This is a genomic window from Streptomyces sp. NPDC051569 (assembly GCF_044454085.1).
GTDB lineage: Bacteria > Actinomycetota > Actinomycetes > Streptomycetales > Streptomycetaceae > Streptomyces.
The window spans coordinates 1-57457 of record NZ_JBITDJ010000006.1; the positions used below are offsets into that span (position 1 = coordinate 1).

The 57457-nt window shown below is 71.4% G+C and carries 46 protein-coding genes and 1 pseudogene (1 of these 47 cut by a window edge); 20 read left to right on the plus strand and 27 right to left on the minus strand.

Going from position 1 to position 57457, the window contains the following annotated elements; genetic code table 11:
- Window positions 1-254 precede the first annotated feature (254 nt).
- A pseudogene (locus ACIBAE_RS12150) lies at window positions 255-935 on the minus strand (PhoX family protein); the annotation flags it as partial.
- 353 nt (window positions 936-1288) lie between these two features.
- On the opposite strand from ACIBAE_RS12150, the gene ACIBAE_RS12155 reads away from it, so the two are divergent.
- Window positions 1289-3112: a VWA domain-containing protein gene (locus ACIBAE_RS12155; RefSeq protein ID WP_399284288.1), complete on the plus strand. Its 1824-nt coding sequence runs from the start codon at window positions 1289-1291 to the stop codon at window positions 3110-3112.
- Window positions 3113-3116: 4 nt separating this feature from the next.
- Here ACIBAE_RS12155 and ACIBAE_RS12160 read toward each other — a convergent pair whose 3' ends face one another.
- Together ACIBAE_RS12160 and ACIBAE_RS12165 are read right to left on the minus strand one after the other, a co-directional pair.
- Entirely contained in the window at window positions 3117-4292 is a 1176-nt protein-coding gene (locus tag ACIBAE_RS12160) for an ATP-binding protein (protein ID WP_399284290.1), read from the minus strand.
- Entirely contained in the window at window positions 4289-4942 is a 654-nt protein-coding gene (locus ACIBAE_RS12165; RefSeq protein WP_399284670.1) for a response regulator transcription factor, read from the minus strand. The genes ACIBAE_RS12160 and ACIBAE_RS12165 overlap by 4 nt, the downstream gene beginning before the upstream one ends.
- Before the next feature lie 245 nt (window positions 4943-5187).
- Between ACIBAE_RS12165 and metG the strand changes: the two genes are divergently transcribed.
- The gene (gene metG / locus ACIBAE_RS12170) at window positions 5188-6792 is read left to right on the plus strand and encodes a methionine--tRNA ligase (protein ID WP_399284292.1); all 1605 of its coding nucleotides are present in this window, start codon (window positions 5188-5190) and stop codon (window positions 6790-6792) included.
- A gap of 215 nt (window positions 6793-7007) precedes the next feature.
- On the opposite strand, the gene aspS is transcribed toward metG, so the two are convergent.
- The gene (aspS, locus tag ACIBAE_RS12175; protein WP_399284293.1) at window positions 7008-8780 is read right to left on the minus strand and encodes an aspartate--tRNA ligase; all 1773 of its coding nucleotides are present in this window, start codon (window positions 8778-8780) and stop codon (window positions 7008-7010) included.
- A 111-nt stretch (window positions 8781-8891) separates the two neighbouring features.
- On the opposite strand from aspS, the gene ACIBAE_RS12180 reads away from it, so the two are divergent.
- On the plus strand, window positions 8892-11255 hold the full coding sequence (locus ACIBAE_RS12180) for a SpoIIE family protein phosphatase (protein ID WP_399284294.1): 2364 nt from the start codon (window positions 8892-8894) through the stop codon (window positions 11253-11255).
- Here the strand turns inward: ACIBAE_RS12180 and ACIBAE_RS12185 are convergent.
- The 3 genes from ACIBAE_RS12185 to ACIBAE_RS12195 all read right to left on the minus strand — a co-directional run bounded on the left by ACIBAE_RS12185 (window position 11210) and on the right by ACIBAE_RS12195 (window position 14063).
- Window positions 11210-12301, minus strand: coding sequence for an AI-2E family transporter (locus tag ACIBAE_RS12185; RefSeq protein WP_399284296.1), 1092 nt, complete (start codon window positions 12299-12301; stop codon window positions 11210-11212). The genes ACIBAE_RS12180 and ACIBAE_RS12185 overlap by 46 nt on opposite strands.
- Before the next feature lie 117 nt (window positions 12302-12418).
- Window positions 12419-13372, minus strand: coding sequence for a pirin family protein (locus tag ACIBAE_RS12190; protein ID WP_399284298.1), 954 nt, complete (start codon window positions 13370-13372; stop codon window positions 12419-12421).
- Between the two features lie 205 nt (window positions 13373-13577).
- Window positions 13578-14063 carry an SseB family protein gene (locus ACIBAE_RS12195; protein ID WP_399284301.1) on the minus strand — a complete coding sequence of 162 codons (486 nt, stop codon included), beginning with the start codon at window positions 14061-14063 and terminating at the stop codon, window positions 13578-13580.
- 153 nt (window positions 14064-14216) lie between these two features.
- Here ACIBAE_RS12195 and ACIBAE_RS12200 point away from each other — a divergent pair, with 153 nt between their 5' ends.
- From ACIBAE_RS12200 to ACIBAE_RS12210, 3 genes are all read left to right on the plus strand, one after another.
- Complete coding sequence (locus tag ACIBAE_RS12200; protein WP_399284303.1) at window positions 14217-16043, plus strand: acyl-CoA dehydrogenase; 1827 nt, start codon at window positions 14217-14219, stop codon at window positions 16041-16043.
- A gap of 315 nt (window positions 16044-16358) precedes the next feature.
- Window positions 16359-17648: a M18 family aminopeptidase gene (locus ACIBAE_RS12205; protein ID WP_399284305.1), complete on the plus strand. Its 1290-nt coding sequence runs from the start codon at window positions 16359-16361 to the stop codon at window positions 17646-17648.
- Between the two features lie 124 nt (window positions 17649-17772).
- On the plus strand, window positions 17773-17997 hold the full coding sequence (locus ACIBAE_RS12210; protein WP_399284307.1) for a DUF6458 family protein: 225 nt from the start codon (window positions 17773-17775) through the stop codon (window positions 17995-17997).
- A gap of 100 nt (window positions 17998-18097) precedes the next feature.
- On the opposite strand, the gene ACIBAE_RS12215 is transcribed toward ACIBAE_RS12210, so the two are convergent.
- Complete coding sequence (locus ACIBAE_RS12215) at window positions 18098-19921, minus strand: NHL domain-containing thioredoxin family protein (RefSeq protein ID WP_399284308.1); 1824 nt, start codon at window positions 19919-19921, stop codon at window positions 18098-18100.
- A 113-nt stretch (window positions 19922-20034) separates the two neighbouring features.
- Here ACIBAE_RS12215 and ACIBAE_RS12220 point away from each other — a divergent pair, with 113 nt between their 5' ends.
- Window positions 20035-20529, plus strand: coding sequence for an LURP-one-related/scramblase family protein (locus tag ACIBAE_RS12220; RefSeq protein ID WP_399284310.1), 495 nt, complete (start codon window positions 20035-20037; stop codon window positions 20527-20529).
- 163 nt (window positions 20530-20692) lie between these two features.
- Here ACIBAE_RS12220 and ACIBAE_RS12225 read toward each other — a convergent pair whose 3' ends face one another.
- Window positions 20693-21490, minus strand: coding sequence for a carbon-nitrogen family hydrolase (locus ACIBAE_RS12225; RefSeq protein ID WP_399284311.1), 798 nt, complete (start codon window positions 21488-21490; stop codon window positions 20693-20695).
- A 184-nt stretch (window positions 21491-21674) separates the two neighbouring features.
- On the opposite strand from ACIBAE_RS12225, the gene ACIBAE_RS12230 reads away from it, so the two are divergent.
- Complete coding sequence (locus ACIBAE_RS12230; RefSeq protein WP_399284313.1) at window positions 21675-22499, plus strand: maleylpyruvate isomerase family mycothiol-dependent enzyme; 825 nt, start codon at window positions 21675-21677, stop codon at window positions 22497-22499.
- Between the two features lie 182 nt (window positions 22500-22681).
- Here the strand turns inward: ACIBAE_RS12230 and ACIBAE_RS12235 are convergent, their stop codons facing one another.
- Complete coding sequence (locus ACIBAE_RS12235; RefSeq protein ID WP_399284314.1) at window positions 22682-23983, minus strand: nitrate/nitrite transporter; 1302 nt, start codon at window positions 23981-23983, stop codon at window positions 22682-22684.
- Window positions 23980-24642 carry a GntR family transcriptional regulator gene (locus ACIBAE_RS12240; RefSeq protein ID WP_399284315.1) on the minus strand — a complete coding sequence of 221 codons (663 nt, stop codon included), beginning with the start codon at window positions 24640-24642 and terminating at the stop codon, window positions 23980-23982. Before ACIBAE_RS12240 ends, ACIBAE_RS12235 begins: the two co-directional genes overlap by 4 nt.
- Before the next feature lie 314 nt (window positions 24643-24956).
- On the opposite strand from ACIBAE_RS12240, the gene ACIBAE_RS12245 reads away from it, so the two are divergent.
- Window positions 24957-25889, plus strand: a complete 933-nt coding sequence (locus ACIBAE_RS12245; protein WP_399284317.1) for a D-alanyl-D-alanine carboxypeptidase family protein — start codon at window positions 24957-24959, stop codon at window positions 25887-25889.
- Window positions 25890-26176: 287 nt separating this feature from the next.
- Here ACIBAE_RS12245 and ACIBAE_RS12250 read toward each other — a convergent pair whose 3' ends face one another.
- From ACIBAE_RS12250 to pdhA (ACIBAE_RS12265), 4 genes are all read right to left on the minus strand, one after another.
- Complete coding sequence (locus tag ACIBAE_RS12250) at window positions 26177-26749, minus strand: hypothetical protein (RefSeq protein ID WP_399284319.1); 573 nt, start codon at window positions 26747-26749, stop codon at window positions 26177-26179.
- Between the two features lie 270 nt (window positions 26750-27019).
- Window positions 27020-28498, minus strand: coding sequence for a dihydrolipoamide acetyltransferase family protein (locus ACIBAE_RS12255; RefSeq protein ID WP_399284322.1), 1479 nt, complete (start codon window positions 28496-28498; stop codon window positions 27020-27022).
- Between the two features lie 14 nt (window positions 28499-28512).
- Complete coding sequence (locus ACIBAE_RS12260; protein WP_399284323.1) at window positions 28513-29493, minus strand: alpha-ketoacid dehydrogenase subunit beta; 981 nt, start codon at window positions 29491-29493, stop codon at window positions 28513-28515.
- Window positions 29494-29495: 2 nt separating this feature from the next.
- Window positions 29496-30695, minus strand: a complete 1200-nt coding sequence (pdhA, locus tag ACIBAE_RS12265; protein WP_399284325.1) for a pyruvate dehydrogenase (acetyl-transferring) E1 component subunit alpha — start codon at window positions 30693-30695, stop codon at window positions 29496-29498.
- 324 nt (window positions 30696-31019) lie between these two features.
- Here pdhA (ACIBAE_RS12265) and ACIBAE_RS12270 point away from each other — a divergent pair, with 324 nt between their 5' ends.
- The 3 genes from ACIBAE_RS12270 to ACIBAE_RS12280 all read left to right on the plus strand — a co-directional run bounded on the left by ACIBAE_RS12270 (window position 31020) and on the right by ACIBAE_RS12280 (window position 33387).
- A complete protein-coding gene (locus ACIBAE_RS12270) occupies window positions 31020-31679 on the plus strand; it encodes a response regulator (RefSeq protein WP_399284326.1) in 660 nt (219 codons plus the stop codon).
- 184 nt (window positions 31680-31863) lie between these two features.
- The gene (locus ACIBAE_RS12275; RefSeq protein ID WP_399284329.1) at window positions 31864-32280 is read left to right on the plus strand and encodes a pyridoxamine 5'-phosphate oxidase family protein; all 417 of its coding nucleotides are present in this window, start codon (window positions 31864-31866) and stop codon (window positions 32278-32280) included.
- A 60-nt stretch (window positions 32281-32340) separates the two neighbouring features.
- The gene (locus ACIBAE_RS12280) at window positions 32341-33387 is read left to right on the plus strand and encodes a phosphotransferase (protein ID WP_399284672.1); all 1047 of its coding nucleotides are present in this window, start codon (window positions 32341-32343) and stop codon (window positions 33385-33387) included.
- Window positions 33388-33576: 189 nt separating this feature from the next.
- Here the strand turns inward: ACIBAE_RS12280 and ACIBAE_RS12285 are convergent, their stop codons facing one another.
- A complete protein-coding gene (locus ACIBAE_RS12285; RefSeq protein WP_399284332.1) occupies window positions 33577-35229 on the minus strand; it encodes a protein kinase in 1653 nt (550 codons plus the stop codon).
- Between the two features lie 309 nt (window positions 35230-35538).
- On the opposite strand from ACIBAE_RS12285, the gene ACIBAE_RS12290 reads away from it, so the two are divergent.
- The 6 genes from ACIBAE_RS12290 (at window position 35539) to ACIBAE_RS12315 (ending at window position 43236) form a co-directional block, all read left to right on the plus strand.
- Window positions 35539-36867: a protein kinase gene (locus ACIBAE_RS12290; protein ID WP_399284334.1), complete on the plus strand. Its 1329-nt coding sequence runs from the start codon at window positions 35539-35541 to the stop codon at window positions 36865-36867.
- A 905-nt stretch (window positions 36868-37772) separates the two neighbouring features.
- The gene (locus ACIBAE_RS12295) at window positions 37773-38018 is read left to right on the plus strand and encodes a hypothetical protein (protein WP_399284336.1); all 246 of its coding nucleotides are present in this window, start codon (window positions 37773-37775) and stop codon (window positions 38016-38018) included.
- Window positions 38019-38115: 97 nt separating this feature from the next.
- Window positions 38116-38778, plus strand: a complete 663-nt coding sequence (locus ACIBAE_RS12300) for a PadR family transcriptional regulator (RefSeq protein WP_399284337.1) — start codon at window positions 38116-38118, stop codon at window positions 38776-38778.
- A gap of 184 nt (window positions 38779-38962) precedes the next feature.
- Window positions 38963-39742: an ABC transporter ATP-binding protein gene (locus ACIBAE_RS12305; protein WP_399284339.1), complete on the plus strand. Its 780-nt coding sequence runs from the start codon at window positions 38963-38965 to the stop codon at window positions 39740-39742.
- A complete protein-coding gene (locus ACIBAE_RS12310) occupies window positions 39739-42570 on the plus strand; it encodes an FtsX-like permease family protein (RefSeq protein ID WP_399284341.1) in 2832 nt (943 codons plus the stop codon). The genes ACIBAE_RS12305 and ACIBAE_RS12310 overlap by 4 nt, the downstream gene beginning before the upstream one ends.
- Window positions 42571-42693: 123 nt before the next feature.
- Window positions 42694-43236, plus strand: coding sequence for a bacterial proteasome activator family protein (locus ACIBAE_RS12315; RefSeq protein WP_399284343.1), 543 nt, complete (start codon window positions 42694-42696; stop codon window positions 43234-43236).
- A gap of 102 nt (window positions 43237-43338) precedes the next feature.
- On the opposite strand, the gene ACIBAE_RS12320 is transcribed toward ACIBAE_RS12315, so the two are convergent.
- From ACIBAE_RS12320 to pdhA (ACIBAE_RS12350), 7 genes are all read right to left on the minus strand, one after another.
- Window positions 43339-44325 carry an NAD(P)H-quinone oxidoreductase gene (locus ACIBAE_RS12320; protein ID WP_399284345.1) on the minus strand — a complete coding sequence of 329 codons (987 nt, stop codon included), beginning with the start codon at window positions 44323-44325 and terminating at the stop codon, window positions 43339-43341.
- A gap of 32 nt (window positions 44326-44357) precedes the next feature.
- A complete protein-coding gene (locus tag ACIBAE_RS12325) occupies window positions 44358-45413 on the minus strand; it encodes a potassium channel family protein (protein ID WP_399284673.1) in 1056 nt (351 codons plus the stop codon).
- A gap of 20 nt (window positions 45414-45433) precedes the next feature.
- On the minus strand, window positions 45434-47050 hold the full coding sequence (locus tag ACIBAE_RS12330; RefSeq protein ID WP_399284347.1) for a molybdopterin-binding protein: 1617 nt from the start codon (window positions 47048-47050) through the stop codon (window positions 45434-45436).
- On the minus strand, window positions 47047-47922 hold the full coding sequence (locus ACIBAE_RS12335) for an NTP transferase domain-containing protein (RefSeq protein ID WP_399284349.1): 876 nt from the start codon (window positions 47920-47922) through the stop codon (window positions 47047-47049). Before ACIBAE_RS12335 ends, ACIBAE_RS12330 begins: the two co-directional genes overlap by 4 nt.
- Before the next feature lie 125 nt (window positions 47923-48047).
- Window positions 48048-49478: a dihydrolipoamide acetyltransferase family protein gene (locus tag ACIBAE_RS12340; RefSeq protein WP_399284352.1), complete on the minus strand. Its 1431-nt coding sequence runs from the start codon at window positions 49476-49478 to the stop codon at window positions 48048-48050.
- Window positions 49478-50482 (minus strand): alpha-ketoacid dehydrogenase subunit beta, encoded by a 1005-nt coding sequence (locus ACIBAE_RS12345; protein ID WP_399284355.1) that lies wholly within the window; start codon window positions 50480-50482, stop codon window positions 49478-49480. Before ACIBAE_RS12345 ends, ACIBAE_RS12340 begins: the two co-directional genes overlap by 1 nt.
- On the minus strand, window positions 50479-51630 hold the full coding sequence (gene pdhA / locus ACIBAE_RS12350) for a pyruvate dehydrogenase (acetyl-transferring) E1 component subunit alpha (RefSeq protein WP_399284674.1): 1152 nt from the start codon (window positions 51628-51630) through the stop codon (window positions 50479-50481). Before pdhA (ACIBAE_RS12350) ends, ACIBAE_RS12345 begins: the two co-directional genes overlap by 4 nt.
- A gap of 204 nt (window positions 51631-51834) precedes the next feature.
- Between pdhA (ACIBAE_RS12350) and ACIBAE_RS12355 the strand changes: the two genes are divergently transcribed.
- Window positions 51835-52407 (plus strand): Lrp/AsnC family transcriptional regulator, encoded by a 573-nt coding sequence (locus ACIBAE_RS12355; RefSeq protein WP_399284356.1) that lies wholly within the window; start codon window positions 51835-51837, stop codon window positions 52405-52407.
- Window positions 52408-52462: 55 nt separating this feature from the next.
- On the opposite strand, the gene ACIBAE_RS12360 is transcribed toward ACIBAE_RS12355, so the two are convergent.
- The gene (locus ACIBAE_RS12360; protein ID WP_399284358.1) at window positions 52463-53068 is read right to left on the minus strand and encodes a TetR/AcrR family transcriptional regulator; all 606 of its coding nucleotides are present in this window, start codon (window positions 53066-53068) and stop codon (window positions 52463-52465) included.
- Window positions 53065-54606 carry a 3-hydroxyacyl-CoA dehydrogenase gene (locus tag ACIBAE_RS12365; protein ID WP_399284359.1) on the minus strand — a complete coding sequence of 514 codons (1542 nt, stop codon included), beginning with the start codon at window positions 54604-54606 and terminating at the stop codon, window positions 53065-53067. Before ACIBAE_RS12365 ends, ACIBAE_RS12360 begins: the two co-directional genes overlap by 4 nt.
- A gap of 163 nt (window positions 54607-54769) precedes the next feature.
- Here ACIBAE_RS12365 and paaN point away from each other — a divergent pair, with 163 nt between their 5' ends.
- On the plus strand, window positions 54770-56488 hold the full coding sequence (gene paaN / locus ACIBAE_RS12370; protein ID WP_399284362.1) for a phenylacetic acid degradation protein PaaN: 1719 nt from the start codon (window positions 54770-54772) through the stop codon (window positions 56486-56488).
- Window positions 56489-56531: 43 nt separating this feature from the next.
- Here the strand turns inward: paaN and ACIBAE_RS12375 are convergent, their stop codons facing one another.
- Both ACIBAE_RS12375 and ACIBAE_RS12380 read right to left on the minus strand, forming a co-directional pair.
- Window positions 56532-57218: a TrmH family RNA methyltransferase gene (locus ACIBAE_RS12375; RefSeq protein WP_399284676.1), complete on the minus strand. Its 687-nt coding sequence runs from the start codon at window positions 57216-57218 to the stop codon at window positions 56532-56534.
- 32 nt (window positions 57219-57250) lie between these two features.
- Window positions 57251-57457: the end of an HTTM domain-containing protein gene (locus ACIBAE_RS12380; protein WP_399284363.1), read on the minus strand. It continues 1215 nt past the right edge of the window; only the last 207 of its 1422 coding nucleotides appear in the window; its start codon lies off the right edge, out of view; its stop codon occupies window positions 57251-57253.

Here is a 57457-nt window from a genome sequence, read left to right on the forward strand (position 1 = left end):
TGTCCGATCACGCCCACGCCCGCGTTCCCGCACGACCACAGCCGGGGGGGGGGGGGGGGGCGGCCCGGCCCCGCGGGGGGGGGGGGGGGGTGGTGGGGGGGGGGGGGGGGGGGGGGGGGGGGGGGGGGTCCCCGGGGGGGGGGGGGGGGGCCCCCGCGCCCCCCCCCCCCCCCCCCCCACCGCCACGACAGCCGCCTCACGGCGTCACGTCACGGCCTTACAGCCTCGCGGCGTCACAGCACCGCGTCGACCGGTCAGACGCCGATGTCGCCGCCGTCCTTGCGGTAGACCGCCACGACCGCCGGGCGGACGATCTTGCCCGGGCCGTCGGGCCACGTGCTCGCCGGCTTCTCGACGGACGCGCCGTCCAGCTCACCCGGGTGCTGCACGGCCACCAGGACGCGGCGGTCCTGGATCAGCGGGCCGCAGGTCTCCGCACCGGTCGGAACGGTCAGGAACTGCTTCAGCTCACCGCGCCGCTCGCCCTGCGTCGCGACACCGAACAGCCCGTCGTGCGTGCCGGGCGCGTTGCCGTCCGTCGAGATCCACAGATTGCCGTGCGGGTCGAACGCGACGTTGTCCGGGCAGGAGATCGGGCTGACCTTGTCCTTCGGGAAGCCCGCGAAGTACGTCGCGGGGTCCTTCGGGTCGCCCGCGACCAGGAAGAGGCGCCAGGCGAAGCCGTCACCGGCCGGATCGTCCCAGTTCTCGGCGAGCTCCAGGATGTGGCCGTGCTTGTTGGCGTTACGGGGGTTGGCCTCGTCGGCGCCCGCCTTACCGGCCTTGCCACGGTCCGTGTTGTTCGTCAGCGCCACGTAGACACGGCCGGTGCGCGGCGACGGCTCGACGTCCTCCGGGCGATCCATCTTGGTGGCGCCGACCTTGTCGCCCGCGAGACGCGTGAAGACGTACACCTCGTCAGCGGTGACGCTAGGGGGCAGGTGAGCAGAGCGGCGGCGGTCCGGTGAAGCCCGAATGAATGCGGGCCGACCGGGAGGTCATGGGGTCGCATGGTGTCAGTCATAGGGAGACAAAGCGGGGCGGAAACGGGGCGGAAGCGGGGCCGGAAACCAGTCGAAGACCGATCGGGAGCGGGTCAGGAGCGGGGCAGGAGTCGGGCCGGGGACCGGGAAGCCGTCCGGCCGACCGGGCGGCCCTTCGCACACGGGGGCCGCCCCTCCCGGAGATCGCGCGGAGCGGCCGCTAACCTTACGTATCCGCCCTGGCCAGGGATGCTGCGTTTCCCCGGCGGCGGAACCGCACCCAACTCATCTGAAAGGCCTCGCCCATGGGCATTCGGAGCTTGCTGCGCAAGGTGTTCGGACGCGACCGTGCGGAGGAGAACAACGAGTCGGCGGCAACCTCCGTCCCGCCGCAGGCCGACCGCACGGATTCCGCCGAGCGGAGTAAGAAAGCCGCGACCACGGCCACGACCGCGACAGTGCCGGCCCCCGCGGACGGAGCGGCGGCGGATCTCGTGGCCGCGGCGTTCGACAAACCCCGCCCGACCGGCAAGCGGGACGGGACCGTCCCGTCGCAGTCGACGCGCTCGACCGATGACACGCCGAGGGCCACGGTCCCGGCCCAGACGACGTCGGAGCCGGAGCCGGAGTCAGAGCTGGAGCCGGAGGCAACGCCCGTACCGGAGGCGGCCGTTACGGCTGCCGCCACGGCGCCCGCCGTGGCGCCGGAGACGGAGCCGGAGACGGAGCCGGAGACGGCCGCCGAGCCGGAGGCAGAGGCCGAGGCGACGCCCGAGCCGGAGGCCGCACCGGCCCCCGAGGCGGACGACGCCCCCGTCACCGTCACTGCCGCCGAGGCCGACCCCGTCGTCCCGGTCATCGAGCCGGAGGCCGAGGCCGACCCCGTCGTCCCGGCCGAGCCGGAGACCCCGGCCGCCGAGCCGCTGACCGAGCCCGAGGCGACGCCCGAGCCGGAGGCCGCACCGGCCCCCGAGGCGGACGACGCCCCCGTCACCGTCACTGCCGCCGAGGCCGACCCCGCCGTCCCGGTCATCCCCGTCATCGAGCCGGAGGCGGAGACGGCCCCTGAGGCCGTACCGGTCGCCGAGGCCGTACCGGTCGCCGAGGCCGACGCGCCCGTCGCCGTGGCCGAGCCCGAGGCTCCGCCTGCGGCGGAGAGCACGCCGCTCCCGGAAACGGACGTCACGGACCCGACGAACCACCCCCAGGCCGAAGCCGACCCCGTCGTCCCGGCCGACCTGGAGACCCCGGTCACCGAGCCCGAGCCCGAGGTCAAGCCCGAGCCCGAGCCCGAGCTTGAAGTCGAGCCCGAGCCCGAGCCCGAGGTCGAGCCCGAGCTTGAAGTCGAGCCCGAGCCGCACGCACCCGTCGCCGTCGCCGAGACGCACGCGCCCGTCGCCGAGCCCGACCCGGTCGCCCCGGTCGCCCCCGCCACCGTCCCCGCCACCGTGCCCGACGCCGCCCCGGCACCCGAGGTGGACGCGCCCGCCGGCCAGGCCGTCGCCGCCGGGCTCACCGCACACCACACCGCCGCCGGTGCCGCGCTTCAGGAGCGGGGGATCGAGGGCGTGCGGGCGCGGGTGTATCTCGTTCTCGACCGGTCGGGCTCCATGCGGCCGTACTACAAGGACGGCAGCGCCCAGCACCTCGCCGAGCAGACGGTCGCCCTCGCCGCGCACCTCGGCGACGAGGCGGTCGTCCACACCGTGTTCTTCTCGACCGACATCGACGGTACGGCCGACCTGACGCCCTCCGCGTACGAGAACGCGGTGGACGAGGCGCACGCCGGTTTCGGCCGGATGGGCCGGACCAGCTACCACCGGGCCGTCGAGCAGGTCGTCGAGCACTACGAGAAGTCGGGGGCCGACGTCCCCGCGCTGGTCGTGTTCCAGACGGACGGGGCGCCCGACGCCAAGCAGCCCGCCCGCCAGGCGCTCGTGGACGTGGCGGGGAAGCCGCTGTTCTGGGCGTTCGTGGCGTTCGGGGAGCACGACTCCAAGGCGTTCGACTTCCTGCGCAAGCTGGGTCTCGACAACGTCGGGTTCTTCCACGCGGGTCCCGTCCCGCGCGAGGTCCCCGACGCCGATCTCTACCGCGAGCTGCTCACCGCCTGGAAGCCCACGGCCTGAGCCGTCAGTCCGTCCGCTGCCGCCGGCCCGCGTCACCCACGCGGGCCGGCGGCAGTTTCACCGTCACCACCAGACCACCCCCCGCCCCGCCCGGCACGGCGGTGACCGTCCCGCCGTGCGCGACGGCTATCGAGCGCACGATGGAGAGCCCGAGCCCCGCCCCGGGCCCCATCCGGTCACGTCCCTCACCCCGCCGGAACGGTTCGAAGAATGCCGGGATGTCCGCCATGGAGACGGCGGGGCCCGTGTTGCGGACGACGAGCACGCACCCGCTGACGGCGATCCCGACCGTCCCGCCCGGCACGTTGTACGCGACGGCGTTGGCCAGCAGATTCCCGGCCAGCCGTCCGAGCAGCAGCCGGTTCCCGCGCACCACCCCCGCGTCGCCCCCGGCCCTGGTCCCGGCCCCGCCCGCGCCGGCCAGGGACAGCGACGCGGACAGGCCGTACCGGGCCGCCTCCTCGGCCACCGCCTCCCCCAGATCGACCAGCTCCTGGTCCTCGACCTCACGCTCGCTGCGCGCCAGGACGAGCAGCCCCTCGATGAGCCGCTCGCTGCGCCGGTTGTTGGCGAGGAGCGTCTCCTTCGTACGGGCCAGCTCCTCCGGCGAGCACATCTCGTCGAGGCCGACCTGGATCGCGGTGCGCTGGGTGGCCAGCGGCGTGCGCAGCTCGTGCGAGGCGTTCGCGATGAACCGCCGCTGGCTGTCGAACGCCTTCTGCAGCCGCCCCAGCAGCGCGTCCAGCGTGTCGCCCAGCTCCTTCAGCTCGTCGTCGGGCCCGCTCGCCCCGACGCGTTCGTGCAGGTTGTGCTCGGACAGCCGGCGTGCCTTGGCCGTCATCGCGTGCACGGGCCGCAGCACCCGCCCCGCCGTCCACCAGCCGACCCCGACCGCGCACGCCGCCATCACGAGCAGCGCGACGGCGGACCAGAAGACCATCTCGTCGGAGGCGGCGTCGCTGACGGTGTCCGTGAGCCGGTAGACCTGGTAGACGCTGACGTGCGGGAGCATCCCCTCGCGGGCGGCGATCGCCTGCGCCTTGTTCTCCGTACCGGCGCTGGAGAGCAGGTTGACGACGGCGAGCAGGCAGCCGCCGAGCACGATGAAGGCGCCGCCGTAGACGAGCGCGATACGGGTACGGATGGTGGTGGAGCGGGGGCCCTGGGCGGGGCTCTTCACAGGGCGTACCCCACGCCCTGCACCGTACGGATCAGCGCCGGTTCGCCCAGCTTGCCCCGCAGCTTGCTCAGGCAGACGCGGACGGCCCCCGTGAAGGGGTCCGCGTGCGCGTCCCAGGCCCGCTCCAGCAGCTCCTCGGCCGAGACCGGCGCCCCGTCCGCCTCCAGCAGGATCTGGAGCACCGAGAACTCCTTCGGCGAGAGGTCCAGCGGCTGCCCGTCCCGGGACGCCGTCCGCCGTACGGAATCGAGCCGTACCCCTTCCCGCTCCAGCTGCGGCGGTACGGGCCTGGCGCTGCGCCGCCGCAGCGCGCGCACCCGGGAGACCAGCTCGGGGAATTCGAAGGGCTTGCCCAGATAGTCGTCGGCTCCCAGGTCGAGGCCCTCGACGCGGTCCTCCATGGAGGCGGACGCGGTGAGCATCAGGATGCGCGTGCGGGAGGCGTCGGCGACCAGTTTGCGCGCGACGTCGTCGCCGTGGACGCGTGGCAGATCGCGGTCGAGGACGACCACGTCGTAGTCGTGCAGTCCCAGGTACGCGAGGGCCGCGTCCCCGCTGTACACGGTGTCGACGGCGAAACCCGCGCGTCGCAGGCCGGTGGCGACCAGCTCGGCCAGGATCTCCTCGTCCTCGGCGACCAGTACCCGCATGCTGTCGTCCCCTGCCTCGTCCCCGACCCCGTGCCCGACCCCGTGCCCGGCTCGCCGCCCGGCCTCGTGTCCCGCGCCGTGCCCGGCCTCGTGTCCCGTCTCGTGGCGTGCCTCGCGCATGATGCCCTTCTCCTCCCAGGATGCGCCTGTCTACGGCACCGGCTGTTTCGCAAAGCTCTCCGCCGGGCATACGCGGTGGTTTATCGATGTGAAGAGACCATCGCGGGGCCGATACCATTTCGACCATGGCGGCCACTGGATCCGAAGAGCAGGGTGGGAAGGCGTTCTACGTCACCACCCCCATTTACTACGTCAACGACGCTCCTCACCTGGGCCACGCCTACACGACCGTCGCAGGCGACGTGCTCACCCGCTGGCACCGCCAGCGCGGCGAGAAGGTGTGGTACCTCACCGGCACGGACGAGCACGGTCAGAAGATCATGCGCACCGCCGATGCCAACGGGGTCTCTCCGCAGGAGTGGTGCGACAAGCTCGTGGACGAGGCCTGGCGGCCTCTCTGGGAGCACCTGAACATCGCGAACGACGACTTCATCCGGACGACGGAGAAGCGGCACACGGACCGTGTGCAGGAGTTCGTGCAGGACCTGTACGACAAGGACGAGATCTACAAGGGCGGGTACGAAGGCCCGTACTGCGTGGGCTGCGAGGAGTACAAGCTCCCCGGCGAGCTGATCGAGGGCGAGGACGGCGTCAAGCTGTGCTCCGTCCACAAGAAGCCGGTGGAGATCCTCAAGGAGGAGAACTACTTCTTCAAGCTCAGCGAGTACGGTCCCCGGCTGCTGGAGCTGTACGAGGCCAACCCCGGCTTCATCCAGCCCGAGTCCGCCCGCAACGAGGTCGTGAGCTTCGTCAAGCAGGGCCTCCAGGACCTCTCCATCTCGCGCTCCACGTTCGACTGGGGCGTCCCGGTGCCGTGGGACGAGAAGCACGTCATCTACGTGTGGGTCGACGCGCTGCTCAACTACGCGACGGCGGTCGGCTACGGCGCCAACCAGGAGAAGTTCGACGCGACCTTCCCGGCGGACGTGCACCTCATCGGCAAGGACATCCTGCGCTTCCACGCGGTCATCTGGCCCGCCATGCTGATGGCGCAGGGGCTGCCCGTACCCGGCAGGATCGCCGCCAACGGCTGGCTGATGGTCGGCGGCGAGAAGATGTCGAAGTCGAACCTGACCGGCATCAAGCCGCAGGACCTGACCTCGCACTTCGGCGTCGACGCGTACCGCTGGTACTTCCTGCGCGCCATCGCCTTCGGGCAGGACGGCTCGTTCTCCTGGGAGGACTTCACCGCCCGCTACACCTCCGAGCTGGCGAACGACTTCGGCAACCTCGCCTCGCGCGTCGCGGCCATGGTCGGCAAGTACTTCAGCGGCGCGCTGCCCGGGGCAACGGCGGCGGGCGACGCCGAGCAGGCCGTACGGGACGGGCTGTCCCGCGCGGTCGCCGAGGCCGACCGGAAGATCGGCGAGGAGCTGGACTTCGCGGGCGGGATCGCGGCGGTCTTCGACTTCGTGAAGCAGGTCAACGGCTACCTGACCGAGCAGGAGCCCTGGAAGGTCGCCAAGGACGAGTCCGCCGAGGGCCAGGCGCGGCTCGCGACGATCCTCTACACGGCCGCCGAGTCGCTGCGGGCCATGGCCGTCCTGCTGAACCCGGTCATGCCGGACACCTCGCAGAAGCTGTGGGACTCGCTCGGCGCCGCCGAGTCGCTGGGCGCGCTCGCGGACCAGCGGGTCCAGGACGCGGCCACATGGGGGCAGCTGCCGGCCGGCACGACGGTGACGAAGGGCGCGGTGCTGTTCCCGCGCCTGGAGGAGAAGCCCGCGTAAGCGGTACGCGCACCGAGGAAGGCCCGGGACCAAGCTGGTCCCGGGCCTTTCCCGTGCGTACGGGCCGGCTGCCTCGACGTCGCCGTCGCCCGGGTCCCTGGTCGTTTCGCGATCAGGTCCCGATCAGGTCCCGATCAGGTTGCCCGGAACGGGAAGAGGCCCGGAACCTTTCGGCTCCGGGCCTCTCCTCTTCCGACGGCGTGCTGACCGGGCTGTTACTCGCCGGACTTCGCGACCGGCTTGCGCAGTGCGATGTTCAGCTCGCGCAGGCGGGTCTCGTCGAGCTCGGTCGGGGCGCCCATCATCAGGTCCTGGGCGTTGCCGTTGAGCGGGAAGGCGATCGTCTCGCGGATGTTGGGCTCGTCGGCCAGCAGCATCACGATGCGGTCGACGCCCGGGGCGATGCCACCGTGCGGCGGGGCGCCGAGGCGGAACGCGCGGAGCATGCCCGCGAATTCGTGCTCGACGGTGTCGCGGTCGTAGCCGGCGATCTCGAAGGCCCTGAGCATCAGCTCGGGCTCGTGGTTACGGATCGCGCCGGAGGACAGCTCGATGCCGTTGCAGACGATGTCGTACTGCCACGCCAGGATGTCCAGCGGGTCCTTCGTCTCCAGGTCTTCCAGACCGCCCTGGGGCATCGAGAACGGGTTGTGCGAGAAGTCGATCTTCCCGGTCTCCTCGTCCTTCTCGTACATCGGGAAGTCGACGATCCAGCAGAAGCGGAAGACGCCTTCCTCGAAGTGGCCGGCGCGCTTGGCGGCCTCGACGCGGACCGCGCTCATGATCTTGGAGACCTCGTCGAACTCGCCCGCGCCGAAGAAGATGGCGTGGCCGGGCGCGAGCGCCAGACGCTCGGTCAGGACCTTGATGTCGTCCTCGGTGAGGAACTTGGCGATCGGGCCGGTCAGCGTGCCGTCCTCGCCGACCCGCACCCAGGCCAGGCCCTTCGCGCCCTGCTCGACGGCGAAGTCACCGAGGCCGTCGAAGAACTTGCGCGGCTGCCCGGCGGTGTCCGGGACCGGGAGGGCGCGGACGTGCTTGCCGGCGAACGCCTTGAACTCGGAGCCCGCGAAGACGTCCGAGATGTCGACGAGCTCCAGCTTGGCCCGCAGGTCCGGCTTGTCGTTGCCGTACTTCAGCATCGACTCGCGGAACGGGATGCGCGGGAACGGGGAGGTGACCTCGCGGCCGCCGCCGAACTCGGTGAAGAGCTCGGTCATCAGCTTCTCGATCGGCCGGAAGACGTCCTCCTGCTCGACGAAGCTCATCTCGACGTCGAGCTGGTAGAACTCGCCGGGCGAGCGGTCGGCGCGGGCGTCCTCGTCGCGGAAGCACGGCGCGATCTGGAAGTAGCGGTCGAACCCGGAGATCATCAGCAGCTGCTTGAACTGCTGCGGGGCCTGCGGCAGCGCGTAGAACTTGCCGGGGTTCAGCCGGGACGGGACCACGAAGTCACGGGCGCCCTCGGGGGAGGTCGCGGTGAGGATCGGGGTGGCCATCTCGTTGAAGCCGAGCGTGGTCATCTTGTGCCGGATGGCGGAGATGACGGCCGTACGCAGCAGGATGTTGCGGTGCATCCGCTCGCGGCGCAGGTCGAGGAAGCGGTACTCCAGGCGCCGCTCCTCGTTGACGCCGTCCTCGGTGTTGATCGTGAACGGCAGCGGGCCCGCCGCGCCTAGCACCTCGACCTCGGAGACCTCGATCTCGATCTCGCCGGTCGGCAGCTCCGGGTTCACGTTCTCCGTGCCGCGCGCGGAGACCGTGCCGTCGATCCGGACGACGGTCTCCTTGGTGAGCTTGGAGAGCGCCTCGTTGGCGGCGGTGCCGGGGCGGGCGACGAGCTGCACCAGACCGTAGTGGTCCCGCAGATCGATGAAGAGGATGCCGCCCAGGTCTCGGCGATTGTGCAGCCAGCCGCTCAGCCGGACGTCGGTGCCGACGTCAGAGGCGCGGAGCTCGCCGCAGGTGTGGGACCTGTACCGATGCATCGTCGTTCATCCAGTCTTAGCAATTCGGGGTGGGACGGTCGTCACCAGGCTACCGTCCGACCGCGCCACCCTCGGTGGCGATGTGTCCGCACATATTCATAAAGTGGGACAATGAGGTCCGACGAGGTCTTGAGTGCTATCGGGATCGGCCTGTGGGAGTGGGACAGCGCTTCCGACATGGTCACGCTGGACGCGACGGCCGCGTACCTCTACCGCTTGCCCGAAGGATCCACGTCCGTCTCGGCGGGGGCGCTGCTCGCCCACCTCCACCCGGTCGACAGGAACGAGATCGACGCCACCCTCCAGCTGGCGTTCGCCGAAGGCATCCTGGCCGAGTCCCGGCTGCGGGTGCTGGACGAGGCGGGCCGGGTGGTCCGTACGGTACGGACCCGGGGCAGGCCCTCCACCGCCGAGCCGCGGGTGTCCGACGAGGAGCCGGCCCAGACCATGGTGGGCTGCGTCTACGAGATCACCCCGCCCGCCGATGGCTCCAGCCCCCCGGAAGACCGGGTCACCACGGACCGGCGCAGGTCCCGGGAGGCGTTCCTGCTCGACGCGGGGCGGGCGCTGGCCGAGGCCCACTCCACCGCGGAGGTCCTGCGGGTGGCCACGTCGCTGTTCATGCCCGAGTTCCCGGCGATCACGCTGGCCGTCTACCAGCCGGTGGGCGACCGTCTGAAGGTCACCAGCTACAGCGGGGACATGCCGGCGGACCTGGCGCCCTTCGCGGACCTGCCGCTGGACGCCGACTATCCGGCGGTGGACGTCATCCATAGCGGCCAAGCCGTCTACCTCGGCGGCCCGGACGCGTACGCGAAGCGGTATCCCGGCGCCTGGCAGTACGCGAGGCGTTTCGGACTGGGAGCCTGGGCCTTCGTGCCGCTGACGATGGCGAACCGGACACTCGGTGTCTGGCGGGTCGTCTTCGACCACGAGCTGGCCTTCAACTTCGACGAGCGCGCGGCACTGACGACCGTGGCCCGGATGCTGGCTCAGTCGCTGGCCCGGGCCGGGGTCACCGAGTCCGAACGGGAGCTGGCGCTGGGGCTCCAGCGCTCGATGATGCCGACCACCGGCCCGGAGATCCCGGGAATGACGGCCATCGGGCGCTACGTGCCCACCGGAGGCAGCCTCCAGGTGGGCGGCGACTGGTACGACATGATCCCGCTGCCCGGCGGATCCGCCCCCGGGGCGGACAGCACCGGCCAGCGGTTCGCCCTGGTCATCGGTGATGTCGAGGGACACGACGTACGGGCCGCCGGGCTCATGGGAGCCCTGCGCATCGCACTGCGCGCGTACGCCTCCGAGGGACACCACCCGGACGCGGTGCTGGCCCGCGCCTCCCGCTTTCTGGCCGGGCTTCAGCAGGGCCCCCAGGACGCTGGACGGGACGCACGGCCGACGAGCGACAACGGCTGGCCGCAGTCCAACGCCAGGGACGCCATCTTCGGTCCCACCGATCCGGCCTGTAACACACCGCGCTTCGCGACCTGTCTCTATCTGGAGGTGAACCCCCAGGACGGGACGCTCGACGTGGCGCGCGCGGGCCACCCCGACCTGTTCGTCCTGTCCGCCGACGGAACGGCGACCGTCAGGGCCACCGCCGGCGGACTCCCGCTCGGGGTGGAGGCCGACTCGGACTACCCGATCACCAGGCTCACCCTGGAACCGGGCGAGACCCTGATGCTGTGCACGGACGGGCTGATCGAAGCGGTCGGCAGGGACTACCCCGAGGGCTGCGCGCGTCTCCAGCGGATCCTGGAGGAGCAGGGCGCGCGGTCGGCGGACCAACTCGCCGACGCTCTCATCGGGAACGCCCGCGCCAGTGGACCGTACTCAGGGCCGCCAGGGCCGCCGTCTCTGCTGTCCGGACGCGAGGACGACATCGCGCTGCTCCTGCTGGCGCGGGACAGGGCGCCCGTCGGCGCGGCGGGACGGGCACCCCGTCGCACGGCGGTCACGATCGCCCAGGCAGAACCAAGGCGGGTCGCGAGCGCCAGGCAGCAGGTGCGCGATCTGCTCCAGGACTGGGCGGACGAGGAGCAGATCGACTCGGCGGAGCTGATGGTCTCCGAGATGGTGACCAATGTGCTGGTCCACACGGACGGGGACGCGCTGCTGGTGGCCGAGGCCGCCGGGGAGCGCGGACGGCGGCGGCTGCGGGTCGAGGTCGCTGACAGCAGCGACGAGCTGCCGCACCGCCGCAGCCCCGGCGAGCTGGCGTCCAGCGGGCGGGGGCTGGTGCTGATGGAGGTGCTGGCGGACGCGTGGGGGGCGGACCCGCGCGGCGACGGCAAGTCCATCTGGTTCGAGCTGTACGAGGGCGGCGGGCCGAGGTCGGAACCTCACGCGGGGCCGGAACCCGAATCGGATCCCGAATCGGGTCCGGAACCTGAGTCAGGTCCGGAGCCTGAGTCGGGGCCGGAACCTCAGCCGGAGCCGGACGGGGAGCCCGAGCCCGCAGGGGGGTCGTGAGCCGCGTGGTGGCCGTAGCGCTGCCGTAGTTCGGCGATCACGCCGAACACGGCGGCCGTCAGCGGTACGGCGAGCAGCATGCCGAGAATCCCGGCGACGGCGGCGCCCGCCGTGATCGCCAGCATCACCACGGCCGGGTGCATCTGGACCGTACGGCTCTGGATCACCGGCTGGAGCACATGCCCCTCCAGCAGCTGCACGGCGAGGACCACGCCGAGCGCCCAGAGCGCGATGGCGTAGCCCCGGTCCGCGAGCGCGACCAGCACCGCCACGGTGCCGGAGAGGAGCGCGCCGAGGTAGGGGACGTACGCGCCGACGAACACCAGCGCGCCGAGCCCGACGGCGCCGGGCACCCGCAGGATCAGCAGTCCGGCCGTGATGCAGGTCGCGTCGATGAGGGCGATGATCGTGGTGCCGCGCATAAAGCCCTCGACGGCCCCGAAGGCGTGGCGTGCCATGGCTTCGACGGCCTCACCGGTCGCCTGCGGGGCCAGCGACCGGAGCGCGCCCGCGACTCTGTCGGAGTCCCGCAGGAAGAAGAACATCAGCAGCAGCGAGAGCACCGCCGTGGCGGCGAGCTCGGCGGCGACGCTGAGGCCGGTGAGCACCCCGGAGGCGGCGGTGCTCGCGTACTTCTTGAGGAGGCTCTTGGCATCACCCGCCAGGTCGTCCAGCGAGGTCCCGGCGGTGCCGAAGAGTCGGGCGAGATCCTTCCATGCCTGCTGGAGCGAGGCGATGATCTGGTCGCCGCTGTCGATCAGTGCGGTGATGACGATGTAGCCGGCCCCGCCGACGACGCCCACCACGGCGACGCAGGTCAGTCCGGCGGCGAGCGAGCGGGGCACCCTCATCGCGACGAGCCGGCGGTGCAGGGGGCCGAGCAGCGCGGTGCCGAGCAGTGCGAGCAGAACGGGGGTGATGGCCACCCGGAAGGTGCTCCACAGCCAGATCAGCACGGCCCCGACACCTGCGACGAGCAGCACCACCCCGCACCACGCGGCGACGCGCCGGACACTCTCGGGCAGGAGGAACGACCGCGAAGGCATCTGCACCTTCCCACCCGATCACGCGCGTGTCCGGCTGTCCTGCGCACGCCCCCGGCCGGGTGACGTGCCGTCACCCGGCCGCAGGTGCTCCGCCCGTCATGATCCGGACGAAAGGCCTTACGCGTGGGCCGCCGGGACCGTGCCCAGGCGCCCGGCCTGGAAGTCGTCGAAGGCCTGCTTGAGCTCGGCCTGACTGTTCATCACGAACGGCCCGTACTGCGCCATCGGCTCACGGATCGGGCGTCCGCCCAGCAGGACGACCTCCAGGTCCGGCGTGTTCGAGTCCTGGGACTCGTCCGCGCGGACGGTGATCGTGCCGCCGGCGCCGAACACCGCGGTCTGGCCCGTGTGGACCGGCCGCCGGTCCGTACCGGCCGTGCCGCGCCCGGCCAGGACGTACGCGAGACCGTTGAAGTCCTCGCGCCACGGAAGCGTGAGCTCGGCACCCGGCCGCAGCGTCGCGTGGACCATCGTGATGGGGGTGTGCGTGATACCGGGGCCCTCGTGGCCGTCGAGCTCACCCGCGATCACCCGGAGCAGCGCGCCGCCGTCCGGCGAGGTCAGCAGCTGGACCTGGCCGCCGCGGATGTCCTGGTAGCGGGGGGCCATCATCTTGTCGGCCGCCGGGAGGTTCACCCAGAGCTGGAGGCCGTGGAACAGGCCGCCGGACATGACCAGCGCCTCCGGCGGCGCCTCGATGTGCAGCAGGCCGGAGCCCGCCGTCATCCACTGGGTGTCACCGTTCTTGATGGTCCCGCCGCCGCCGTTGCTGTCCTGGTGGATGAAGCTTCCGTCGATCAGGTACGTGACCGTCTCGAAGCCGCGGTGCGGGTGCCACGGGGTGCCCTTGGGCTCGCCCGCCGCGTAGTCCACCTCACCCATCTGGTCCATCATGATGAAGGGGTCGAGGTGCCGGTAGTCGATCCCCGCGAACGCGCGGCGCACCGGGAAGCCCTCGCCCTCGAAGCCGCTGGGCGCGGTGGTGACGGCGAGTACCGGACGGGCGGGGGCGCCGGCCGGAGCCGTCACGCGGGGCAGGGTCAGCGGATTGTCGACAGTCACTGCGGGCATGGGGGGCCTCCTCTAATCCTTCAACCTCAATCCAATTTAGTTGAAAGATGAACATCTGGCAAGGCGGGCCGCGCACACCGCACCTCGGCGCGGCCGGACGCCCGCGCACACGAGCGAGGCCCGTACCGACCGGTACGGGCCTCGGGACCGCTCAGCGCGGGCGCGCGCGGGAAGAACGAAAAGGACGGCGGGAAGAGCGGGCCGATCAGCCGTACATCCGGCGCATCGCGAAGTCGACCATCTGCTCGACCGCCTTCGCGTCGAACACCATCCGGTGATCGCCCTCCATGTCGAGCACGAAGCCGTACCCCGTCGGCAGCAGATCGATCACCTCGGCGCCCGTGATCACGAAGTACTTGGACTCCTTGCCCGCGTACCGACGCAGCTCCTTCAGCGTGCTGAACATGGGGATCACCGGCTGCTGGGTGTTGTGCAGCGCCAGGAACCCGGGATTGTCACCGCGCGGGCAGTAGACCTTCGACGTCGCGAAGATCTGCTGGAAGTCCTCCGCCGACAGCGACCCCGTCGTGAACGCGCGCACGGCGTCCCCCAGCGACGGAGGCGACGGTTCCGGATACAGCGGCTGCTCGCCGTAGCCACCGGCACCGGCGCCGCCCATCGGCTGCTGCGGCTGCTGCTGCGGGTGTGCGTACTGCTGCTGAGCACCCGGGGTCTGGTCGTAGCCGTACATGAGCGCAAGAGTACTGAGGAATGCGGCCGGGGGGAGCCTCGTCACAGATGCCCGGAGGGGGTTGCATCTTATTACCCATGGGTAGCATCATCGGAGCTACTCAGCAGTAAAAGCACGAGGAATCCGCCTCCCGAGCCTTACGGAGCCGTCGCCATGGGGCACTACAAGTCGAATCTCCGCGACATCGAGTTCAACCTCTTCGAGGTCCTCGGGCGCGACAAGCTCTACGGCACGGGCCCGTTCGCGGAGATGGACGTGGAGACCGCCAGGAGCATCCTCGGTGAGGTCGTCCGCCTCGCGGAGACCGACCTCGCCGCGTCGTTCGCGGACGCCGACCGCACCCCGCCGGTGTTCGACCCGGAGACCGGCACCGCCCCGGTCCCCGCGACCTTCAAGAAGAGCTACCAGGCCTACATGGACTCCGAGTACTGGCGCCTGGGCCTGCCCGAGGAGATCGGCGGCACCACCGCCCCCCGCTCCCTGATCTGGGCCTACGCGGAGCTGCTCCTCGGCGCGAACCCGGCCGTGTGGATGTACGCGTCGGGTCCGGCCTTCGCCGGCGTCCTCTACGAGGAGGGCACCGAGGCACAGCGGAAGGTCGCCGCGATCGCCGTCGAGAAGCGGTGGGGCTCCACCATGGTCCTCACCGAGCCGGACGCCGGCTCGGACGTCGGCGCGGGCCGCACGAAGGCCGTCGAGCAGGCCGACGGCAGCTGGCACATCGAGGGCGTGAAGCGCTTCATCACCTCCGGTGAGCACGACATGTCGGAGAACATCCTTCATTACGTCCTCGCCCGCCCCGAGGGCTCCGGCCCCGGCACCAAGGGCCTGTCCCTCTTCCTCGTACCGAAGTACGAGTTCGACTGGGAGACCGGCGAACTGGGCGCGCGCAACGGCGTGTACGCCACGAACGTCGAGCACAAGATGGGCCTCAAGGCGTCCAACACCTGCGAGCTGACCTTCGGCGACCGCCACCCCGCCAGGGGCTGGCTGATCGGTGACAAGCACGAGGGCATCCGCCAGATGTTCCGCATCATCGAGTTCGCCCGGATGATGGTCGGCACGAAGGCCATCGCCACCCTCTCCACCGGCTACCTGAACGCGCTGGAGTACGCCAAGGAGCGCGTCCAGGGCCCCGATCTGGCGCAGTTCATGGACAAGGCCGCACCCAAGGTCACCATCACGCACCACCCCGACGTGCGCCGCTCGCTGATGACGCAGAAGGCGTACGCGGAGGGCATGCGCGCCCTCGTCCTCCACACCGCCTCCGTCCAGGACGAGATCTCCGTCAAGGAGGCCGCCGGCGAGGACGTCACGGCGCTGAGCGGGCTGAACGACCTGCTGCTGCCGATCGTGAAGGGCTACGGCTCCGAGCGGTCGTACGAACAGCTGGCGCAGGCGCTCCAGATATTCGGCGGCTCCGGATATCTCCAGGAGTACCCGATCGAGCAGTACATCCGGGACGCCAAGATCGACACCCTCTACGAGGGCACCACGGCCATCCAGGGCCAGGACTACTTCTTCCGCAAGATCGTCCGCGACCAGGGCCAGGCGCTCAACACCCTCGCCGAGGAGATCAAGAAGTTCCTCGCCGTGGGCACCGGCGGTACGGAGCTGGCCCCGGCCCGCGACGCGCTCGCCCGGGCCGCCGGCGACCTGGAGGCGATCGTCGGCCGGATGCTGACCGACCTCACCGCCACCGGCGAGGACGTCAGGAACATCTACAAGGTCGGACTCAACACCACACGCCTGCTGATGGCTTCCGGCGATGTGGTCGTCGGGTACCTGCTGCTGCGCGGGGCCGCGGTGGCCGCCGAGAAGCTGGAGACGGCCGCCGCGCGGGACGTGGCGTTCTACCAGGGCAAGATCGCGGCGGCGAAGTTCTTCGCCGCGAACGTACTGCCGGGCGTCGCGGCGGAGCGGGCACTCGCCGAGGCCGTCGACCACTCCCTCATGGAGCTGGACGAAGCGGCGTTCTAGTCCCTCTCCCGCGGCACTGATACCGCGAACGCGGACCTCCGGCCACGCAATTCCGGGGAGCCCGTGTCAACGCGCCGTACGGGGGCAGGACACCTCTCGGGGAGAGGCGTCCTGCCCCCCTCCCGTCACCCCCGTCCCCCCTCGCGCTCCCGTCCCGTCCCCCCTCGCGCTCCCGTCCCGTCCGCCCGGCGGACCCACCCCCACCCTCCGTTTCCGTGCCCGATATCCCCATGTGCGGAGCTTGTCCGCCCCGGCATATGACGTTGTCAGCGCTGCCGGGACCGGTGCCGGGCGCCCGTCGTTATGGTGAACCCCATGAGCACTTCCGCCCGCTTCGACCGCGGCCACACCGACGACCTCATGACCTACCTCTCGGCCAGCCCGTCGCCGTACCACGCGGTGGCCAATGCCGCGGAGCGCCTGGAGAAGGCAGGCTTCCGCCAGGTACTGGAGACGGATGCCTGGGACGGTTCCACGGGCGGACGGTTCGTGCTGCGCGGCGGGGCGATCATCGCCTGGTACGTACCGGAGGGCGCGGAACCGCACACACCGTTCCGGATCATCGGCGCGCACACGGACTCCCCCAATCTGCGGGTGAAGCCGATCCCGGACACCGGCTCGTACGGCTGGCGGCAGATCGCCGTCGAGATCTACGGCGGGACGCTGCTCAACACCTGGCTCGACCGTGATCTGGGGCTCGCGGGCCGGATCACCCTGCGCGACGGCTCGCACCGGCTGGTCAACATCGACCGCGCGCTGCTGCGCGTCCCCCAACTGGCCGTGCACCTGGACCGGTCCGTCAACACCGAGGGCCTCAAGCTGGACCGGCAGCGGCACATGCAGCCCATCTGGGGCCTCGGGGAGACCGAGGAGGGCGACCTGATCCGCTTCGTGGCCGGGGAAGCGGGCGTCGCGCCGGAGGACATCACCGGCTGGGACCTCATGCCGCACGCCATCGAGGCGCCCGCCTACCTCGGCAAGGACCGCGAGCTGCTGGCCGGGCCCCGGATGGACAACCTCATCTCCGTGCACGCGGGTACGGCCGCGCTGACCTCGGTCGTCGGCACACCCCTGCCGTACATCCCGGTGCTGGCCGCCTTCGACCACGAGGAGAACGGCTCACAGTCGGACACCGGCGCGGACGGGCCGCTGCTCGGCACGGTCCTGGAGCGTTCGGTGCTCTCCCGGGGCGGTACGTACGAGGACCGGGCGCGGGCCTTCGCCGGCACGATCTGCCTGTCGTCGGACACCGGCCACGCCGTGCACCCGAACTACAGCGAGCGCCACGACCCGACGCACCGCCCGCGCGCCAACGGCGGCCCGATCCTCAAGGTCAACGTCAACATGCGGTACGCGACGGACGGCAGCGGCCGCGCCGTCTTCGCGGCGGCGTGCGAGAAGGCGGGCGTGCCGTGGCAGTCGTTCGTCTCGGACAACTCGATGCCGTGCGGCACGACCATCGGCCCGATCACCGCGGCCCGGCACGGCATCCGGACGGTCGACATCGGCGTCGCGATCCTGTCGATGCACAGCGCGCGCGAACTGTGCGGCGCCGATGACCCGTACCTGCTGGCGAACGCGCTGGTCGCCTTCCTGGAGGGCTGACCCACCGCGTGGGCCGGACAACGGCCCCCGCGATGAACTCCCGCCGCCCGCATGGCTGTTCCGGACCGGGGTACCCGACCCAATGGCCCGGAACGGCCACCACTCGTATCAGGAGGCGGGATTCATGGGCATAGGCGGATGCATCGTTCTCATCGCGGTGGGGGCGATCCTCACCTTCGCGACCGACTGGGAACTCGACAGCGTCAACGTCGACCTGGTCGGGATCATCATGATGGCGGTCGGCATCATCGGCATCGCCACCTTCACCAGCATCGCCCGCCGCCGGCGGGCCATCGTCTCGCCGGTCGCCCCGACCATCGTGGAACGGGACGACCGCAGCGGCTTCTGACCGGTACGTCAGCGACTTCCGGCCCGACGCGGGCTCAGGCGCCCGGCGTGACACAGGCTCAGGCGCCCGGCGCGGCTCAGGCGCCCGGCCCCGGCGCGGCTCAGGCGTCGAGCCCGGCCAGGACCAGCGCCAGCCGGGACGTACCGCCCTCGGTCAGGCGGACCGGGACACCCCAGTCCTGCTGGTGGACATGGCAGGCCGGGTACTCGTTGGCCGGGTCGTCGTCGCAGGACGCCGCCATCGCGGAGACATGCAGGACGCCCTCCGTGACGCCGTCGGCGAGCACCAGCTCACGCCGCAGATCCGTACCGGCGCCGCCGCCCTCCGCCAGCAGCTCGGGCGGGGTCGCGGAGACGAGCAGCCGGGTCGAGGGACCGTAACGCGTGTCGAGCTTCTGCCCGCTCGGCGCGGTGAAGACGATGTCCAGCTGGAGCGCGCCGGGCCCGACCTCGGTGGCGGCCCGCTGGGTGCGGTGGGCGACCGCCTCGACGCGGACCGCCTCCTCGGGCAGCCGCAGCCGGGTCAGCCGGTGGCGCGCGGACTCGACGACGACGATGTCCTCGCCGACCAGGAGCGCGTCGCTGGGCTCGCGCAGATCCGTGGCGAGGGTGGTCACCTCACCGGTCGCCGGGTCGAAGCGGCGCAGGGCGTGGTTGTACGTGTCCGAGACGGCGACCGAACCGTCGGGCAGCGCGGTGACACCCAGCGGGTGCTGGAGCAGCGCCTGCTCGGCGGCCCCGTCGCGGTGCCCGAAGTCGAAGAGCCCGGTGCCGACGGCCGTACGGATGGCGAACCCGCCGGTGTCCGCGTCCCGCTCGACGTACCGCAGGGCGCTCGTCTCCGAGTCGGCGATCCACAGCCGGTCCCCGGCCGCCGCCAGCCCGGACGGCTGCGCGAACCACGCCTCGGCGGCGGGCCCGTCCACGAGTCCCTCATTGGTGGTGCCGGCCGCGACCTGGACGGTGCCGGTGGCCGGGTCGTACGTCCACAGCTGGTGGACACCGGCCATCGCGATCCACACCCGGTCCGCCCACCAGGCGACATCCCACGGCGAGGAGAGGTCGACCTCGCGGGCCGGCCCGGAGGTCGGCGACCCCTGCCACCACTGCTTGCCGGTCCCGGCGACGGTCTCGATCACGCCGCTGACCGGGTCGTACGTCCGCAGCGCGTGGTTCACGGTGTCGGCGACGATCACCTTGCCGCCGGGCAGCAGCGCGAGGCCCTGCGGCTCACTGAACGAGTCGGGACCGAACCCGCGGGTGCCGGTGCCGATCCGCCGTACGACCGTCTCGCCGTCCGGCTCCAGCTCGACCAGCTGATGGCGGGTGGAGTCGGAGACGAGGAAGTTCCCGCTCTCCAGCACCAGCGCCTTCCCGGGGAAACGCAGATCGGTCGCGACCGGCTCCGGCGGAACGTACGGCCCGTCCCCGCGCCGCAGCGTGCCCTTCGCGGAGTGCTCGGCCTCCAGCTCCTCGACCAGCTTCTCGATCGCGTGCGCGTGCCCCTCACCGGCGTGCTGCGCGACGACGTACCCCTCGGGGTCGACCACGACGAGCGTGGGCCAGGCCCGTACGGCGTACTGCTTCCAGGTCACCATCTCGGGGTCGTCCAGGACGGGGTGATGCACCTCATACCGCTCGACGGCGTCCACGACGGCCCGGTGCTCGGCCTCGTGCACGAACTTCGGCGAGTGGACCCCGATGATCACCACCGTGTCCCGGTGCTTCTCCTCCAGCTCCCGCAGCTCGTCCAGGACGTGCAGGCAGTTGATGCAGGCGAACGTCCAAAAATCCAGGATGACGATGCGTCCCCGCAGGTCAGCCAGGGAGTACGAGGTACCGCCCGTATTGAGCCAACCGCCCTTTCCGACCAGCTCGGGGGCACGGACACGGGCGCGACGGGACACGGGAGAAGCATCGTTCATGCATCAAGGGTGCCATCCCGGGTCGTGTGACCTGACGCACGCCCGCGCCGCCCGAACGCGTGCACCTCACTCCGTGACGCCTTCGGGGCGCCCCGGCGGGGTACCCGTTCCCCATGAAATATCTCGTGCGCGACAAGATCTTCGCGATCGGCGACGACTACTGGATCGAGGACGAGAGCGGCCGGCAGGCCTTTCTCGTCGACGGAAAGGCGCTGCGGCTCCGCGACACCCTGGAGCTGAAGGATCCGTCCGGGCGGGTGCTGATCACCCTGCGGCAGAAGCTGCTCAGCCTGCGCGACGCGATGACCATCGAGCGGGACGACCGGACGCTCGCGACCATCCGCAAGAAGCGGCTCTCGCTGCTGCGCAACCACTACCGGGTGTCGCTGGTGGACGGCACCGAGCTGGATGTGAGCGGGCGGATCCTCGACCGGGAGTTCGCGATCGAGTACGACGGCGAGCTGCTGGCGCACATCTCGCGGCGCTGGCTGCGGGTACGGGAGACGTACGGCGTGGACGTGGTGCGGGAGGACAGCGACCACGCGCTGCTCATCGCCGTGGCGGTGTGCGTGATCCGGATGGCGGAGAAGGAACGCGAGGACGGCTGAACCCGGACCGGGGCCGAGTGCCCGGCGGCGCGGTCGTTGAGCGTGCTGCCCGGCGGCGCGGCGGCCGTTCGGTGCTGCTCGGCGGCGCGGTCGTCGCGTGTGCGGCTCAGCGGCGCGGCGGCCGTTCGGTGCTGCTCGGCGGCGCGGTCGTTGAGCGTGCCGCTCAGCGGCGCGGCGGCGTTTCCAGGCCCAGCCGGCGGTCCTTCAGCGCCGGGAACCGCTCGCGCGTCGTCGCCACCTTCGCCGGGTCGAGATCCACCGTGAGGACCTCCTCGCCGGGCCCCGCCTCGGCGAGTACCTCGCCCCAGGGGTCCACGACGATGCTGTGCCCCGACTGCTCCACCCCGGCGTGGGTGCCGGCGGTGGAGCAGGCCAGGACGTACGCCTGGTTCTCCACGGCGCGGGCCCGCGCGAGCAGCGTCCAGTGCGCGCGGCGCCGGGCGGGCCAGCCGGCCGGGACGACGAGTGTCTGCGCGCCGGCGTCGACGAGCCCGCGGAACAGCTCGGGGAAGCGCAGGTCGTAGCAGGTGGCGAGGCCGAGGGTGGTCTCCGGCAGCCGTAGGGTGACCAGTTCCCCGCCCGCGCCCATCATCGCCGCCTCGCCCTGGTCGAAGCCGAAGCGGTGGATCTTGCGGTACGTGGCGGCCCGTTCACCGGCGGGGGAGATGACGAGCGAGGTGTTGTAGAGCGGTCCTTCGGGATCCCGTTCGACGATGGATCCGGCGTGCAACCAGACCCCGGCGTCACGCGCCGCCTTCGACATCGCCTCGAAGGTGGGGCCGTCCAGCGCCTCCGCCTCCTCGGCGAATGACTCGTACGCGAACGCCCCGACCGGCCACAGCTCCGGCAGGACCACCAGGTCAGCGCCTCGCTGCCGGCGCACCAGCGCGGCCGCACGCTGCCTGCGGGCGCCGACGGATTCGTCCGGGTCTACCGCGATCTGGATGAGCGAGGCGCGCACAGTACCACCGTCCTGGCATTCGAACCGTCAACACGGGCCTACGATCGTCACACGAAAGCACTGCCGGGGTGCCATCGGGCAGCGTAACTTAGCTGCAAACCTCCCAAGCGGCCGCAGCCGCCGCCCGCAGACCGCAGCCCGCCAGCAAGCCAGCCCGCGTACCGCAGAACCGCCGAGGGGTCCCGTGACCGTCCATCCCAGCCTTCAGAACTACGCCGATGCCTGGACCCATTCCATCGAGGCCATAGCCGAGTTGGTGCAGCCACTCGTCGAAAGCGAGTGGAACTGGCGCACACCGTGCCCCGGGTGGTCCGTACGAGACATCATCTCGCACGTCATCGGCATGGAATGCGAGATGCTCGGGGACCCACGGCCGATCCACTCACTGCCGCGCGATCTCTACCACGTGCAGAGCGAGTTCGCCCGTTACATGGAGATGCAGGTCGATGTGCGGCGGCACCACACCGCACCGGAGATGACCTCCGAGCTGGAGTACACGGTCATCCGCCGCAACCGTCAGCTGCGGAACGAGAACCGCCTGCCCGACACGATGGTCCGGGCGCCCCTCGGCACCGAGCAGACCCTCGAAACCGCCTGGCGGGGACGGGCGTTCGACCTCTGGGTGCACGAGCAGGACCTGCGCACCACGCTCGACAAGCCGGGCAACCTCGACTCCCCCGGCGCCCTGGTCGCCCGCGACGAGCTGCTGGTCGGGCTGGCCGAGGCCGTCGCGAAGGACGCGGGCGCGCCGCCGAACTCGGCGATCGTGATCGACGTGCACGGCCCGGTGGAGTTCCTGCGTACGGTCCGGGTGAGCGCGGACGGCCGTGGCTCGGTCGACGGCTCGCCGTCACTCGGCCCCCTGGTGACGCTCGCGATGGACTGGGAGACGTACTTCAGGCTGGCGTGCGGCCGGGTGCGGCCGGCGGCCGTCGCGGACCAGATCAAGATCGACGGGGATCAGGAGCTGGCGGCGGCGATCCTGCGCGAGTTCGCGGTGACGCGGTAGGCACGAGAAGGCGATAGGCGCGAGGGATGCGGCAGGTGCGAGGGGCGCGGCAGGTGCGAGGGGCGCGGTGACGCGGTAGGCGCGAGGGCGGCGGACACAGCGCGCGCGCAGGGCGTACGGCGCGATGAGGCGGGCACCCGCACGGTCCACCCCGCCTCACGCCGGTACGTACGGGCACGGCGTCACGCCGGTACGTGCACCACTTCCACCCGGCTCGCCACCAGCCGCTCCCGCTCCCGCCGGGCCGTCCGCGCCCGCAGCCGCAGGATCTGGACCACGCCGAGCGCTTCGAGGACGAAGACGGACGCGAACGCGATCCGGTAGTTGTCGCCGGTCGCGTCCAGCAGGAGACCGATCGCGAGCAGTGTCGTCATCGAGGCGGTGAAACCACCGATGTTGACGATTCCGGAGGCGGTGCCCTGACGCTCCGGCGGATTCGCGGGCCGGGCGAAGTCGAAGCCGATCATCGACGCGGGACCGCAGGAGCCGAGCACCACGCAGAGGGTGATCAGCAGCCACATCGGGGTGTGGTCACCCGGGTAAGCGATCGTCGCGCCCCAGAGCAGCGCCGTCACCCCGACCGTGCCGAGCGCCAGCGGCGCCCTGGCCCCGTGGTGCCGGGCGATGACCTGCCCGTAGACCAGGCCCACGGCCATGTTGGAGAGCACGACGAGGGTGAGCAGCTCGCCCGCCGTGGCCCGGGACAGACCCTGCGCCTCGACGAGGAACGGCAGCCCCCACAGCAGGAGGAAGACCATGGCCGGGAACTGGGTGGTGAAGTGCACCCACATCCCGAGCCGGGTGCCCGGCTCGCTCCAGGACAGGGCGATCTGCTTCCGTACGTAGGCGAAGCCGACGTGCCCGGCAGGCGGCGGCTCATGGCCTTCCGGATGGTCCCGGAGGAAGAGCAGCACCAGGACCAGGACGACGGCACCGGCCACGGCGCTGCCCGCGAAGGTCGCGGTCCAGCCCAGACCGTGCAGGGTCCGGGAGATGAGGACGGTGGAGACCAGATTGCCCGCCACCCCGAACAGCGCGGCGATCTGCGCGATCAGCGGCCCCCGGCGGGCCGGGAACCAGCGGGTGCCGAGCCGCAGCACGGTGATGAAGGTCATCGCGTCGCCGCAGCCGAGCAGGGCGCGGGAGGCCAGGGCCATGCCGTACGAGGGGGCGAGCGCGAAGCCCAGCTGCCCGACCGTGAAGAGCACCGCGCCGATCGTCAGTACCTTCTTGGTGCCGAGCCGGTCGACCAGCAGCCCCACGGGTATCTGCATGCCCGCGTACACGAGCAGTTGAAGGATCGAGAACGTCGACAGCGCGGAGGCGTTGATGTCGAAGCGCTCGACGGCGTCGAGCCCGGCCACGCCCAGACTCGTACGGAAGGTGACGGCGACGAAGTAGACGGCGACGCCGATGCCCCACATCCCGACGGCACGCCGGCCGCCGGGCGGATCGCCGGGCAGCGTGAGAGCCGGGCCACTCATCGGGCCTCCCCCCGGACGAGCACCTTCACGCGGCTGACATGCCGGCGCACACACGCGGCGGCTCCCTCGACGTCGCCCGTCCTGATGGCTTCGAGCAGTTCGGCGTGTTCGGTGATGTTCGCGGCGATGCGGTCGGGGTGCGCCTCCATCACGGCGACGCCCATCCGCAACTGCCGGTCCCTGAGCTGGTCGTAGAGCTTCGACAGAATCTGATTGCCCGCGTTCCGCACGATCTCCGCGTGGAACGACCGGTCGGTCACCGAGACGGCGGCGAGGTCCCCTTCGGCGGCCCACCGCCGCTGCTCCTCCAGCAACTCCTCCAGCCGCCCGATCAACCGCCCGGACGCCGGCACGGCCTTCCGTACGGCGAACTCCTCGACCAGCAGCCGCGTCTCGACGACATCCGCGATCTCCTGCGCGGACACGGCGAGTACGAGCGCGCCCTTCTTGGGGTAGAGCTTGATCAGCCCCTCCACCTCCAGCTTGAGCAGCGCCTCCCGCACGGGCGTCCGGGAGACGCCGACCGCCTCGGCCAGCTCTCCCTCGGTGAGCAGGGTCCCGCCCTCGTAGCGGCGGTCGAGGACGGCCTCCTTGATATGGCTGTAGACACGGTCGGCGGCGGGCGGTTGCTTCATGGAAGCAGGCGGGGCGGACGGCATGAGCACAGCTTAGATACAACAGAGGTGCAACAGGAATCCGCGTCCGGGATACGGGACGGCGGAGCACCGGCCACCGGCCCGGCCCCGGAGCCCGGATCAGAAGCCCCGGACCCGGGATCACAAGCCCTGGACCCGGGGTCAGAGGCCCCGGACCCCGGATCTGAAGCCCCGGACCCGGGACCGACTGGTCCCGATCCTCGACGACTCCCCGCGTACATCCGTTCGGCCCGCTCACGTGTCCTCTACCGAGACGCCTTTGCGGAGGAGTCTCACGTCGTGGCATTCAGGCGCATTCGCGATTCGGAGCGTTCCCTTTGACAACTTGCCTTCCGGGCGTACGCAGAGCCGCCGTGGTCAGCCTCACCGCCGGCCTGCTGCTGACCGTCTCCCCCCTGGCCGCGTCCGCCCAAGCGGCCACCGCCCCCGCCGTCACCGGCAAGGGAGCCTTTCTGCTGAACAGCGCGTCCGGCGCCACGGTCTTCGCCAAGTCGGCGGACACCAGGCGCCAGATGGCCAGCACCACCAAGATCATGACGGCCGCCGTGGTGCTCAGCACCAAGGGCGTCGACCTCAATCGCAAGATCACCGTCAAGCAGGCCTACCGCGACTACGTCGTCAGGCAGGGCGCCAGCACGGCGGACCTGCGGACGGGCGACAAGGTGACCGTCCGCCAGCTGCTGTACGGCACGATGCTGCCCTCCGGCTGTGACGCGGCGTACGCCCTCGCCGACACCTTCGGTACGGGTGCCACCACCGCCGCCCGTACGAAGTCGTTCATCTCGAAGATGAACAAGAAGGCCACCGAACTGGGTCTCAAGAACACCAAGTTCGACTCCTTCGACGGCATATCGAAAGCGGGGAACAACTACACCACCCCCCGCGATCTGGCGAAGATCGCCCAGTACGCCATGAAGAACACGGCCTTCCGCACGGTGGTCAAGGCCACCAAGTACACAGGCACGGCGCCGACCAGCAAGGGCGGCAAGCGCACGTACACCTGGTACAACACGAACAAGCTGCTCGGCTCCTACAAGGGCGCCATCGGCCTCAAGACCGGCACCGGCACCTCGGCGGGACCCTGCCTGGTCTTCGCCGCCACTCGCGGAAACCAGACCCTCGTCGGTGTCGTGCTGAACGGCTCCGACCGCTACAAGGACGCCGCGAAGCTCCTCGACCACGGCTTCGGCTCGACGACCGCGAAGACCATGCGACTCCGTACCCTCCCGGCGGACGCACAGCGCGACTGACCGGCACGAGCGGTTCTTCCCCGGCCAGGCCCGCGAACTGCTCGACGGTAGCGCCGGACTCCTGCGAGGTCATCTTCGACCGGCTCGACGGGACGCCACCCCGCCGGGGCCGCTGAGCCCTCCGCCGGAGTCCCCGGCCCCGTACCGTGCCCCCGGTGACGCACAGGTCACCGGGGGTACTGCTGTCCGGCCGCGAGTCGGGACGGACGGGATCTGCCCGAGCGGGAGGACGCTCACCGGCTCAGAACGTGACGGCGCCGGGCCGCCCCGTCCCGAACCGCCGCCACTCAGCTGCCGTCGGGGAAGCCGCCCCGGTGCGACACCATCGGGTACTGCGGGAGCCCGGCCACCGGGTCCGCGAGCAGCCGCGCCGTCAGCGCCCGGTACGGCGGATGCGCGCGCCAGCCGTCCGGAGGGGGCCGGAGACCCAGGGACAGACACGGCTCCCCGTCAGCCGCCGCGCCGGTCACGGCCCGCAGGGCGTCGCGGAGTTCACTGACGGCCCGCCCGCCCAACCGCCGCCGCCAGGCGGTCTCGACCTCGGCGAGGATCCGCGGGTACTTCCGCCGCGCGCCCAGGCCCAGCGGGGTCAGCCGGGCCACACGGGTTCGCGGGGCGGCGGGGTCCGGCTCCACCAGCGCGTATCCGTGCCGTTCCAGGAAGCCGAGGGACACGGCGACCGCCTCCTTCGACACCCCGGTCAGCGCGGGCAGGTCCCGCACCCGGAGGCCGTCCTCGTCCAGCACCCGCAGGACGTTCGCGCTGACCGCGAGCGACAGGCGCGACGCCTGCTCGAAATCGGCGGTGAACGCCAGCAGGACGCGGGACAGCAGCGCGGAGAGCGGCAAGGGAGCGGTCATGGGGCCGACGCTGCGCCGTCGCGATCCCGGCCGGTGTCCTTCCGGCCGGAAACGGCCGTCGGCGGGCGGGCCGGCGGGGGCCGGTCCGCCCGCCGACGGGGGGGGGGCGGGGGGGGGGGGGGGGGGCCGGGGGGGCGCGGGGGGGGGCCGGGGGGGGGGCGGGCGGGCGGGACCGGGGGGGGGGGGGGGGGGCGGGGGGGGGCGGGCCCCCCCCCCGACGGTGCGGTGGTGCGGTGGTGCGGTGGTGCGGTGACGCGGTGGTGCGGACGGTCAGGCCCAGGTGATCAAGCGCTTCGGCTGTTCCAGGACGGCCGCGAGGTCCGCCAGGACCCTGGAGCCCAGCTCGCCGTCGACCAGGCGGTGGTCGAAGGACAGCGCCAGCGTGGTGACCTGGCGGGCCTTCACCTTGCCCTTGTGGACCCAGGGCTGGAGCTTGATCGCGCCGACCGCCAGGATCGCGGACTCGCCCGGGTTGAGGATGGGCGTGCCGGTGTCGATGCCGAAGACACCGACGTTGGTGATGGTGACCGTGCCGCCCTGCATGGCCGCCGGGGTCGTCCTCCCCTCGCGGGCCGTGGAGACCAGCTCGCCCAGCGCGACGGCGAGTTGGGGCAGGGTCTTGTCGTGCGCGTCCTTGATGTTCGGGACGAGCAGACCGCGCGGGGTCGCCGCCGCGATGCCCAGGTTCACGTAGTGCTTGAGGACGATCTCCTGGGCGGCCTCGTCCCAGGCAGCGTTGATCTCGGGGTTGCGCTTGATGGCGACGAGCAGGGCCTTGGCGACGAGGAGCAGCGGGTTGACCCGCAGGCCCGCCATGTCCTTGTCGGCCTTGAGTTCCTCGACGAGCTTCATCGTGCGCGTCACGTCGACGGTGACGAACTCGGTGACGTGCGGCGCGGTGAAGGCGCTGCCCACCATCGCCGCCGCCGTGGCCTTCCGTACGCCCTTGACGGGGATACGGGTCTCCCGGCCCGCGGCCACGGGTGCGGCGGCGCCGGCCGGCGCCGCCACCACTGCCGCCAGCGTCTCCGGAGCGGGCACCGCGGACGGAGCCTGCGCCGTCGCCGCGTGGACGTCCTCGCGGGTGATGATCCCGTCCGGGCCGGTCGGGGTGATCGTCGCCAGGTCCACACCGAGGTCCCTGGCGAGCTTGCGTACCGGGGGTTTGGCGAGCGGGCGACCAGGAGCGGGCTCCGTGTCCGGAACCAGGGCGGGGGCGGGAGCCGGGGCGGGAGCCGCCTGCCCGTTCATCTCCGCCTGGATCGCGGCGGCCGCGGGCTCGGCCGCCGCCGCCTGCCCGGGCACCGGCGTGCCCCGGCGCGGGCGGCGCTTCGTGGACGCCTCGGAGACCCCGTACCCGACGAGGACCGGCTGACGGCCCTTCGGCGCGGCAGGATCGGCGGGGTCGGCAGGCGTGCCCGACCCGGCCGCCTCACCGGCGGCGGCGACCGGTCCTGCGGCGGCAGCGGGCTCCGGAGCCGGGCTGCCCGGCGCCACGTCCACCGTGATGATGGTCGCGCCGACGTCGACGGTCGTGCCCTCCTCGAAGCGCAGCTCGTGCACCACCCCGTCGTAGGGGATGGGGAGTTCGACGGCCGCCTTCGCGGTCTCGACCTCGCACACGACCTGTCCGTCGGTGACGGTGTCGCCCGGCTGTACGTACCACTTGAGGATCTCGGCCTCGGTGAGTCCCTCGCCCACGTCGGGCATCTTGAACTCGCGATAGCGCGTGGAAGTGTCAGCAGTCATGGTCACGGCAGTCCTCAGTACGCGAGCGAGCGGTCGACGGCGTCGAGCACCCGGTCCAGGCCCGGGAGGTACTCGTCCTCCAGGCGGGCCGGCGGATACGGCGCGTGGTAGCCGCCCACACGCAGCACCGGGGCCTCCAGGTGGTAGAAGCACCGCTCCGTGATCCGGGCGGCGATCTCCGCGCCGGAGCCGTAGAAGACCGGCGCCTCGTGCACGACGACCAGCCGGCGCGTCTTCTCCACCGACGTCTGGATCGTGTCGAAGTCGATCGGGGACATCGACCGGAGGTCGAGGACCTCCACCGACTTGCCCTCCTCGGCGGCGGCCGAGGCCGCTTCGAGGCAGACCTTCACCATCGGGCCGTACGCGGCGAGGGTCAGGTCCGTGCCGGCCCGCGCGACGGCCGCCTTGTGCAGCGGTCCGGGGATCAGCTCGTCGTTGACCTCGCCCTTGTCCCAGTAGCGGCGCTTCGGCTCGAAGAAGATCACCGGGTCGTCGCTCTGGATGGCCTGCTGCATCATCCAGTACGCGTCCGAGGCGTTGGACGGCGAGACGATCTTCAAGCCGGCGACGTGCGCGAACAGCGCCTCGGGGGACTCGCTGTGGTGCTCGACCGCGCCGATGCCGCCGCCGTACGGGATACGGATCACGACGGGCATCTTGATCTTGCCGAGCGCGCGGGCGTGCATCTTCGCGAGCTGCGTGACGATCTGGTCGTACGCCGGGAAGACGAAACCGTCGAACTGGATCTCCACGACCGGCCGGTACCCGCGCAGGGCGAGGCCGATGGCCGTGCCGACGATGCCGGACTCGGCGAGCGGGGTGTCGATGACCCGGCCCTCGCCGAAGTCCTTCTGCAGGCCGTCCGTGACGCGGAAGACGCCGCCGAGCTTGCCGACGTCCTCACCCATGATCAGGACCTTGGGGTCGGTTTCCAGCGCCTTGCGGAGCGACTCGTTGATCGCCTTCGCCAGGGGGAGCTTCTGTACGGCCATGGCTACTTGCCCTCCTCGGCGGAGCCGTTCCCGGCGGCGGAGCCGCTCTCGGAATCCTCGAACGACGCCTGGTACGCGGCGAACTGCGCGCGCTCCTCGTCGACGAGCGCGTGCCCGTCCGCGTACACGTTGTCGAAGATCGCCAGCGGCTCCGGGTCAGGCATGGCCCGTACGGCCTCACGCACCCGCTTGCCGAGCGTCTCGCTCTCCTCCTCCAGGGCCGTGAAGTACGCGTCGTCGGCCCAGCCCTCCCGCTCCAGATACCGGCGCAGCCGCAGGATCGGGTCCTTGGCCTCCCATGCCTCGGTCTCCTCGTTCGCGCGGTACTTCGTCGGATCGTCCGAGGTGGTGTGCGCGCCCATGCGGTACGTGAACGCCTCGACGAGCATCGGCCCCTCGCCCCGGCGGGCCCGCTCCAGCGCGGACCGGGTCACGGCCAGGCAGGCGAGTACGTCGTTGCCGTCGACCCGGACGCCCGGGAAGCCGTAGCCCTGCGCGCGCTGGTACAGCGGCACCCGCATCTGCTTCTCGGTCGGCTCGGAGATCGCCCACTGGTTGTTCTGGCAGAAGAACACCACCGGCGCGTTGTAGACGGCGGCGAAGGTGAACGATTCGGCGACATCGCCCTGGCTGGAGGCGCCGTCGCCGAAGTACGCGATCACGGCCGAGTCCGCGCCGTCCTTGGCGACGCCCATGGCGTAGCCGGTGGCGTGCAGCGTCTGCGAGCCGATGACGATCGTGTAGAGGTGGAAGTTGTTGGTGCTCGGGTCCCAGCCGCCGTGGTTCACACCGCGGAACATGCCGAGCAGGTTGGTCGGGTCGACCCCGCGGCACCAGGCGACGCCGTGCTCCCGGTAGGTCGGGAAGACATAGTCGTCGTCGCGCAGCGCGCGGGCCGAGCCGATCTGCGCGGCCTCCTGGCCCAGCAGCGATGCCCACAGCCCGAGCTCGCCCTGGCGCTGCAGCGCCGTGGCCTCGGCGTCGAAACGGCGGGTCAGGACCATGTCCCGGTACAGCCCGCGCAGCTCGTCCGGGGACAGGTCGATCTCGAAGTCCGGGTGCTCGACGCGCTCGCCCTCCGGGCTGAGCAGTTGTACGAGCTGAGGCTCGGAACTCTGCTGCTGCGGCGTCCTCTTAGCGCTGGCGCGCTTGGTGCCGCTGCTGCGTCGCGGTTTGCGCGCGGCAGTGCTCTCCACGGTCACGTGCGTGCTCCTCCGTCTGTCCGGCCCCCGGGATCCGCCGGGAACCAGTGCGGCTCGCCTGATGTCCGGCCGCGCGCACGGGGTGGGTGCGGCGCGATCGGGGCAGGCGTGACAGGTGCCCCGGCGAGCCCCTGTCACAGGCACGTTACCCAGTGGGCCGCACTAGTGCGAAACCCCATTTGACCTGCAATTTTGCTTGGATTTCCAAGTAAATCGGCAAAGTCGGGAACAACCACTGGTCACAGCCTTGCAGGCCGCCGGAACAACGGCACGTTATCCCGCTGATCTGCGGCAGGGAAGGGGTGAGTGTGTGAGACTGAAATTGTGCGGGAAAAGGGAAAAATCACGGTATTTCTGGTCGATGACCACGAGGTCGTCCGCCGGGGCGTGTACGAACTGCTCTCTGTCGAGGATGACATCGAAGTCGTCGGAGAGGCGGGCACGGCCGCGGACGCCATGGCCAGAATCCCCGCCACACGCCCCGACGTGGCCGTACTGGACGTCCGGCTGCCGGACGGCAGCGGCGTGGAAGTGTGCCGGGAGGTGCGCTCGCGCGACGAGGACATCCACTGCCTGATGCTCACCTCGTACGCCGATGACGAGGCGCTTTTCGACGCGATCATGGCCGGGGCCTCGGGCTATGTACTCAAGGCGATCCGTGGCAGTGAGCTGCTGACGGCCGTACGGGACGTGGCGGCGGGGCGCTCGCTCCTCGACCCGGAGGCGACGGCCCGGGTGCTGGCGCGGCTGCGTGACGGCACGGGACCGAAGAGCGACGACAAGCTGGCCGGCCTCACCGACCAGGAGCGCAGGATCCTGGATCTGATCGGCGAGGGCCTGACGAACCGGGTCATCGGCGAGCGGCTGCACCTCGCCGAGAAGACGATCAAGAATTATGTGTCCAGCCTGCTCTCCAAGCTGGGGATGGAGCGGCGGTCGCAGGCGGCCGCGTACGTGGCCCGGCTGCAGGCGGAGAAGCGCTGAGACAGCACCCGCTCCCGCCGCACGCGCCCGACCCTCACACCCGCCGCACCCGCCGCACCCGCACCCGCCGCACCCGCCGACCCCGCCGACCCCGCCACGCCCGGTCTTAATCGGGACCAACGTCCTCTTCATCCGGGGCCGCCTCCTCTGTCCGGCGAAGCCGCGCCGGCGGAGAGTGGACGGCATGTCCACCGAGGAAGTCCGCGCCCTGAAGCTGCTCAGCCTCGTCCCGTACGGACGGGTGGCGACGAGTATGCGCGCGATGCCCTTCGTGACTCCCGCCCGCCACATCGTCACGGACGGCGGCGTCCTGCTGCGGATGCACGCGGGCCATGGCTACCACCGGGCTTGCGGTGGGGGTGTGGTGGCGTACGGCGCGGACAACTTCGGAAACGGCGAGTTCGACCTCTGGTCGGTGCAGCTCACCGGCACGGCGGAGATCATCGTTCCGACGGCCCGCGAGCTGGAGCAGTTCGGCGGGGGGCCGCACCACGTGGACGGTCAACCGTTCGAGCCGGTCTATATGTGCCTTGTGCCGCAGTTTGTCACCGTACACATGCTCGACTACTCCCAGGAGCGACGGCCTCAACACGCAGCGTGATCTAACATCTGACAAGTGCCGCGCTCATATGAACTCGCTGCGCCTGCCGCGACCGCTTTCATCCCTTCGCCCGCCCCGCCTCCGGACGACACCCCACGTGCCCCACACGCCACGTCGGCCCCGCCCGTCCGTGCGCTGCTCCGCCGCTACCGCCACGCGGGCGAGCCACTGTCCTGCGAACCCGTCGCCCAGGGGCTGCTGAACCGCGGCTACCGGCTCGCGACCACCCGTGGCTCCTACTTCCTCAAGCACCATCTGGACGGCGACCACCAGGCCATCACCCGCCAGCACGGCGCCACCCAGCGGCTCCAGAGGCTCGGTGTGCCCGTCGCACCGCCCGTCGAGACCGATGACGGCGACACCGTCACCGTCATCGGCGGCCGCTGCTACGCCCTGCACCCCTGGGTCGACGGCCGTCACCGTGGCGGCGCCCAGCTGACGACCGCCGCTTCGGAACGCCTCGGGGGCCTCCTCGGCCTGGTCCACATCTGTCTGGAGCAGGTGATGGGACCGGACCCCGCGGCGCTGCCGTACGACAGCCCCGACCCCGCCGACACCTTCGCGCTCATCGACGAACTGCTGGCGCAGGCCCGCGGCCGTACCCCCAGGAGCACCTTCGACGACCTCGCCGAACACCGCCTCACGGAACGCCGTGGCCTGCTGGAACGCCACGCCCACCGCCGGCCGCCCCCGGGCGCCGAGCCGGCCACGGGCTGGGTGCACGGCGACTTCCACCCGCTGAACCTGCTCTACCGGGGCGCCGAACCCGCCGCGATCATCGACTGGGACCGGCTCGGCGTACAGCCGCGCGCCGAGGAGGCGGTACGGGCGGCGGCGATCTTCTTCGTACGGCCGACGGGCGAGCTGGAGCTGACGAAGGTACGGGCGTACGCGCGCGCCTACCGCCGCGCGGCCGGCGCGGACGCCACCGAACTGGCCGCCGCCGTCCACCGGGTGTGGTGGGAGCGGCTGAACGACTTCTGGATCCTGCGCTGGCGCTACCAGCTGGACGACCGAAGGGCCGACCCGCTGTTCGCGGCGGTGTCGGCCCTCGCGGTGTGGTGGACGCGGGAGTACGAAGCGGTGTGCGAGGCCTTCGCGGGGTGACGCGGGGCTTCGCGGGGGCGGCCCCGGGAATCCCCGCGAGCTGACCTCGCGGGGGCGGCTCCCGGACGCTGACGCCGGAGGCCTGCTCACCCCGCTCCCGGAGACCGGCTCCCGGAGGCAGGCTGACCGCCGGAGTCCGGCTCTCCCGAAGACCTGTCCGGAGGCCGGCTCTCCCGAAGGCCGTACAGGTCAGCCGGTCGTGTTGGCGCCCGGGTCACCGGCGGCGCCGGAGATGACACCCGTCCCGCCGGGACCGCCGTTGGTGCTCCCGGTGTTCCCGCCCGTCTCGGCGCCGCCGTTCGTACCGCCCTGGTTGGACGACCCGCCCGAGCTGGTCTCCCCGCCGGCGCCTTCCGAGGTGCCTTCGTCGCTTCCCTCGGTGCCGCCCTGCGTCGTCCCGCCGCTGCTGCCGGTCGATCCCGACTGACTCGGCGTCGACGGCGTCCTGGACGGCTCCTCGGTCCTGCTCGGCGTCTGGGACGGTGTGCGGGTCGGCCACTCCGGCTGCTGCTGACCGCCCGAGGAGCTGTTCTGCTGGTCGTCCTCGTCCGTCGAATCGTCCGACGGCGTCGAATCCGTGCTGGGCGACGACTCGGAGGAGGACACCGACGGGGGATCCGTGGTCTTGCCGTCCTCCGTACCGCCACCCATCCCGTTCACCGCGTACGCGACCCCCGCCACGATCGCGACCAGCGCGAGCGCGACGAAGAGCCACATCCGGCCCCGGCCGCCCCCGCCGCCCTGGTGGCCGCCGTCGTACCCGCCGCCGTATCCGCCGTCGTCCGGGTTCATCGGGGGCAGGATCGGGCCCTGCGAGGTGACGCCGTGGTGCGGGTGCGCCATCGCGGTCGTCGCGGCCATGCCCATCGCCGCGGCGCCACCGGCCTGCGCCGTGACCGGGCCGGTGCTCCAGTTGCCGGTGTGGCTGCCCTGCTGCTGCAGCATCTGCAAGCCGTACTGGATCATGCCGCGCATTTCCTCGGCGCTCTGGAACCGGTCGTCCGGCTCCTTCGCGAGCGAGCGCATGACCAGACCGTCCAGCTCCGGCGGGGCCACGCCGGAGACCTCGGAGGGCGGCACCGGGATGTCCTGGACATGCTGGTAGACCACGGAGAGCGGGGTCTCGCCGATGAACGGGGGACGCAGGGCCAGCAGTTCGTAGAGCAGGCAGCCGGTGGCGTACAGGTCACTGCGGTGGTCGACGGCCTTGCCCAGCGCCTGCTCGGGGGAGAGGTACTGCGGCGTGCCCATGACCATGCCGGTCTGGGTCATCGTCGACTGCGCGCCGTGCAGGGCGCGCGCGATGCCGAAGTCCATCACCTTGACCGCGCCGGCGTCGGTGATGATGACGTTGGCGGGCTTGATGTCGCGGTGCACGATGCCGTGCTGATGCGAGTAGGCGAGCGCCTCCAGCACGCCGGAAACGATGATCAGCGCCTGCTCGGGCGGCGGGGCCTCGGCGCTGACCAGCAGCTCGCGGATGGTGCGGCCCTCGACCAGCTCCATCACGATGTACGGCACGGTCTGCCCGTTGACGGTGTCCTCGCCGGAGTCGTACACCGCCACCACCGCGTGGTGGTTGAGGCCGGCGACCGACTGCGCCTCGCGTGTGAAGCGGGCCTTGGAGACCGGGTCCTCGGCGAGATCGGCCCGGAGCAGCTTGACGGCCACGGTGCGTCCGAGCCGTACGTCCTCGGCCGCGAACACCTCGGCCATGCCGCCGCGGCCGAGGCGGTGGGTCATCCGGTAGCGGCCGTCGCCGACCAGCCCCCCGACCAGCCCGTTGTCGCCCCAGGAGTCCGCGGCGTCCGACACGCCGCCAGCTTCGGGTTCGGGTGCCATCAGTCCTCGCCGTCGTTTCTGTCCGCTCGGTGACCGTGTGCGTGGTCCGCGGTATGTCTGTGTCTCAAGGGGTGCGTCTCAAGGGTGGCTATGCCACGTCACGCTACAGGCTTCCCGTGACACGCCGGTTCAGGATGGACCAGGCGTGAAACCCGTCGCCTCACGGCCCGTGCGCGTTCCATGCGCTTCCTGTAACGCTTCCGGGACGCTTGTCGTGCGTACGGTCACGGAACGGGCACCCGGCTTGACGTGTCTGTGACCTCGGGCAGACTTGGGCAGTCATATGTGATCACTGGGGGAAGCACAGTCATGAGCCAGGACGGCGCACGGGGAAGCTACGCGGGCCGTTCCGTCGCGGGCGGTCGGTACCAGTTCCGCGACCTGCTCGGCGAGGGCGGGATGGCGTCCGTCTACCTGGCGTACGACGTCGCGCTGGACCGTCAGGTCGCCATCAAGACCCTCCACTCCGAGCTGGGCCGCGAGCAGTCCTTCCGTGAGCGGTTCCGGCGCGAGGCCCAGGCTGTAGCCAAGTTGTCGCACACCAACATCGTCTCTGTGTTCGACACCGGCGAGGACGAGCTGGGCGGCGCGCTGATGCCGTACATCGTCATGGAGTACGTCGAGGGGCAGCCGCTCGGCTCCGTACTCCAGGCGGACATCGCGCGGTACGGCGCGATGCCGGCCGACAAGGCGCTCACCGTGACGGCCGATGTGCTCGCCGCACTGGAGACCAGCCACGAGATGGGCCTGGTCCACCGGGACATCAAGCCCGGCAACGTGATGATGACCAGGCGCGGCGTCGTCAAGGTGATGGACTTCGGCATCGCGCGCGCCATGCAGTCGGGTGTCGCCTCCATGACACAGACCGGCATGGTCGTCGGCACGCCGCAGTACCTGTCGCCCGAGCAGGCGCTGGGGCGGGCGGTCGACGCCCGCGCCGATCTCTACTCGGTCGGCATCATGCTCTTCCAGCTGCTGACGGGCCGGCTGCCGTTCGACGGGGACTCGCCGCTGGCGATCGTGTACGCGCAGGTGCAGGAGGAGCCCCCGGCTCCGTCCAGCTTCAACCGTGCGATCACCCCAGGGGTGGACGCACTGGTCGCGCGGGCGCTGAAGAAGGACCCGAACGAGCGTTTTCCCAGCGCGGCCGCGATGCGCGACGCGTGCGCGCGCGTGCTGACGGGCGGTCAGGCGGGCGGTCAGGCCGCCCCGGTGATCGCGCGGGGCGCACCACGGCCCGGCGGCGGGAGCATGGGTCCGGCGGCCTTCCCGCCGGTGGAGCGGCCGGCGCCGCCCTCGCACGGCGGGGGGCCGGGGCCGTACCAGCCGGGACCGTACGGCCCGCCGACAGGGCACCCGATGCGGGGGCAGGGTCACGGCACGGGTCACGGCACGGGTCCAGGCATAAGTCACGGCCCTGGCTACGGCTACGGCTATCCGCAGGCGGCCCCGCCGGCCCCGCCGTACCAGACCTCGCAGCCGTACGTCCTCTCGCCACGGACGGGTGCGGGTCCCGGCCGGGGGAGTCGCGGCGGTCACGGCGGTGGCGGCGGGCGGACCGCGGCGATCGTCATCGGTTCGGTCGTCGTCGGGATTCTGGCGATCGGCGGTCTGATCATGGCGCTCGCGCTGCAGTGAGGTTCCCCCGCTGCGCGGGGCCGCGCGGGATCGGCGGATCCGCTCCGCTCATCAGCCGGTCCGCGATGGCCGGACACCAGGCGCCGGGACAGAACCGGACCATGGCCACCGGTGAACGCACGAACGCCTATACGGACCCGGGCGTATACGGACCCGGGCGACCCGACGAAGGGGCGACCCGACGACGGCTGGAGCGTGGCGCCGCTGGAACGGGCGGACGACGGCGCGTTCGCCGAGGACACGGTGATCGGCCAGTACCCCCGGCACCGGCACCGCCGTCGAGCCCGTGAACCAGGAGTTCCAGCTGAGGACCGAGGGACTCGGCGGGCAGGGCCCGGCCGGCGCGTGCCGGGCCCGCCGGGACGTGTTTCCACGCTCCTGGCCGCTCCCCGGCCGTAGCGGACGGCCGTCTCCGAGATGCCCGCCGTATCCGTGCGTGTGAGGCTGGGCCGGTGACGTCAAGGCTCCGCACCCACTGCGCGATCACCGTCGCTTCCCTGCTGCTGACCGCGCCCGCCGCGTACGCCGAGGAATCCGCTCCCCCTTCCGCCACCGGTCCGACGGTGGCGCCGGAACCGACCGAGTCCCTTGCGGGACGGCCGGCCGGCGAGGGGCGTATCCGGCCGGGCAGGCCGTCGGGGTCTGAGATCTCACGGCCGCAGGACGAGAGCCCGAGCACGCGGCCGGACGAGAGGCCGGATGAGACGGCGGACGAGACGCCGGATGAGACGCCGGACGAAAGCCCTGGCGAGAGCCCGCCACCCGCCACGCACCCCGGCCGCTCTCCCGCCGCTTCCACGGCGCCCACCGCGTCCCCGTCCCCTGAGAAATCGTCCGCACCGGAGCCCAGCTCCCCCACGAGCGACGGGAGCACGGACGGGACGAAGAAGGCGGAGGATCCGCCCGTGGCATCCGCCGATCCCGAGCCGACCGGGGGGACGGGGGACACCGGTCACACGGGAGACACCGAAGGCATGTCCGAGGCACCCGCGACACCCCGGACCCCGCCGCCCGACGCGGCCCGCAAGCCGGACGCGAAGGCCGTCGGCACGTCCGTCGCACGACGCGTTCCCGTCCTGACACTGGGCGCCGGAATCACGCTGATCGGCCTGGGACTGGGGTTCCTCGGGCTACGGCTCCGCCGCCGCTGACCGGTCCCGTCATCCTTCCCGTCATCCTTACGGCGTACTGACGAGGTCAACCTCAGGTCCCTTGTCCGGCCCGGCCGGCCCGACGAACATACTGAGTATGTCGATTCGCCACGGGCTTCTCGCCCTGCTGGAGCGCGGTCCGCGCTACGGCTCCCAGTTGCGCGCCGAGTTCGAGACCCGTACGGGTGCCACCTGGCCGCTCAACGTCGGCCAGGTCTACACGACCCTCGGTCGTCTGGAGCGCGACGGCTTGGTCGCGATGAACGGCGCGGACGAGGCGGGTCACACGCTCTACACCATCACGCCGGCCGGCCGGGCGGAGCTGCGGTCCTGGTTCCGTACGCCCGTCGATCGCAGCAACCCACCCCGGGACGAGCTGGCGATCAAGCTCGCCATGGCGGTGGGCGCTCCGGGCGTCGACATCCGAGACGTCATCCAGTCGCAGCGCCGCCACACCATTCAGGCGATGCAGGACTACACACGGCTCAAGGGCCAGGCCCTGGAGGCAGGCCCGGCCGGCCGGGACGAGGTCGCCTGGCTGCTCGTCCTCGAACAGCTCATCTTCCAGACCGAGGCCGAGGCCCGCTGGCTCGATCACTGTGAGGTCCGGCTGATCCGGCTCTCGCTGATCCCGGAGACGGTGCCGGAGGCCGAGCCGGAGAGCCCGCCGTCAGCCCGGCCCGCCGTTCCGCCAACCGTTCCGCCAACCGTTCAGACGCCCGTACAGCCGGCCTCCGGCCGGCCGGCGCCGCGCCACTGAGCAGGACGCTCCCCGGAACACTTCGCACCGCATCTCGGCACACCACATCTCATCGCACCGCACAGCACCGCACCGCACCGCACAGCACTGAACCTCGTCACGCCGCCCGTCGGTGCGCTTCGGCGTGCCCCGCTGCTCACGTCCATCCGCCGTACGACCGTGTACATCCCCAGGGGGATCCCTCATGTCCGGACACCCACACCAGTCACATCAGCCCCAGCAGTCACAGCAGCAACAGCGGCGGCCCGTGCTGCGACTCCAGGACCTGAAGCGCGTCCACGGCAGTGGCGCCACCGAGGTCCATGCCCTGCGCGGCGTCCATCTCGATGTGTTTCCCGGCGAACTCGTCGCCGTCATGGGCCCCTCGGGCTCGGGCAAGTCCACGCTGCTCACCATCGCGGGCGGTCTCGACATGCCGACTTCGGGCCGTGTGATCGTCGAAGGCACCGACATCACCACCGTCGACCGCAAGAAGCTCGGGGCCCTGCGCCGCCGCAGCATCGGCTACGTCTTCCAGGACTACAACCTGATCCCCGCGCTCACCGCCGCCGAGAACATCGCGCTCCCCCGTGAACTGGACGGCACTTCCGCGCGCAAGGCCCGCACCGAGGCCTTGGCCGCGCTGGAGGAGATGAACCTCGAACAGCTCGCCGACCGCTTTCCCGACGAGATGTCCGGCGGCCAGCAACAGCGCGTCGCCATCGCCCGCGCACTCATCGGCGACCGCCGGCTGGTGCTCGCCGACGAGCCGACCGGCGCCCTGGACTCCGAGACCAGCGAGGCGGTCCTCGCCCTGCTGCGCGCCCGGTGCGACGCCGGTGCGGCCGGCGTTCTCGTCACCCACGAGCCGCGCTTCGCCGCCTGGGCGGACCGGGTGGTCTTCGTACGGGACGGCTCGATCGTCGACCAGACCATCCGCAGCGAGGCGGCCTCCCTGCTCACGGGCCAGGCGGCCGAGCTGTGACGAACTGGCTCCACTCCTGGCGGGCCGCGGTACGGATCACCCGCCGCGATGCCTGGCGCTTCAAGGGACGCAGCTTCCTCGTCCTCGCCATGATCGCTCTTCCCGTCTTCGGCGTGAGCGCCGTGGACCTGACCATACGCAGCTCACAGCTCTCCCCGGCGGAGGTCCTGGACCGCGAACTCGGCCGGGCGGACGCCCGGTTCTACGACGCCGGATACAGCGGTGAGCCGATCCAGCAGAGTCCGGACGGCACGGGCTGGATGCCGGTGGACGAGAAGACGGCGACCGAAGGCCCCTCCGACATCAAGAAGGCTCTGCCGGCCGGCGCCACTGTGCTGGAGAACACGGTCGGTTACGCGAAGCTCCGCACCACGCACGGGCTGCTGAACACGGAGATCCGCGAGCTGAAGGCCGCGGATTCCCTGGCCCAGGGCATCATGACCCTCGACCATGGCCGGTTCCCCGGGAAGACCGGCGAGGTCGCCGCGACCACGCACTTCCTCCGGATCAGCGGTCTCCAGGTGGGCTCGAAACTCACGGCGCGCGGACTCGACGCCGACTACCGGATCGTCGGCGCCTACGAAGTGCCCGACGACCTCAAGGCCGACCAGGTCACCGCGCTTCCCGGTGCTCTCCTGGCCCCGCTGGACAAGGCGCTGAAGGCATCGGGGGTGTCCGGTACGGAGTCGAACACCAGCCACTTCGTCAGCGTTCCCGGTGGTTTCACGTGGAACATGGTGCAGCAGGTCAACACCCACGGCTTCGCCGTGATGTCCCGCGCCACCTCCTTGAACCCGCCGGCCGCCGCGGACGTGCCGCTCTACACGAAGCACCCTGAGTACAGGTCCAGCCCGGCAGGCAGTGGGATGGAGGAGCGCGCGCTGATCGGCACCGTCGTCGTCCTCGCCATGCTGGAGATCTGCCTGCTGGCGGGGGCCGCATTCGCCGTCGGCGCCCGGCGCTCGCGGCGCCAGCTCGGCCTGGTCGGAGCCAACGGCGGCGACCGGCGCCATATCCGGGCCATCGTCCTTGCGGGCGGCCTGGTGATCGGTGTCGCGGCGGCCGTGGTGGGAACCGTCCTCGGTCTCCTTGCCACCTGGTCTCTGCGGCCCGTTCTTGAGGGGTACATGGGACAGCGCTTCGGCGCTTTCGATATTCGCCCACTGGAGCTGCTCGGTATCGGTCTCGTCGCGGTTGTCACGGGTCTGCTGGCCGCGCTCGTGCCCGCCATCACCGCTTCCCGGCAGACCGTTCTCGCCTCCCTCACCGGTCGCAGGGGTGTCCGCAAGAGCAACAAGGTGCTGCCGGCCCTCGGACTGACCGCCTTCGTGCTGGGAGCGGCGGCCGCGCTGTACGGGGCCACGGTGGTCGGTGAGCTCACGCTGGTCGCGGGCGGCTCCGTACTCGCCGAGCTGGGCGTCGTCGCGCTGACCCCCACGCTGGTAGGCGCGTTCGGCCGGTTGGGCGGCCTGCTGCCGCTCTCCCCGCGGCTCGCGCTCCGGGACGCCGTGCGCAACCGGGGACGCACGGCCCCCGCCGTGGCCGCGGTCCTGGCCGCCGTCGCGGGGACGGTGGCGGTCTCCACGTACATCGCGAGCGATGACGCCAAAAGCCGCGCAAGCTACGAAGCACAGTTGCCCGACGGTGCCGCGACCGTGATGGTCTTCGCCGACGGCGGCCGGGACGTACCGGCCGCCCGCGCCGCGATCCAGAAGAATCTCCCCATCGACGTACGCGCCGACGTGGGCCGGATCAACGTCCAGCTGCCGGGCTGCTCCGAAAACAGGGGCGACTGCGGGGACTACGAAGTGGTCGTCCCTCAGGGCAACGAGTGCCCCATCCGGGGCTCGGAGCAAGCGGGCGCCTACGCGACCAAGCTCAGCAAGGCCGAGCGGCTCAAGATCGCCAACAGCTGGCGGTGCGAGCGGAACAACTTCTGGAACGGCCCCCCGAGCGGCGTACTGATCGGTGACGCCAAGGTGCTGACCGTTCTCGGCATCAAGGATCCCCAGGCGGAGAAGGCGCTGGCGAACGGCGAGGTGGTGTCGTTCAGCAGGCAGAACGTCGACAAGAACGGCAACGTCGGCATCAAGCTGATCACCGACCTCAAGAAGGCTGAGGAAGCTGACAGCAAGGGCGAGGAGCGGCCTGGGACCGTCAAGCCCCTCAAGGCGTACCAGACCCCGGCGAAAACGAACGCGTACGGCGTCTCGATGATCGTGCCCCAGGTCACGGCCGACGCCGCGGGCATCGGCACCGCCCCGCTCGGCGCGTACTACACGACCGCCTCCACGCCGAGCGACGCCCAGCGGCAGCAGCTCGACAGCGATCTCGACAAGACCGGCACCTACAGCCGTCTGTACATCGAAAGCGGTTACTCCAGCGACAACAGCCTGATACAGCTGGCGCTGGCCATTTTCGCCGGACTGATCACCATCGGCGCGGCCGGTATCGCCACCGGTCTCGCCCAGGCGGACGCGGAAGCCGACCTCAGGACACTCGCCGCGGTCGGGGCACCCGAAAGGGTCCGCAGGACGCTCAGCGGATTCCAGTGCGCGGTGGTGGCCGCGATGGGGGTCGTACTGGGCTCGGTGGCCGGTGTACTTCCGGCCTTCGGGCTGCTGCTGACCGAGCGCAAAGAGGCGATGGATGAGTACCGCGCGGCGATCGAGGCCGCCATGGGCGAAGCCACACTGCCGCACGTGCCGATCGTCCTGCCCTGGGGGACGCTGGCCGCGCTGATCGTCGCCGTCCCGCTGGGCGCCGCGATCCTGGCGGCCCTGGTCACGCGCTCGCACCGGACGCTGAGCCGCAGGGCGGCGGCCTGACCGCAGTGCCGCGCGGACGTCCAGGCGCCCGGTGCCGGTGAATCCGAGCCCCCGTACGAAGGTGGATCACTTTCGTACGGGGGCACACCCTGTGATGAAGCACCTGTGCGAGACAATGGCGGTATGGAGATGTCGAGGAACGAACGGTCGCAGGAGAGCCCCCATGTCCTCGTGGTGGGACAGGACGGGATGGCGCTCGGTGGCGGTGGAGCCGACGACGTGGCGCGGGAGATCCCGGTGACGGAAATGGTCGAACAGCCCGCGAAGGTCATGCGGATCGGAAGCATGATCAAGCAGCTTCTGGAGGAGGTGCGGGCGGCTCCTCTGGACGAGGCGAGCCGGGTACGGCTCAAGGAGATCCACGCCGGTTCGGTGAAGGAGCTGGAGGACGGACTCGCCCCCGAGCTGGTCGAGGAGCTGGAGCGGCTCTCGCTCCCGTTCACCGACGAGGCCATCCCCTCCGAGGCGGAACTGCGGATCGCACAGGCCCAGTTGGTGGGCTGGCTGGAGGGCCTCTTCCACGGTATCCAGACGGCGCTGTTCGCCCAGCAGATGGCGGCCAGGGCACAGTTGGAGCAGATGCGGCGCGCACTGCCGCCCGGCTCGGTGCCGGACGACGACGGCGACACGGGACACGGTGCGATCCGCTCGGGCCCGTATCTGTAGGGCCCCAGGCCGGTAGCAGTGGGCGGCCGGCGGACAGCGACGACAGCGGCCCGGCACACCGTGAGGTGTACCGGGCCGAGGACGTGAGCGGGCTCCGCCAGGTCAGGTGGTGGTGCGGGTGAGCAGCAGCTTGCCGACGTGGGCGCCGGCTTCGAGAGCGCGGTGCGCCTCGGCCGCCTCGGACAGCGGCAGCGTCCGGTCCACGATCGGACGGACATGGCCGTCCGCGACGAGCGGCCAGACATGCTCCCGGACAGCTGCGACGATCGCCGCCTTCTCGGCCGTCGGTCGGGCCCGCAGCGAGGTCGCCGTGATGGCGCCGCGCTTGCGCAGCAGAGCACTCAGATCGAGTTCGGCCTTCACCCCGCCCTGCATGCCGATCACGGCGAGCCGGCCGTTGACGGCCAGGGCGTTCACATTCCGCTGCAGATACTTCGCACCGACGATGTCGAGGATGACGTCGGCCCCGGCGCCGGCAGTGGTCTGGTGGATCTCCTCGACGAAGTCCTGCTCGCGGTAGTTGATCAGGATGTCCGCGCCCAGCTCCGCGCAGCGCGCCAGCTTCTCCGGGCTGCCCGCCGTGACCGCGACCCGCGCGCCGACCGCCTTGGCGAGCTGGATGGCCATCGTGCCGATCCCGCTCGCCCCGCCGTGCAGCAACAGCGTCTCGCCCGGCCGCAGATGGGAGACCATGAAGACGTTCGACCAAACGGTGCAAACCACTTCCGGGAGCGCCGCCGCCTCGCTCAGGCTCAGGCCCTCCGGTCGCGGCAGCAACTGCCCGGTGGGTACGGCAACCCTCTCCGCGTAGCCGCCGCCGGCCAGCAGCGCGCACACCTCATCACCGACGGCCCAGCCGGAGACACCCGCTCCCAGCTCGATGATCCTGCCCGAGCACTCCAGGCCGGGGTAGGGCGAGGAGCCGGGCGGCGGATCGTAGAAGCCCTGCCGCTGGAGGAGATCGGCGCGGTTGACGGCGCTCGCCACCACCTCGACGAGGACCTCGCCCTCAGCGGGTTCGGGATCGGGCACCTCGGCCCATACAAGCGCCTCGGGACCACCGGGTTCCGGAATCGTGATCGCATGCATGATCGCGAGGCTACTCCCCGGGGACGTCCTCGTCAGTCCGAGTGGTCCGTCCCCAGGGCACTGTCCGCGCGCACGATCGTGATGAGACGGTCGGTCAGCTGGAGTGGACTCGCGGCCGGATCGTCATAACCGATCAGGCGGTGACCACGCAGCACACTCACCACCAAATCGTCCATGTCCCGCACGCTCCGGCCCACTTCCGCCTTTATGACAGGCCGTTCGATCAGGTCGAGGCCGCTGCCCTGCTGGATCAGGTCCTCCATCACCGTGCCTGCGGCGGGACTGAGCACGGACAGGCCCAGCAATCGGCCGGCCGCACTGGAGGTGGTGATCACCGCGTCGGCTCCGGACTGGCGGAGCAGCGGCGCGTTCTCCTCCTCGCGGACCGCGGCGACGATCTTCGCGTTGCGGTTGAGCTGACGTGCGGTCAGCGTGACCAGCACGGCCGTGTCGTCGCGCTGGGTGGCGATGACCACCTGACCGGCCCTCTGAAGTTCGGCCCGCAGCAGCACGTCGCTGCGGGTCGCGTCACCGAGGACACCCACGAATCCTTCCGCGTTGGCCGCCTCGATCACCTTGCCGGACGGGTCGACCACGACGATCTGATCTTTCCGCAGGCCCGTGGCGCAGAGGGTCTGTATCGCCGATCGCCCCTTGGTGCCGTAGCCGACGATGACGGTGTGGTCGCGCAAGTTGGACCTCCAGCGGTTCAGCCGCCATTCCTCCCGGGTGCGTTCCGTGAGGACCTCAAGAGTGGTGCCGACCAGAATGATGAGAAAAACGACCCGCAACGGGGTCACCAGCAGCACGTTGACGAGCCGCGCACCGTCGCTGTACGGGACGATGTCGCCGTAACCGGTGGTGGAGAGCGTGACGGTGGCGTAGTAGACGGAGTCGAGGAAGTCGACCGAGTTGTCCGCGTTGTCGTGGTAGCCGCGTTTATCGATATAGACGATGAACACTGTGAGGGCCAGCACGAACAGAGCCATCAACAGCCGCTTGCTGACCTGCCGCAGGGGCCGCTCGACCCGGCGTCGCGGAAGCTTCACCCGGGCGGTGACCAGATACTCGTCAGCGTGCCGGGCCATCGCGTCGTGGCCGGGAAGTTTCACGTGAAACACCCGCCCTCGACCGAAGCGGACCAGGGCAGATCAAGGATTTCCAGCTCTTCCCCGGACCGCGCGCCGCCCGGCGGCACGACCGCGAGGCCGTCGGCGGCAGCGATACCGCGCAGCATGGCAGGACCGCTGAAGTGCAGCGGCACGAGGCCGTCGACGCCGTGGACGAAGGGCACAAGCCGGGTGTCGTACGGATGACCGTGGACCGTCTCGTGCAGGGGCGCGCGGTTCAGGGCTCCATCGGCCGCACCCGCCCGTCCCGCCAGGACGCGCAGCAGGGGTTCGGCAAGCGTCAGCAGTCCTGCGACCGCTGCGAGCGGATTGCCGGGCAGCCCCACGAGATGGAGTCCCGAGGGAAGCCGGGCCAGCAGCATGGGATGACCGGGCCGCACGGCGACACCGTCCACCAGCAGCTCGGCGCCCGCCTGCCGCAGCACCGGGTGAACGTGGTCGACCGGTCCTGCGGCCGTACCTCCTGTGGTGATGACGAGATCGGCCTCGGACTCGGTGATCGCGCGGTGCAGTGCGACGGCCGACTCCGGGGCGTCGCCGATCCGGCGGGTGGCAATGACGTCGGCCCCGAGGGCGCGCAGCCAGGGCGCGAGCATCGGGCCCAGGGCGTCGCGGATGAGCCCGTCGCGCGGAAGCCCCTCGGTGAGTAGCTCATCGCCGAGGACGAAGACCTCGACGCGCGGGCGCGGAACCGTGAGCAGTTCGTCGTAACCGGCCGCCGCGGCGAGACCCAGCACGGCGGGAGTCACCAGCGTTCCGACCGGCAGGAGCCGGTCACCGGCGCGGCACTCCTGGCCGCGCGGCCTGATGTCCTGCCCGGGGGCCACCGGGCGCTCGGCGTGGAGATGGCCGGCGCTGTCGGTGCGGGCGTGCTCGCTACGGATCACGGCGGTCGTGTCGGCCGGGGTGCGCGCACCGGTGGCGATCCGCACCGCCGCGCCATCGGCGAGCGGCGCCACCTCGCCGCGTCCGGCGAGGATCCCGGCGTCGTCGGCGGCTTCCCCGGTGGACGGGCCTCCGGCCGGTGAGCCCTCCGGGCGCCGGAGGGACCAGGGCCCCGGGCCCGAGACCGCCCAGCCGTCCATGGCGGACGTGTCGAAGGAGGGCAGATCGGTGAGCGCGGCCAGCGGTTCGGCGAGCGCCTGCCCCAGGGCCTGGTCAAGGGGGACGCGACGGGCACCGGTGGTCCGGGCCGACCGTGCGGAACGCGCCGCGAGCGCCCTGGCCTCGACCCATGACTCGGCCCGGCGCCGGCCCGGCTTCACGACATCGGCAGCGTGGCTCCGGCCCACGTCGGACAGACGCTCCGCGTCGGACACGCGCTCCGCGTCGGGCATGTGGTCCGCGTCGGGCATGTGGTCCGCGTCGGACACGCGCTCCCCGTCCGGCGCCGGGCCGGTGTCCGAGTCCTTGCCACCAGGGGAGGAGGCCCCGGAGCCCTGGCCCTGCCCGGGCCCGGCATCCCGGCCGTAGCCGAGGCCCGGCCCGTGGCTGGTCTCCCGGTCCCCGCCAGGGTCATGTATCGCGGCCGGGCGGCGGCCGACCAGAGCCAGCACGTCCTCGATCCCCTCGACCTCGTGATCCTGGGCCATCATCCGGCGTCGTCCCCCTTGGACCCCGTTCCCTCGGCGTCCTGCGCCTCATCCGCCCAGCGCACGGCGAGCGCCGCGGCCTTGCGGGCGGCTTCGGCGACTGCCTGGGGGCCGCCGTCGCCGGCCCGCGCCGCCGCGTACCCGACCAGGAAGGTCGTGAGCGGTGCGGCGGGCCGGGCGACACCGTGCGCGGCGTCGCGGGCGAGATCGAGGAGAACCTCGGTGTCGACATCCAGCTCGATGCCGAGTTCGTCCTTGACTGCGGTGATCCATTCGTCCAGCACGGTCCCATGCTCTCTGATGCGGGCCCGGGCTGTGGAGACGTCTTCCCAGGTGTCGCAGTCGAAGGAGGCGAAGGGGTCGGCGTCGATCCGGGCAAGGTCCAGTTCATCGGTCAGCAACCGCAGCGGCAGCCCGGCGAGGCGCCCGTACTCGGTGGCGAGAAGCGCGAGTTCGCGACGCAACGGCTCGGCGCGATACGCGGCGACCAGCGGCTGGTCCCGGCCGCCGGCGTCGGTCAGCAGTGCCGCCTCCCGGCCGCTGGTGTCCAGCGCCTCGATCAGCCGTCGTACGGTCGCTTCGCCCAGGAACGGCAGATCGGCGGAGAGCACGAGCACGGTGCCGGCGTCCACCAGCCGTACGCCCGCGTCGAGTGCGGCGAGCGGCCCGCCGCCCGGCGGCTCCTCGCGTGCCCAGCGCACCGGCCGCACCGTGGGCCGCCGGCCGCCCACGACCACGGTGCGGGTGGCCCCCGCACAGGCCCCCAGTACCCGGTCGAGGAGTGTGCGGCCCCCCACACTCAGTCCCGGCTTGTCGGCGCCGCCGAGGCGCTTGGCGGCACCTCCGGCGAGCACGATGGCGTCATACGCGGTCATGCCTGAAGTATGGCCGCCATCGCCCGCCCGAAGCCCCTGAGGGTCGTCCGGGCGCCGGGGCCGCCCGCAGATCCCCGCAGACCCGCAGACCCGCAGACCCGCAGACCCGCAGACCCGCAGACCCGCTACAGGGTGCGCAGCAGCACCGCCGGCTGTTCCACGCAGTCCGCCACATAGCGCAGGAAACCGCCGGCCGTGCCGCCGTCGCAGACACGGTGGTCGAAGGTGAGCGACAGCTGGACGACCTGGCGGACGGCCAGTTCGCCCTGATGGACCCACGGCTTCGGGACGATGCGGCCGACCCCGAGCATCGCCGCCTCGGGGTGGTTGATGATCGGCGTGGAGCCGTCCACGCCGAACACTCCGTAGTTGTTGAGCGTGAACGTCCCGCCGGTCAGATCGCCGGGCTTCAGCGTGCCGGACCGGCCCGCCTCCGTCAGGCGCGCGAACTCGGCGCTCAGCGACTGGGCCGAGCGGCTGTGGGCGTCCCGTACGACGGGAACGACAAGCCCGCGGTCGGTCTGCGCGGCGAAGCCCAGATGCACCTCGGGCAGGCGCACGATCTCCCGCGCGGCCATGTCCACCGTGGAGTTCAGCTCCGGGTGGCGGGCGAGGGCCGCCGTACAGATCCGGGCGAGCAACGCCAGCAACGAGATCTTGGGACCCCCGGCCGCGTTCATCGCCGCCCGGGCCGCCATCAGCTCCGTGGCGTCCGCGTCGACCCAGCAGGTGGCGTCCGGGATCTCGTGACGGCTGCGCGCCAGCTTGTCCGCGACCGCGCCCAGTACGCCGCGCAGCGGCACCCGTACCGCACCGGCCCGCACGGACGAGGCACCGGCAACAGCCGTCGGGGCGGGGATTCCGGGCTGCGTGCGGGAGGCACCCTGCCGGATCGCCTGCTCCACGTCGGAACGCAGGATCAGGCCGTCGCGCCCCGAGCCGGTCAGCCCCCGCAGGTCGAGACCGTTCTCCCGGGCCAGCCGCCGCACCAGCGGCGAGACGACCGCGACCGGCCCGGCACCGCCGTTCACCGCGTGCGCGGCGGGAGCGGAGGCGACGGAGACGGACGCGGTGTTCACGGACGCGGTGTTCCCCGGGGCACCGTTCACGGACCGGACAGGCACCGGAGCGACCCGGCGCCTGCGCGCCGCCGGCGCGCCCGTCCCGTAACCGACCAGCACATTGCCCGACGCCTCGTCCGAAGCGGAAGGCGACGTCGCGGACGGAGCGGACGGAGCCGATGTCGCCGCCGGGGCCCTGGAAGCGAGCGAGGGCGCGGTGCCCGGAGCGGGTGCGGCGCCCGGATCCGACGCCCCTACCGCCACCGTCAGCAGCGGCGCCCCGACCGGCAGCTCCGCACCCTCCTCACCGAAGCGCGCCGTCACCACACCCCCGTAGGGGCAGGGCACCTCGACCATCGCCTTGGCCGTCTCGACCTCGACGACCGGCTGGTCGATGGCGACGACGTCCCCCACCGACACCAGCCAGCGGACGATCTCCGCCTCGGTCAGTCCCTCACCGAGATCCGGCAGCTTGAATTCGAGTACCTGGGCCATCAGCTCTCCGCCTCCCATTGGAGCCGTGCGACCGCGTCCAGCACCCGGTCCACTCCCGGAAGATGGTGCCTCTCCAGCATCGGCGGCGGATACGGAATGTCGAATCCCGCCACCCGCAGCACCGGCGCCTCCAGATGGTGGAAGCACCGCTCGGTGATCCGGGCGGCGATCTCCCCGCCGGGACCGCCGAAGCCGGTGGACTCATGGACGACGACCGCTCGCCCCGTACGCCGTACGGACGCCGCGACCGTCTCGTCGTCGAACGGCACCAGCGAGCGCAGATCCACGACCTCCAGGTCCCAGCCCTCGGCACGTGCCGCCTCGGCCGCCTCCAGACAGACCGGCACGGACGGGCCGTAGGTGATGAGCGTGGCGCTGCTGCCCCGGCGCCGTACGACAGCGCGGCCGATGGGCTCCACGGCGGACGGTGTCTCCGGCGACCAGGTGGCCTTCGACCAGTAGAGCCGCTTCGGCTCCAGGAAGATCACCGGATCGTCGGAGGCGATCGCCGCCCGCAGCAGTCCGTACGCGTCGTCGACCGTCGCCGGGGTGACGACGTGCAGGCCGGGCGTCGCCATGTAGTACGCCTCGGAGGAGTCGCTGTGGTGCTCGACCCCGCCGATCCCGCCGCCGTACGGCACACGCACGGTGATCGGCAGCGGCATCGCCCCGCGCGTGCGGTTCCGCATCTTCGCGACATGGCTGATCAGCTGCTCGAACGACGGGTACGCGAAGGCGTCGAACTGCATCTCCACGACGGGCCGCAGCCCGTACATCGCCATCCCGACGGCCGCCCCCAGGATGCCCGCCTCGGCGAGCGGGGTGTCCGTACAGCGGTCGTCGCCGAACTCGGCCGCGAGCCCGTCCGTGATCCGGAAGACTCCGCCGAGCGTGCCCACGTCCTCGCCGAGGACATGGACGGACGAGTCCTCGGCCATCGCGTCACGCAGGGCACGCCGCAGCGCCTGCGCCATGGTGGCGGGCTTCACCGCGACCGTGGTCATCGATCCTCACCCGGTCCTTCCCCGGCCGACGCGTTCAGCTCGGCGCGGAGCTGCGCCGCCTGCTCGCGCAGCTGAGAGGTCTGTGCCGCGTAGACATGGGTGAAAAGGTCCATGGGGTCGAGCACCGGATCGGCGTTCATCCGCTCGCGCAGCCGCGCCGCCATGGTCTCGGCGGCTTCGGCGGCCTTCCTGATGCCGTCCTCGTCCAGCACCCCGCGCTGCGTGAGCTCGTGCTCCAGCAGCCGGATCGGATCGTGCGCGCGCCACACCTCGACCTCGCCGTCGCCCCGGTAGCGCGTCGCGTCATCGGCGTTCGTATGGGCGTCGATGCGGTACGTGACAGCCTCGACCAGCGTCGGTCCGTCACCACGCCTGGCCCGGTCCATGGCCTCGCCGAGCACCGAGTGCACGGCCACCACGTCGTTCCCGTCGACCAGCCGGCCCGGCATCCCGTACCCGACGGCCTTGTGGGCCAGGGAGGGCGCCGCGCTCTGCTTGGCGAGCGGCACGGAGATCGCGAAGCCGTTGTTCTGCACGAGGAAGACGACCGGGGCGCGCCACACGGCGGCGAAATTCAGCGCCTCGTGGAAGTCGCCCTCGCTGGTGCCGCCGTCCCCCACCAGGGCGAGCGCGACCACGTCGTCCCCCTTGAGCCGGGCGGCGTGCGCCAGCCCGACGGCATGCGGCAGCTGGGTGGCGAGCGGCGTGGACAGCGGCGCGACGCGGTGCTCACGCGGGTCGTAGCCCGTGTGCCAGTCGCCGCGCAGCAGCGTCAGTGCCTGGACGGGGTCGAGTCCGCGCGCCACGGCCGCGAGGGTGTCGCGATAGCTGGGGAAGAGCCAGTCCTGCTCCCGCAGGGCCAGCGCGGCGGCGACCTCGCACGCCTCCTGGCCGGTGCTCGACGGGTAGACGGCCAGCCTGCCCTGCTTGGTGAGGGCCGTGGCCTGTGCGTTGTACCTGCGGCCGCGTACCAGCTCGGCGTAGAGCCGCAGCAGCAGCGCGGGATCGGCGCCGGCGGCGGCGTCCGTACCCAGCACCCGGTACGGCTCGGGGTCGGGAAGCAGCGGTACGGGATCCGTACGCGGCTGCCACGCCGGGGGCGGGATGGGCGGCTGAGCGGCGCCACCGGGCAGTTCCTGGACCGACATACTGCTTTTCTTCACGCGTGCACCTCCTCGTGGGAGCGGGCGAGGGGGGTGCCCGGATGTGGCACGCCTCACCTACCGATTGTTCGGTCGCGGCGGCATTTTGGCTACACGCGGCTTCAGCCTGTGGACAAACGGTTCTCCACAGCCTGGGATGGACACAGCTCGTCCAGGGGGGCGAGGCGGGGAGACAGGGGAGCTGAACAAATGGCCGACGGCACGGACCGGGGGGCCCACAGGAGTGGCGGCGGCACGGAGCATGTCCCTCCGCCGCGTCCGCTGGACGCGATCGACCGCGACATCCTCCGCATCCTGCGGAGGGACGGCCGCGCGTCGATACGCTCCGTGGCCGACCGGGTCCATGTCTCGCGCGCCAACGCGTACGCCCGGATCAACCGGTTGATCGAGGACGGGGTCATCCGTGGATTCAGCGCCAGAGTGGACCACGAACGCGCCGGTCAGGGCGCGTCCGCCTATATCACCCTGAAGATCGTCCAGAACTCGTGGCGCACGGTGCGCGAACAGCTCCAGGAGCTGCCGGGGGCCGCCCACATCGCACTGGTCAGCGGTGACTTCGATGTCCTGCTGCTGGTGCACGCCCCTGACAACCGGTCCCTGCGCGAACTGGTCCTGACCAGGCTGCAGGCCATCCCCGAGGTGCTCTCGACCCGCACCCTGCTGGTGTTCGAGGAGACGGACCTGGCGCCCGGGACGGCCCCGGGCGGCCCCGTTCACCTGCCCCTTCCTCTTCCCCTCCAGGACGGGAGCGGCACGCCCTAGATGTATTGCCCTGTGAGGTCGGGGACGCGGCCGGCGGATCTTCGCCGGACAGGTCCTACGCGGAGCCGCCACGCTCCGTACGCAGTCCGTCGAAGGCCAGCCGGACGACCGCCTCAGCGACCTGATCACGGTCGTAGCCGCCGGCCGCCTGCGGCCGGTACCACTCCACCAGCGAGTTGACCATGCCGAAGAGCAGCCGGGTCGCCAGCCTGATGTCCATGTCGGCCCGCAGGTCCCCGTCCGCCGCGGCCGCCTTGAGCAGATCGGCGACCCGCTGGTCGAACTCCCTGCGCCGTTCCATCGCCCAGCGCTCGGTCCGCGTATTGCCCCTGACCCGGAGCAGCAGCGTCACATAGGGCAGCTCGGCCATCAGCACCTCGACGGTGCGGCGGGTCACATACTCGACCCGCGCCATGGCCGCTCCCCGCGTCGCCCCCTCCTCGTCGAGGATGCCGAAGAGGCCGTCCAGGGCACGGCTGACCGCACGGCGCAGCAGCTCCTCCTTGCCCACGACGTGGTGGTATATCGACGACTTGGAGATCCCGGCGGCCTTGGAGAGGTGCTCCATGGACGTTCCGTCGTAACCGCGCTCGTTGAAGACGCCGACGGCGACGGCGAGCAGGGTCTCGGGCGTGTACGTGTCGCGCTTGGGAGTGGTCATGAACGCACCTGCTTGGCTTCGAGATCGGCGCGGCGCCGCAGCGCCGTGGACGCGGCGTAGCGGCCGCCCGGGTACTGGCCGTCCAGGGTGGCCAGGAACCGCTCCGCCCACCGCGCGCCGAGCTGGTCGCACCACTCACCGGGCCCGCCCGGGTAGTTCACACCGAGCTTCATGGCGGTGTCGATGTCCCCCGCGCTCGCCACCTCGCGTGCCGCCGCGTCGACGGCGAAGTCGATCAGCATCGCGACCGTCCGCCCGACGATCATGCCCGGCGTGTCCGCGATGACGCTGACCTGCTTGCCGAGCCGCTGGAAGAGGCCGATGGCGGCCCGTACGTCTTCCGGGTCGGCGTCCGCTCCGGGCGCGAGGGCCACCCGGGTGCACGCGCGGTAGTCGAGGGCGAGATCGAAGTGGATGTACGCCCCTGAGGGGTCGCCCGTGGCCGTCGATCCGTCGGTGAGGCCGAGCCGCGTGCCGCCGGGCAGCGTGAGGAACCCGTCGGAGAGGTGGGGCGAGCGGTCGCGGGTGACCTTGATGCCCGCCTCCTCGATCATCTCCCGCAGCACGGCGGCCGGCCCGAGGTCCGCGTGCAGGCCGACGGCGTCCGGGGCCTCGCAGAGCCCGGCGGTGTGCGCCTGCGGCCCCGCCGCCCCCTGTGGTCCCGCCGCCCTTTCTCCGTACGAGAACCAGCCCTGGCCCGTTTTACGGCCCAGCCGCCCCGACTCCACCAGCCTGCGCTGCGCCAGGGACGGCGTGAACTTCGGGTCCTGGAAGAAGGACTCCCACACGGACCGGGTGACGGCCTCGTTGACGTCCTGGCCGATCAGGTCGGTCAGTTCGAACGGGCCCATCCGGAAGCCGCCGCACTCCCGCAGGACGGCGTCGATGGTGGCGGGGTCGGCGGCGCGCTCCTCGTACACGCGCAGCGCCTCCGCGTAGAAGGGGCGCGCGACGCGGTTCACGATGAATCCGGGGGTGTCGGCGCAGCGCACCGGTGTCCTGCCCCAGGCCCGGGCCGTCTCGTACACGCTGAGCGCCGCCGCATCCTCGGTCGCGAAGCCGCTGACGACCTCCACGAGCGGCAGCAGGGGCGCCGGGTTGAAGAAGTGCAGTCCGACGAAGCGGCCGGGGAGGCGCAGCGCGCCCGCGACGGCGGTGACGGAGAGGGAGGACGTGTTGGTGGCGAGGAGGCAGTCGTCGGCGACGATGTCCTCCAGCGCCGCGAACAGCTCTCGCTTGACGGGGAGCTGTTCCAGGACCGCTTCGACGACGAGTGCGGCATCGGCCAGCTCGGCGAGTCGGGCGGCGGGGTACAGCCGCGCCCGCGCGGCATCGCGCGCTCCGGCGTCGAGCCTGCCCTTCTCGACCAGCCGGTCGAGTCGCCCGGTGATGGACACGGCGGCCTGTTCCGCGCGGCCGGGTACGGCGTCATGGAGCCGTACGGGATGGCCGGCGACCAGCGCCACCTGGGCTATGCCCTGCCCCATCGTGCCGGTGCCGACGACCGCGACGACGCGGCCGGGCTCGATTGCTGTCATGGCCGCAATCCTCCCGCATGAGTGATCCGTTGAATGGTCTGCGGCCGCACGTTGTCCACAGGTTCCGCGGCCCCCCTTGTCCCGACCGATCGTTCGGTTACTCTAACTCTGTCCGTCAGCTCATGTCCCTGTCCCGCCCAGCTCGACGAGGAGTTGGTCCGTCATGGCCGCCCAGCTCAGCCCCCAGCAGCTCTCCGAGAAGCACCGGCCCACGCTCGATCAGGCCCTCGACGCGATCCGCGGCCGTGCCTACTGGTCCCCGCATCCCGAACACCCCAAGGCGTACGGCGAGAGCGCGCCGGCCGACGGGCTCGCCGCCTTCCAGGCGCTGCGCGGGACCCGCTTCGAGCTGGACCAGCCCGGCACGGACGACTGGACGGGTGGCGAGATCTCGCCGTACGGTCCGGCGCTGGAGATCGAGTATCCGCACCCGGACCTGGACGTCCTGCTGCCCGCCCTGCGCGCGGGGATGGGCGCGTGGCGCACGGCGGGCCCCGAGACGCGCGCCCTGGTCTGTCTGGAGATCCTGGCGCGGATCGGTGCCCGTACACACGAGTTCGCGCACGCGGTGATGCACACCAGCGGGCAGGCGTTCATGATGGCGTTCCAGGCCGGCGGACCGCACGCCCAGGACCGCGGTCTGGAGGCCGTGGCCTACGCGTACCAGGAGCAGACCCGTACGCCCGCCGCCGCAGACTGGTCCAAGCCGCAGGGCAAGCGTGACCCCCTTGAGCTGCGGAAGACCTTCACCGCCGCGCCGCGCGGTATCGCGCTGCTCATCGGCTGCAACACGTTCCCGACGTGGAACGGCTATCCCGGCCTGTTCGCCTCGCTGGCCACCGGCAATCCGGTCCTGGTCAAGCCGCACCCGCGCGCGGTACTGCCGCTCGCGCTGACCGTACGGGTGGCCCGCGAGGTGCTCGCCGAGGCCGGCTTCGACCCCAATCTGGTCGCGCTGGCGGCCGAGCGGCCGGGCGAGGGCATCGCCAGGACGCTGGCCCTGCGCCCCGAGATCAGGATCATCGACTACACCGGCTCCACCGCCTTCGGCGAATGGCTGGAGACCCACGCCCGCCAGGCGCAGGTCTACACGGAGAAGGCCGGCGTCAACACCGTCGTCATCGACTCGACCGACGACTACCGGGGAATGCTCTCCAACCTCGCCTTCTCCCTGTCGCTGTACAGCGGCCAGATGTGCACCACCCCGCAGAACCTGCTCATCCCCCGGGACGGCATCACGACGGACGTGGGCGACAAGTCCTACGACGAGGTGGTGGCCGATCTCGCGGCCTCGGTGAGCGGGCTGCTGGGAGACGACGCCCGGGCCAACGCGCTGCTCGGCGCGCTGGTCAACCCCGAGGTGAAGGCCCGTCTGGAGGCCGCGACCGGACTCGGGGAGGTCGCGCTCCCCTCGCGGGAGATCGTCCACCCGGACTTCCCCGGCGCCGTGGTCCGTACGCCCGCGATCGTGAAGGCCGACGGCGCCCGCAAGGCCTGGGAGAAGGCCTGGGAAGCCGGCACGGAAGGCGACGCGGAGCTGCCCTATCTCGCCGAGTGCTTCGGACCGGTGTCGTTCGCGGTCGCCGTGGACTCGACGGCGGACGCGCTGGAGCTGCTGCGGCGGACCGTCCGCGACAAGGGCGCGATGACCGTCGGCGCGTACACGACGTCCCCGGAGACGGAGCGCGCGATCGAGGACGTCTGCCTGGAGGAGTCCGCGCAGCTCTCGCTGAATCTCACGGGCGGGGTGTACGTGAACCAGACGGCCGCCTTCTCGGACTTCCACGGCTCCGGGGGCAACCCGGCGGCGAACGCGGCGCTGTGCGACGCGGCGTTCGTGGCGAACCGCTTCCGGGTCGTGGAGGTACGGCGCCAGGGCTGAGATCGAGCTCGGCGGACATCCCCGCGCCGCTCGGCGCCGCTGGTCAGAGGACGGGCGGCGCCGGGACGTCCGCGTAGCGCTGCACCCAGGCGTGCATGGCGATCGCGGCGGCCGCCCCCGCGTTGATCGAGCGGGTCGAGCCGAACTGCGCGATCGAACACACCATCGCGGCGTGCTCGCGGGCCTCCTCGGTCAGCCCCGGGCCCTCCTGCCCGAAGAGCAGCACACAGCGGCGGGGCAGCTCGGTCCGCTCCAGCGGTACGGCGCCCGGCAGATTGTCGATCCCGATGATCGGCAGCCCTTCCGCCGCCGCCCAGGCCGTCAGCTCCGCGGTGTCGGAATGGTGGCGCACATGCTGGTACCGGTCGGTGACCATCGCCCCGCGCCGGTTCCAGCGACGGCGCCCCACGATATGGATCTCCTTCGCCAGGAAGGCGTTGGCGGTACGGACCACGGAGCCGATGTTGAAGTCATGGCCCCAGTTCTCCACCGCCACGTGGAAGTCGTGGCGCCGGGTGTCGAGGTCCGCGACGATCGCCTCACGCGTCCAGTACCGGTACTGATCGACCACGTTGCGCCGGTCGCCGGCCGCCAGCAGCTCGGGGTCGTACCGCTCGCCCACCGGCCAGGGTCCGGGATGCGGTCCGACGCCGATCTCGGGACCGAAGCCGTCGTCGTACTGCACCGCTTCCGCCCGCTCCGCCTCCGGCCGCACCGGTACGGACTGCATCGGCACCGGGCTCCCGGCCACGCTCTCACTGCTCACCCGACGAGGGTACGGGGCTCCTCCGGGCTCTCGCGCCGCTCCTCCGGCAGGGCGCTCCGGCCCCGCGTGAACAGCCGGTCCCGCCAGGCCGCGACCCGCCCGCCGAGCCACCGCAGGAAGCTCGTCGGCAGGAACACCGCGTCGGCGGCGATCATCGCGAGCGAGAAGAACGGCAGCCCGAGCAGCACGGCGATGCCCACGTG

Coding starts and splice junctions, on each gene's coding strand:
- ACIBAE_RS12190 (WP_399284298.1), bottom strand. CDS start 13,372: ATGCCCGCAGTGACTGTCGACAATCCGCTGACCCTGCCCCGCGTGACG.
- ACIBAE_RS12285 (WP_399284332.1), bottom strand. CDS start 35,229: ATGGCACCCGAACCCGAAGCTGGCGGCGTGTCGGACGCCGCGGACTCC.
- ACIBAE_RS12305 (WP_399284339.1), top strand. CDS start 38,963: ATGTCCGGACACCCACACCAGTCACATCAGCCCCAGCAGTCACAGCAG.
- ACIBAE_RS12300 (WP_399284337.1), top strand. CDS start 38,116: ATGTCGATTCGCCACGGGCTTCTCGCCCTGCTGGAGCGCGGTCCGCGC.
- metG (WP_399284292.1), top strand. CDS start 5,188: ATGGCGGCCACTGGATCCGAAGAGCAGGGTGGGAAGGCGTTCTACGTC.
- ACIBAE_RS12375 (WP_399284676.1), bottom strand. CDS start 57,218: ATGCAGTCCGTACCGGTGCGGCCGGAGGCGGAGCGGGCGGAAGCGGTG.
- ACIBAE_RS12290 (WP_399284334.1), top strand. CDS start 35,539: ATGAGCCAGGACGGCGCACGGGGAAGCTACGCGGGCCGTTCCGTCGCG.
- ACIBAE_RS12195 (WP_399284301.1), bottom strand. CDS start 14,063: ATGTACGGCTACGACCAGACCCCGGGTGCTCAGCAGCAGTACGCACAC.
- ACIBAE_RS12330 (WP_399284347.1), bottom strand. CDS start 47,050: ATGATGGCCCAGGATCACGAGGTCGAGGGGATCGAGGACGTGCTGGCT.
- ACIBAE_RS12240 (WP_399284315.1), bottom strand. CDS start 24,642: ATGCCGTCCGCCCCGCCTGCTTCCATGAAGCAACCGCCCGCCGCCGAC.
- pdhA (WP_399284674.1), bottom strand. CDS start 51,630: ATGTCGGTCCAGGAACTGCCCGGTGGCGCCGCTCAGCCGCCCATCCCG.
- ACIBAE_RS12180 (WP_399284294.1), top strand. CDS start 8,892: ATGAGGTCCGACGAGGTCTTGAGTGCTATCGGGATCGGCCTGTGGGAG.
- ACIBAE_RS12250 (WP_399284319.1), bottom strand. CDS start 26,749: ATGACCGCTCCCTTGCCGCTCTCCGCGCTGCTGTCCCGCGTCCTGCTG.
- aspS (WP_399284293.1), bottom strand. CDS start 8,780: ATGCATCGGTACAGGTCCCACACCTGCGGCGAGCTCCGCGCCTCTGAC.
- ACIBAE_RS12275 (WP_399284329.1), top strand. CDS start 31,864: ATGTCCACCGAGGAAGTCCGCGCCCTGAAGCTGCTCAGCCTCGTCCCG.
- ACIBAE_RS12220 (WP_399284310.1), top strand. CDS start 20,035: ATGAAATATCTCGTGCGCGACAAGATCTTCGCGATCGGCGACGACTAC.
- ACIBAE_RS12360 (WP_399284358.1), bottom strand. CDS start 53,068: ATGACCACTCCCAAGCGCGACACGTACACGCCCGAGACCCTGCTCGCC.
- ACIBAE_RS12235 (WP_399284314.1), bottom strand. CDS start 23,983: ATGAGTGGCCCGGCTCTCACGCTGCCCGGCGATCCGCCCGGCGGCCGG.
- paaN (WP_399284362.1), top strand. CDS start 54,770: ATGGCCGCCCAGCTCAGCCCCCAGCAGCTCTCCGAGAAGCACCGGCCC.
- ACIBAE_RS12255 (WP_399284322.1), bottom strand. CDS start 28,498: ATGACTGCTGACACTTCCACGCGCTATCGCGAGTTCAAGATGCCCGAC.
- ACIBAE_RS12320 (WP_399284345.1), bottom strand. CDS start 44,325: ATGCATGCGATCACGATTCCGGAACCCGGTGGTCCCGAGGCGCTTGTA.
- ACIBAE_RS12185 (WP_399284296.1), bottom strand. CDS start 12,301: ATGCCTTCGCGGTCGTTCCTCCTGCCCGAGAGTGTCCGGCGCGTCGCC.
- ACIBAE_RS12215 (WP_399284308.1), bottom strand. CDS start 19,921: ATGAACGATGCTTCTCCCGTGTCCCGTCGCGCCCGTGTCCGTGCCCCC.
- ACIBAE_RS12315 (WP_399284343.1), top strand. CDS start 42,694: ATGGAGATGTCGAGGAACGAACGGTCGCAGGAGAGCCCCCATGTCCTC.
- ACIBAE_RS12345 (WP_399284355.1), bottom strand. CDS start 50,482: ATGACCACGGTCGCGGTGAAGCCCGCCACCATGGCGCAGGCGCTGCGG.
- ACIBAE_RS12260 (WP_399284323.1), bottom strand. CDS start 29,493: ATGGCCGTACAGAAGCTCCCCCTGGCGAAGGCGATCAACGAGTCGCTC.
- ACIBAE_RS12205 (WP_399284305.1), top strand. CDS start 16,359: ATGAGCACTTCCGCCCGCTTCGACCGCGGCCACACCGACGACCTCATG.
- ACIBAE_RS12200 (WP_399284303.1), top strand. CDS start 14,217: ATGGGGCACTACAAGTCGAATCTCCGCGACATCGAGTTCAACCTCTTC.
- ACIBAE_RS12335 (WP_399284349.1), bottom strand. CDS start 47,922: ATGACCGCGTATGACGCCATCGTGCTCGCCGGAGGTGCCGCCAAGCGC.
- ACIBAE_RS12155 (WP_399284288.1), top strand. CDS start 1,289: ATGGGCATTCGGAGCTTGCTGCGCAAGGTGTTCGGACGCGACCGTGCG.
- ACIBAE_RS12365 (WP_399284359.1), bottom strand. CDS start 54,606: ATGACAGCAATCGAGCCCGGCCGCGTCGTCGCGGTCGTCGGCACCGGC.
- ACIBAE_RS12210 (WP_399284307.1), top strand. CDS start 17,773: ATGGGCATAGGCGGATGCATCGTTCTCATCGCGGTGGGGGCGATCCTC.
- ACIBAE_RS12355 (WP_399284356.1), top strand. CDS start 51,835: ATGGCCGACGGCACGGACCGGGGGGCCCACAGGAGTGGCGGCGGCACG.
- ACIBAE_RS12325 (WP_399284673.1), bottom strand. CDS start 45,413: ATGGCCCGGCACGCTGACGAGTATCTGGTCACCGCCCGGGTGAAGCTT.
- ACIBAE_RS12165 (WP_399284670.1), bottom strand. CDS start 4,942: ATGCGGGTACTGGTCGCCGAGGACGAGGAGATCCTGGCCGAGCTGGTC.
- ACIBAE_RS12340 (WP_399284352.1), bottom strand. CDS start 49,478: ATGGCCCAGGTACTCGAATTCAAGCTGCCGGATCTCGGTGAGGGACTG.